The organism is Pantoea sp. ABR1s (assembly GCF_057812235.1).
On the sequence record NZ_JBSZSY010000004.1, the window covers coordinates 114,345 to 171,299 of the forward strand.

54 protein-coding genes, 2 pseudogenes and 1 riboswitch (2 of these 57 running past the window's edge) are annotated in these 56,955 nt (G+C 52.3%); of the genes and pseudogenes, 27 read left to right on the forward strand and 29 right to left on the reverse strand.

The annotated features are described in order from the left end of the window. From ACXKZD_RS21695 to ascF, 5 genes are all read right to left on the reverse strand, one after another. Positions 1-686 carry the 5' portion of an ABC transporter permease gene (locus ACXKZD_RS21695; protein WP_089414733.1) on the reverse strand. 76 nt of this gene lie to the left of the window's left edge, so 686 of the gene's 762 nt are visible here — the first part of the coding sequence; it begins with the start codon at positions 684-686; the stop codon falls past the left edge of the window. Continuing rightward, positions 683-1,423, reverse strand: a complete 741-nt coding sequence (locus ACXKZD_RS21700) for an ABC transporter ATP-binding protein (protein WP_191914131.1) — start codon at positions 1,421-1,423, stop codon at positions 683-685. The genes ACXKZD_RS21695 and ACXKZD_RS21700 overlap by 4 nt, the downstream gene beginning before the upstream one ends. Then, positions 1,420-2,121 (reverse strand): TenA family protein, encoded by a 702-nt coding sequence (locus ACXKZD_RS21705; RefSeq protein WP_060679292.1) that lies wholly within the window; start codon positions 2,119-2,121, stop codon positions 1,420-1,422. Before ACXKZD_RS21705 ends, ACXKZD_RS21700 begins: the two co-directional genes overlap by 4 nt. 68 nt (positions 2,122-2,189) lie before the next feature. Continuing rightward, a riboswitch (TPP riboswitch) is annotated at positions 2,190-2,292 on the reverse strand. A gap of 106 nt (positions 2,293-2,398) precedes the next feature. Beyond that, complete coding sequence (locus ACXKZD_RS21710) at positions 2,399-3,829, reverse strand: 6-phospho-beta-glucosidase (protein ID WP_488982316.1); 1,431 nt, start codon at positions 3,827-3,829, stop codon at positions 2,399-2,401. A 36-nt stretch (positions 3,830-3,865) separates the two neighbouring features. After that, positions 3,866-5,332 carry a PTS cellobiose/arbutin/salicin transporter subunit IIBC gene (gene ascF, locus ACXKZD_RS21715; RefSeq protein WP_488982317.1) on the reverse strand — a complete coding sequence of 489 codons (1,467 nt, stop codon included), beginning with the start codon at positions 5,330-5,332 and terminating at the stop codon, positions 3,866-3,868. Positions 5,333-5,588: 256 nt separating this feature from the next. Here ascF and ACXKZD_RS21720 point away from each other — a divergent pair, with 256 nt between their 5' ends. Then, on the forward strand, positions 5,589-6,608 hold the full coding sequence (locus tag ACXKZD_RS21720) for a LacI family DNA-binding transcriptional regulator (RefSeq protein ID WP_488982318.1): 1,020 nt from the start codon (positions 5,589-5,591) through the stop codon (positions 6,606-6,608). Here ACXKZD_RS21720 and ACXKZD_RS21725 read toward each other — a convergent pair. Then, entirely contained in the window at positions 6,605-7,354 is a 750-nt protein-coding gene (locus ACXKZD_RS21725) for a DeoR/GlpR family DNA-binding transcription regulator (protein ID WP_061902137.1), read from the reverse strand. The two genes, ACXKZD_RS21720 and ACXKZD_RS21725, sit on opposite strands and share 4 nt — an antisense overlap. Positions 7,355-7,429: 75 nt before the next feature. Beyond that, the gene (locus ACXKZD_RS21730; RefSeq protein ID WP_488982319.1) at positions 7,430-8,692 is read right to left on the reverse strand and encodes a DUF1479 domain-containing protein; all 1,263 of its coding nucleotides are present in this window, start codon (positions 8,690-8,692) and stop codon (positions 7,430-7,432) included. Positions 8,693-8,947: 255 nt separating this feature from the next. Between ACXKZD_RS21730 and ACXKZD_RS21735 the strand changes: the two genes are divergently transcribed. After that, entirely contained in the window at positions 8,948-9,769 is an 822-nt protein-coding gene (locus ACXKZD_RS21735) for a Cof-type HAD-IIB family hydrolase (RefSeq protein WP_139016403.1), read from the forward strand. A gap of 29 nt (positions 9,770-9,798) precedes the next feature. Here the strand turns inward: ACXKZD_RS21735 and ACXKZD_RS21740 are convergent, their stop codons facing one another. Next, complete coding sequence (locus ACXKZD_RS21740; RefSeq protein ID WP_033768861.1) at positions 9,799-10,191, reverse strand: winged helix-turn-helix transcriptional regulator; 393 nt, start codon at positions 10,189-10,191, stop codon at positions 9,799-9,801. 111 nt (positions 10,192-10,302) lie between these two features. On the opposite strand from ACXKZD_RS21740, the gene ACXKZD_RS21745 reads away from it, so the two are divergent. Continuing rightward, positions 10,303-11,352 (forward strand): NAD(P)-dependent alcohol dehydrogenase, encoded by a 1,050-nt coding sequence (locus ACXKZD_RS21745; RefSeq protein WP_163799827.1) that lies wholly within the window; start codon positions 10,303-10,305, stop codon positions 11,350-11,352. A 220-nt stretch (positions 11,353-11,572) separates the two neighbouring features. Here the strand turns inward: ACXKZD_RS21745 and ACXKZD_RS21750 are convergent, their stop codons facing one another. The 3 genes from ACXKZD_RS21750 to ACXKZD_RS21760 all read right to left on the reverse strand — a co-directional run bounded on the left by ACXKZD_RS21750 (position 11,573) and on the right by ACXKZD_RS21760 (position 12,822). Continuing rightward, complete coding sequence (locus ACXKZD_RS21750; RefSeq protein ID WP_033760640.1) at positions 11,573-12,259, reverse strand: RipA family octameric membrane protein; 687 nt, start codon at positions 12,257-12,259, stop codon at positions 11,573-11,575. Between the two features lie 93 nt (positions 12,260-12,352). Continuing rightward, positions 12,353-12,595, reverse strand: coding sequence for a hypothetical protein (locus ACXKZD_RS21755; RefSeq protein WP_022624412.1), 243 nt, complete (start codon positions 12,593-12,595; stop codon positions 12,353-12,355). A 2-nt stretch (positions 12,596-12,597) separates the two neighbouring features. Further along, the gene (locus ACXKZD_RS21760) at positions 12,598-12,822 is read right to left on the reverse strand and encodes a hypothetical protein (protein WP_010670434.1); all 225 of its coding nucleotides are present in this window, start codon (positions 12,820-12,822) and stop codon (positions 12,598-12,600) included. Between the two features lie 230 nt (positions 12,823-13,052). Here ACXKZD_RS21760 and ACXKZD_RS21765 point away from each other — a divergent pair, with 230 nt between their 5' ends. Both ACXKZD_RS21765 and ACXKZD_RS21770 read left to right on the forward strand, forming a co-directional pair. Then, positions 13,053-13,361 carry a hypothetical protein gene (locus ACXKZD_RS21765; RefSeq protein ID WP_010247001.1) on the forward strand — a complete coding sequence of 103 codons (309 nt, stop codon included), beginning with the start codon at positions 13,053-13,055 and terminating at the stop codon, positions 13,359-13,361. Positions 13,362-13,563: 202 nt separating this feature from the next. Continuing rightward, positions 13,564-14,658, forward strand: coding sequence for a sensor domain-containing diguanylate cyclase (locus ACXKZD_RS21770; RefSeq protein ID WP_022624410.1), 1,095 nt, complete (start codon positions 13,564-13,566; stop codon positions 14,656-14,658). A 36-nt stretch (positions 14,659-14,694) separates the two neighbouring features. Here the strand turns inward: ACXKZD_RS21770 and map are convergent, their stop codons facing one another. Further along, a complete protein-coding gene (gene map, locus ACXKZD_RS21775; RefSeq protein ID WP_010247003.1) occupies positions 14,695-15,480 on the reverse strand; it encodes a type I methionyl aminopeptidase in 786 nt (261 codons plus the stop codon). Then, positions 15,477-15,722 carry a ParD-like family protein gene (locus ACXKZD_RS21780; protein WP_010247005.1) on the reverse strand — a complete coding sequence of 82 codons (246 nt, stop codon included), beginning with the start codon at positions 15,720-15,722 and terminating at the stop codon, positions 15,477-15,479. The genes map and ACXKZD_RS21780 overlap by 4 nt, the downstream gene beginning before the upstream one ends. 337 nt (positions 15,723-16,059) lie before the next feature. Here ACXKZD_RS21780 and ACXKZD_RS21785 point away from each other — a divergent pair, with 337 nt between their 5' ends. Continuing rightward, on the forward strand, positions 16,060-16,476 hold the full coding sequence (locus ACXKZD_RS21785) for a cell envelope integrity TolA C-terminal domain-containing protein (protein ID WP_033743904.1): 417 nt from the start codon (positions 16,060-16,062) through the stop codon (positions 16,474-16,476). Between the two features lie 525 nt (positions 16,477-17,001). Here the strand turns inward: ACXKZD_RS21785 and ACXKZD_RS21790 are convergent. Then, entirely contained in the window at positions 17,002-17,538 is a 537-nt protein-coding gene (locus ACXKZD_RS21790) for a hypothetical protein (RefSeq protein WP_488982320.1), read from the reverse strand. A gap of 31 nt (positions 17,539-17,569) precedes the next feature. On the opposite strand from ACXKZD_RS21790, the gene ACXKZD_RS21795 reads away from it, so the two are divergent. Beyond that, a complete protein-coding gene (locus ACXKZD_RS21795; protein WP_488982321.1) occupies positions 17,570-18,244 on the forward strand; it encodes an SOS response-associated peptidase family protein in 675 nt (224 codons plus the stop codon). 109 nt (positions 18,245-18,353) lie between these two features. Continuing rightward, complete coding sequence (locus ACXKZD_RS21800; protein ID WP_033760635.1) at positions 18,354-18,875, forward strand: GNAT family N-acetyltransferase; 522 nt, start codon at positions 18,354-18,356, stop codon at positions 18,873-18,875. A 27-nt stretch (positions 18,876-18,902) separates the two neighbouring features. On the opposite strand, the pseudogene ACXKZD_RS21805 reads toward ACXKZD_RS21800, so the two are convergent. Then, positions 18,903-19,181: pseudogene (locus ACXKZD_RS21805) on the reverse strand (GrpB family protein); the annotation flags it as partial. Between the two features lie 298 nt (positions 19,182-19,479). On the opposite strand from ACXKZD_RS21805, the gene ACXKZD_RS21810 reads away from it, so the two are divergent. The 6 genes from ACXKZD_RS21810 (at position 19,480) to ACXKZD_RS21835 (ending at position 25,662) form a co-directional block, all read left to right on the forward strand. After that, positions 19,480-21,054 (forward strand): methyl-accepting chemotaxis protein, encoded by a 1,575-nt coding sequence (locus ACXKZD_RS21810; RefSeq protein ID WP_324701157.1) that lies wholly within the window; start codon positions 19,480-19,482, stop codon positions 21,052-21,054. A 328-nt stretch (positions 21,055-21,382) separates the two neighbouring features. Further along, on the forward strand, positions 21,383-21,943 hold the full coding sequence (locus tag ACXKZD_RS21815; RefSeq protein WP_488982322.1) for a fasciclin domain-containing protein: 561 nt from the start codon (positions 21,383-21,385) through the stop codon (positions 21,941-21,943). A 61-nt stretch (positions 21,944-22,004) separates the two neighbouring features. After that, positions 22,005-22,553, forward strand: a complete 549-nt coding sequence (locus ACXKZD_RS21820) for a sigma-70 family RNA polymerase sigma factor (RefSeq protein ID WP_033760614.1) — start codon at positions 22,005-22,007, stop codon at positions 22,551-22,553. Beyond that, positions 22,550-23,227 carry an anti-sigma factor gene (locus tag ACXKZD_RS21825; protein WP_488982323.1) on the forward strand — a complete coding sequence of 226 codons (678 nt, stop codon included), beginning with the start codon at positions 22,550-22,552 and terminating at the stop codon, positions 23,225-23,227. Before ACXKZD_RS21820 ends, ACXKZD_RS21825 begins: the two co-directional genes overlap by 4 nt. Before the next feature lie 115 nt (positions 23,228-23,342). Continuing rightward, positions 23,343-23,783, forward strand: coding sequence for a GNAT family N-acetyltransferase (locus ACXKZD_RS21830; protein WP_022624394.1), 441 nt, complete (start codon positions 23,343-23,345; stop codon positions 23,781-23,783). 454 nt (positions 23,784-24,237) lie between these two features. Beyond that, the gene (locus tag ACXKZD_RS21835; RefSeq protein ID WP_033787098.1) at positions 24,238-25,662 is read left to right on the forward strand and encodes an alpha,alpha-trehalose-phosphate synthase (UDP-forming); all 1,425 of its coding nucleotides are present in this window, start codon (positions 24,238-24,240) and stop codon (positions 25,660-25,662) included. Positions 25,663-25,860: 198 nt separating this feature from the next. Here the strand turns inward: ACXKZD_RS21835 and ACXKZD_RS21840 are convergent, their stop codons facing one another. Continuing rightward, on the reverse strand, positions 25,861-26,787 hold the full coding sequence (locus ACXKZD_RS21840) for a LysR family transcriptional regulator (RefSeq protein WP_033787274.1): 927 nt from the start codon (positions 26,785-26,787) through the stop codon (positions 25,861-25,863). Between the two features lie 81 nt (positions 26,788-26,868). Between ACXKZD_RS21840 and ACXKZD_RS21845 the strand changes: the two genes are divergently transcribed. After that, the gene (locus ACXKZD_RS21845) at positions 26,869-27,822 is read left to right on the forward strand and encodes an MBL fold metallo-hydrolase (RefSeq protein WP_307618234.1); all 954 of its coding nucleotides are present in this window, start codon (positions 26,869-26,871) and stop codon (positions 27,820-27,822) included. Between the two features lie 427 nt (positions 27,823-28,249). Here the strand turns inward: ACXKZD_RS21845 and ACXKZD_RS21850 are convergent, their stop codons facing one another. After that, complete coding sequence (locus ACXKZD_RS21850) at positions 28,250-29,176, reverse strand: LysR family transcriptional regulator (RefSeq protein WP_488982324.1); 927 nt, start codon at positions 29,174-29,176, stop codon at positions 28,250-28,252. Between the two features lie 192 nt (positions 29,177-29,368). On the opposite strand from ACXKZD_RS21850, the gene ACXKZD_RS21855 reads away from it, so the two are divergent. Continuing rightward, complete coding sequence (locus tag ACXKZD_RS21855) at positions 29,369-30,532, forward strand: mandelate racemase/muconate lactonizing enzyme family protein (RefSeq protein WP_488982325.1); 1,164 nt, start codon at positions 29,369-29,371, stop codon at positions 30,530-30,532. Positions 30,533-31,015: 483 nt separating this feature from the next. Beyond that, on the forward strand, positions 31,016-32,359 hold the full coding sequence (locus tag ACXKZD_RS21860) for an MFS transporter (protein WP_033760599.1): 1,344 nt from the start codon (positions 31,016-31,018) through the stop codon (positions 32,357-32,359). A gap of 163 nt (positions 32,360-32,522) precedes the next feature. Here the strand turns inward: ACXKZD_RS21860 and ACXKZD_RS21865 are convergent, their stop codons facing one another. Then, positions 32,523-32,870 (reverse strand): hypothetical protein, encoded by a 348-nt coding sequence (locus tag ACXKZD_RS21865; RefSeq protein WP_033760596.1) that lies wholly within the window; start codon positions 32,868-32,870, stop codon positions 32,523-32,525. 441 nt (positions 32,871-33,311) lie between these two features. Here ACXKZD_RS21865 and ACXKZD_RS21870 point away from each other — a divergent pair. After that, a pseudogene (locus tag ACXKZD_RS21870) lies at positions 33,312-33,500 on the forward strand (LysR substrate-binding domain-containing protein); the annotation flags it as partial. A 288-nt stretch (positions 33,501-33,788) separates the two neighbouring features. Here the strand turns inward: ACXKZD_RS21870 and ACXKZD_RS21875 are convergent. Further along, the gene (locus tag ACXKZD_RS21875) at positions 33,789-34,391 is read right to left on the reverse strand and encodes a glutathione S-transferase (protein WP_033760594.1); all 603 of its coding nucleotides are present in this window, start codon (positions 34,389-34,391) and stop codon (positions 33,789-33,791) included. 4 nt (positions 34,392-34,395) lie between these two features. Beyond that, positions 34,396-35,247 (reverse strand): alpha/beta fold hydrolase, encoded by an 852-nt coding sequence (locus tag ACXKZD_RS21880; RefSeq protein ID WP_033760592.1) that lies wholly within the window; start codon positions 35,245-35,247, stop codon positions 34,396-34,398. Positions 35,248-35,348: 101 nt separating this feature from the next. On the opposite strand from ACXKZD_RS21880, the gene ACXKZD_RS21885 reads away from it, so the two are divergent. Then, complete coding sequence (locus tag ACXKZD_RS21885; RefSeq protein WP_033760582.1) at positions 35,349-36,212, forward strand: LysR family transcriptional regulator; 864 nt, start codon at positions 35,349-35,351, stop codon at positions 36,210-36,212. Positions 36,213-36,379: 167 nt separating this feature from the next. Here the strand turns inward: ACXKZD_RS21885 and ACXKZD_RS21890 are convergent, their stop codons facing one another. Further along, entirely contained in the window at positions 36,380-37,552 is a 1,173-nt protein-coding gene (locus ACXKZD_RS21890) for an EAL domain-containing protein (RefSeq protein ID WP_033760580.1), read from the reverse strand. Between the two features lie 817 nt (positions 37,553-38,369). On the opposite strand from ACXKZD_RS21890, the gene ACXKZD_RS21895 reads away from it, so the two are divergent. Next, positions 38,370-39,548, forward strand: a complete 1,179-nt coding sequence (locus ACXKZD_RS21895; RefSeq protein WP_010247031.1) for a methyl-accepting chemotaxis protein — start codon at positions 38,370-38,372, stop codon at positions 39,546-39,548. A gap of 501 nt (positions 39,549-40,049) precedes the next feature. On the opposite strand, the gene ACXKZD_RS21900 is transcribed toward ACXKZD_RS21895, so the two are convergent. Further along, a complete protein-coding gene (locus ACXKZD_RS21900; protein ID WP_022624377.1) occupies positions 40,050-40,649 on the reverse strand; it encodes a hypothetical protein in 600 nt (199 codons plus the stop codon). Positions 40,650-40,954: 305 nt separating this feature from the next. On the opposite strand from ACXKZD_RS21900, the gene ACXKZD_RS21905 reads away from it, so the two are divergent. The 5 genes from ACXKZD_RS21905 (at position 40,955) to ACXKZD_RS21925 (ending at position 45,547) form a co-directional block, all read left to right on the forward strand. Further along, entirely contained in the window at positions 40,955-42,313 is a 1,359-nt protein-coding gene (locus ACXKZD_RS21905) for an esterase-like activity of phytase family protein (protein ID WP_488982326.1), read from the forward strand. Positions 42,314-42,743: 430 nt separating this feature from the next. After that, complete coding sequence (locus ACXKZD_RS21910; protein ID WP_010247034.1) at positions 42,744-43,232, forward strand: hypothetical protein; 489 nt, start codon at positions 42,744-42,746, stop codon at positions 43,230-43,232. Positions 43,233-43,535: 303 nt separating this feature from the next. Then, positions 43,536-44,204, forward strand: a complete 669-nt coding sequence (fetA, locus tag ACXKZD_RS21915) for an iron efflux ABC transporter ATP-binding subunit FetA (protein ID WP_010247035.1) — start codon at positions 43,536-43,538, stop codon at positions 44,202-44,204. Continuing rightward, positions 44,191-44,970: an iron efflux ABC transporter permease subunit FetB gene (fetB, locus tag ACXKZD_RS21920; protein ID WP_488982327.1), complete on the forward strand. Its 780-nt coding sequence runs from the start codon at positions 44,191-44,193 to the stop codon at positions 44,968-44,970. Before fetA ends, fetB begins: the two co-directional genes overlap by 14 nt. Positions 44,971-45,283: 313 nt before the next feature. After that, on the forward strand, positions 45,284-45,547 hold the full coding sequence (locus ACXKZD_RS21925; RefSeq protein ID WP_376716421.1) for a hypothetical protein: 264 nt from the start codon (positions 45,284-45,286) through the stop codon (positions 45,545-45,547). Between the two features lie 314 nt (positions 45,548-45,861). Here ACXKZD_RS21925 and ACXKZD_RS21930 read toward each other — a convergent pair whose 3' ends face one another. Both ACXKZD_RS21930 and ACXKZD_RS21935 read right to left on the reverse strand, forming a co-directional pair. Further along, complete coding sequence (locus ACXKZD_RS21930) at positions 45,862-46,083, reverse strand: hypothetical protein (protein WP_488982348.1); 222 nt, start codon at positions 46,081-46,083, stop codon at positions 45,862-45,864. Between the two features lie 291 nt (positions 46,084-46,374). Then, positions 46,375-48,549 (reverse strand): TonB-dependent siderophore receptor, encoded by a 2,175-nt coding sequence (locus ACXKZD_RS21935; protein WP_187496395.1) that lies wholly within the window; start codon positions 48,547-48,549, stop codon positions 46,375-46,377. 307 nt (positions 48,550-48,856) lie between these two features. On the opposite strand from ACXKZD_RS21935, the gene ACXKZD_RS21940 reads away from it, so the two are divergent. Continuing rightward, positions 48,857-49,963: a tyrosine-type recombinase/integrase gene (locus tag ACXKZD_RS21940; RefSeq protein WP_488982328.1), complete on the forward strand. Its 1,107-nt coding sequence runs from the start codon at positions 48,857-48,859 to the stop codon at positions 49,961-49,963. A gap of 18 nt (positions 49,964-49,981) precedes the next feature. Here the strand turns inward: ACXKZD_RS21940 and pagP are convergent, their stop codons facing one another. Beyond that, positions 49,982-50,551, reverse strand: coding sequence for a lipid IV(A) palmitoyltransferase PagP (gene pagP, locus ACXKZD_RS21945; RefSeq protein ID WP_033768928.1), 570 nt, complete (start codon positions 50,549-50,551; stop codon positions 49,982-49,984). A gap of 443 nt (positions 50,552-50,994) precedes the next feature. On the opposite strand from pagP, the gene fhuE reads away from it, so the two are divergent. Continuing rightward, entirely contained in the window at positions 50,995-53,217 is a 2,223-nt protein-coding gene (gene fhuE, locus ACXKZD_RS21950) for a ferric-rhodotorulic acid/ferric-coprogen receptor FhuE (protein ID WP_033787070.1), read from the forward strand. A gap of 70 nt (positions 53,218-53,287) precedes the next feature. Here fhuE and ACXKZD_RS21955 read toward each other — a convergent pair whose 3' ends face one another. The 4 genes in view from ACXKZD_RS21955 to ACXKZD_RS21970 are tightly spaced (at most 20 nt apart) and all read right to left on the reverse strand, a layout consistent with a single transcriptional unit that may run on beyond the window. Next, on the reverse strand, positions 53,288-54,133 hold the full coding sequence (locus ACXKZD_RS21955; RefSeq protein WP_488982329.1) for a VOC family protein: 846 nt from the start codon (positions 54,131-54,133) through the stop codon (positions 53,288-53,290). Between the two features lie 20 nt (positions 54,134-54,153). Beyond that, complete coding sequence (locus tag ACXKZD_RS21960; protein WP_480265552.1) at positions 54,154-55,293, reverse strand: amidohydrolase; 1,140 nt, start codon at positions 55,291-55,293, stop codon at positions 54,154-54,156. A 2-nt stretch (positions 55,294-55,295) separates the two neighbouring features. Then, complete coding sequence (locus ACXKZD_RS21965) at positions 55,296-56,396, reverse strand: alkylhydroperoxidase domain protein (RefSeq protein ID WP_172608642.1); 1,101 nt, start codon at positions 56,394-56,396, stop codon at positions 55,296-55,298. After that, positions 56,393-56,955, reverse strand: partial view of a putative FMN-dependent luciferase-like monooxygenase gene (locus tag ACXKZD_RS21970; protein ID WP_033787062.1) — the 3' portion only. It continues 445 nt past the right edge of the window; the window shows 563 of its 1,008 coding nt (coding positions 446-1,008); its start codon lies beyond the right edge, outside the window; its stop codon occupies positions 56,393-56,395. Before ACXKZD_RS21970 ends, ACXKZD_RS21965 begins: the two co-directional genes overlap by 4 nt.

Sequence of the window (56,955 nt, forward strand, 5' to 3'; positions counted from 1 at the left end):
AGCACCAGAATAAACAAGGCGGCGAAACAGAGGTCGCTCTGCATCCGGGCGTTGGCATTCAGCATCACGTAGCCCAGCCCTTCGGCCGAGCCGACCCATTCACCGATGATTGCGCCTATTGGCGCGACGGCTGCCGCCATCCGCAATCCTGAGCCCAGGGCTGGCAGCGCGGCTAACAGCCGGACATGGCGCAGTTGCGCTGCAGGTGATGCGCCCAGCGTGCGAGCCAGATCGAGATAGCCGGGGGTGACGCGACGCAGGCCATCAAAAAAGGCGGAGGTCACCGGGAAGAAGATTACCAGGACAGCCATCGCGACTTTGGCGCCCATGCCGAAACCAAACCAGAGCACCAGCAGCGGCGCCAGGGCAAAAACCGGAATCGCCTGGCTGGTGATCACCAGCGGCATCATCCAGCGCTGCAGCCATGGCGAAAAGGTCATGCCCAGCGCCAGCACACTCCCCAGCAGCACGCCGAGGGCCATGCCGCTGACGATCTCGGTCAGGGTAATCAAAGTGTGATGGCCGAGATAACCTGCGTTTAGCCACAGTGCGATGGCGACCGCAGCGGGTGAGGGCAGCAGAAAGGCCGGAACCGAAGTCAGTGTGGCGAGCCACCACAGCGCAATCAGTCCGGCAAACAGCATCACTCCACGGTGAAGACCGGCAAAACCTTTGTGTAATCTCATCCCGCTATCCTGCTCAGCTGCTTCAGCAATCCGGCCTGACTCTGCAATACCTGTATGTCGTCTGCAGCCCGCGGTGGCTGGCCCGCCAGGGGCGGGCAGGTTTCAATTCCCGCAGAACCGATCACCAGCATGTGGTGACTGAGCCGACAGGCTTCAGCGGCGTCATGGGTAATCAGCAGCACGGTGTGTCCGACCAGCACTTCTGCGGCCAGCGTCTGGATCTGAGCGCGGGTGAGTGCATCCAGTGCGGAGAAGGGCTCATCCATCAGCACAACGGGCTGACGGGTGTAGAGGGTGCGGGCCAGCGCGGCGCGCTGACGCATCCCGCCGGAAAGTGTCGCGGGTCGCGCGTTTGCAGAATGGCTAAGACCTACCCGCATCAGCAGATGCTGCGCCCAGTCGCGATCGGCCCTTTCACCTTTCAGGCGACTGGCGAGGCAGACATTTTGTTCAACCGTCAGCCATGGATAGAGCAAATCCTGTTGCCCCATCCAGGCGATGCGTCCGGTCAGTGGCAGGCCGTCGCTGCCGCTGACCTGCCCGGCGGTGGGTGGCGTCAGACCAGCAATAACCCGCATCAGGCTGCTTTTTCCGACGCCGCTGGCACCCAGTAAAGCGGTAAAAGCACCGCCCGCGATCTCCAGATCAAGCTGGCTGAAGAGTGGCTGCTGGCCATAATTCAGGCTGAGCTGGCGAATTGAAATGCCTGGCGGCACCGGACTGCACGGCAGGTTCATGAGCTGATCCGCTGGGCGGCAGCATGGTTGAGACCCATCTGCCAGAAAGCGGCTTCCAGCCGGGTTGCAGTGGTAAAAATCTCCGCCAGCGGGTGAAACCGGTGTTCACCGGCACGCTGCCGGGCCAGGGTTTCAAACAGTGAAAGTGAGGAGCGAACGCCAGCCAGATAGGCTTCGTCGCCGTAATTTTCTATCCATGCCGCGTAAGGATTCCCCTCAAAGCGGGTTGCGGGATCATGCAGTAGTGTCAGGCCAATTTCAGCGTAACCGGCAACGCACGGCATCAGCGCGGTCAGCAGCTCCAGCGCATCCCCGGTGTGACCCACGTCCAGCACGTAGCGGGTGTAGTTGAGCGTTTCCACGGCTTCGGGTTCACTCGCCATAGCCGCCTCGCTGATGCCCCATTGCTGGCAGTAAGCCTGGTGAAGTGGCAGTTCGCTGACGATGGCGTTAAGCGATGCCGTTGCGCTGCGTAAGGCTTCTGGCTCGGAAAGTTTGCTGATCAGCAGGCCCCAGGCACGGGCGAAGTGCAACAGAAACAGATAATCCTGGGTGAGATAGTGGCGGAAGGCGGCGGGTGGCAGGGTGCCCTGACCGAGTTGCCGCACAAAATCGTGCCCGATATAGGCGTGCCATTGACTGCCCGCCTGCTGGCGCAGACGACCATAAAAGCCGGTGTCGAAAAGCGGATGTGACATAGGATCTCCAGTAACAGGGAGATCCGGGCATACGGTCTGGAACAGGGAATGTTGCAGGAGATGACGCAGAAAATCTGCCGACCCGTCCCTTCGCTGGCATGACCCAGATCAGGTTCAAAGGGTTCGGCTTACGCCATCTCAGCCCATTACAGGACACCCCTCGGAGACATTGGTTATACGATAATTACTGCCGGAGTACAACGGCAGAAATAAGCGTTCTGTTCCGGCGTTGCTGTCGCGCCAGTAACAACATGACGATAGATTTTAAGTGACGTTGTCACTCAAGATCCGCGCCATTACTGGCGATGACTTTTTTGTACCACCAGAAGGATTTCTTCCGCGTGCGCGCCAGCGTGCCGTTACCCAGGTCGTCGCGATCCACATAGACAAATCCGTAGCGCTTGCTCATTTCACCCGTTGAGGCGGCAACCAGATCGATACAGCCCCAGCTGGTGTAACCCATCACTGGCACGCCATCCTCAATTGCGTCGCCCATGGCGCGGATATGTTCGCGCAGATAGCTGATGCGGTAATCATCGTTGATCTCGCCATTTGATTCGATCTCATCGCGCGCGCCCAGGCCATTCTCCACCAGAAACAGCGGCTTCTGATAGCGGTCATACATCATATTCATCGTGATGCGTAAGCCGAGCGGATCGATACCCCAGCCCCACTCACTGCGCGGAACATGGGGATTGGTCAGGGATTTCACCACATTGGCGGCGCTGCTGTTCTGCTCGTTCATTTCTGCCGAGGCGCAACGTGAGGCGTAGTAGCTGAACGAGACAAAATCGACGCTGTTTTTCAGAATGTCGTCATCGCCGTCAGCGATCTCAAGCGTCACCCCTTTTTCACGGAATACGCGGGCGGCGTAGGCCGGATAGGCCCCACGCGCCTGCACGTCAATAAAGAACAGGTTTTCGCGATCCTTTTCCAGCGCAGCCCAGACATCTTCCGGCTTGCTCGACCAGGGATAGAAGTTGCCGCCTGCCAGCATGCAGCCGACCTGGTTAATCGGATTCACTTCATGCGCGATGCGCGTCACCAGCGCGCTGGCGACCAGTTCATGATGGGCCGCCTGATACTTTACCTGATCCTTGTTCTCACCGGGTTCGAACACCAGACCGGCGCCGGAAAAGGGGCTGTGCAGCAGGATATTAATCTCATTGAAGGTCAGCCAGTATTTCACCAGGCCATCAAACGCCTCAAAGCAGCTGCGGGCATAGCGGGCAAAAAAGTCGACCATTTTGCGATTGCGCCACGAGCCATATTCAGTCACCAGATGCATCGGCACATCAAAGTGACAGAGCGTGACCAGCGGTTCGATATTATATTTCCGGCACTCCTCAAAGACCGCGCGGTAAAAGGCGATGCCTTGCGGATTGGGCGTCAGTTCATCGCCATTGGGATAGAGACGGCTCCAGGCAATCGACGTGCGGAACACGCTGAACCCCATCTCCGCCATCAGCGCAATGTCTTCCGGATAGCGGTGATAAAAATCGATGGCTTCATGGCTGGGATAAAATTCATCGTCACGCAGGGTAAAACGCTTTTCCAGACCGAGTTTGACCGGCAAACGGTGCGGGCCATGGGGAATCATGTCGACGGTGGTTAAGCCCTTTCCGCCTTCACGAAAGCCGCCTTCACTCTGGTTGGCGGCCAGTGCGCCGCCCCATAAAAATCCTTGCGGAAACCTTGAATCAGACATGCAATCCTCTTTTCCGGGTCAGCGTGACCCTTTCCTTTAGTGGCTATTAATCGCGTTAGCGCGTTCGGTAACGGGCGCAGGTTGCGTTGCGCTTTCGGGTGCGGTGTTGGTTTCGGGTTGGGTTTCAGGAATATCTTCAAAACCTAACAGCAGCGTCAGCACAAATGACAGCACCACAGACAACACCATGACCGCACCGACCCAGACAATACTCATGGGATTGGTGGGATCGAAGAACTGTACGCTGGTAAACAGGCCAGGAGAGGCCATGGAGTGGCTGGCCAGCCCGCCAATGCCTGCTACCGCGCCACAGATAAAACCACTGATCAGACAGGCGATCAGCGGTCGTTTTAAGCGGACCGCAACGCCATAGAGCGCCGGTTCTGAAATGCCGGCAATAATCGCTGATGCCGCCGCTGCCAGCGCGGTCTGGCGCAGTTCACGGTTTTTGGTCCGGAACGCCACCGCCAGCGACGATCCTCCCAGCGAAAGGTTGGCGCCAATCTCTGACGGCATCACCATGCCCTCTTTGCCGGTTTCGGCAATGGTCTGGATGATGGTGGGGGTGAACACCCGATGCATTCCGGTCATCACCAGTAGCGGCCAGATTGCGCCCATAATCGCGACGGAAAGCCAGCCAAGATAGCCATGCACGGTGTAGACCAGCGCAGAGATGCCGCTGCCGATCCAGATGCCAATCGGACCGATCAGCACAATCGCGATGGGTGCCGCAATCAGCACAATCAGCATCGGTTTCAGGAAGTTTTTAGTGACGGCAGGGGTAATACGATCTACGCCGCGCTCAATGTGCGACAGGATCCAGGTCATCACCAGCGCCGGGATCACCGTATAGGTATATTTCACCGCGGTCACCGGGATGTAAGCAAATTCCACCGCCTGACCCTGTGCCGCTTTCGCCATCAGTTCAACAAAGTTGGGATGAACCAGTACACCGGCAATGGCGATCGCCAGCGACATGTTCGTTTTGAATTTCAGCGCCGCAGAGGCGGCCACCATGATCGGCAGGAAGAAGAATGCGCCATCGCCAATCACGTTGAGGATGACCAGCGTTGATGAGCCTTTCTCAAACACGCCCGCCATATCCAGGATCATCGCCAGCAGCTTAACCATTGACCCGCCAATAATGGCCGGAATCAGCGGCGACATGGTGCCCACCAGCGCATCAAGAATACCTGCACCGATGCCTCGCAGCGTGATTTTACGTTTTACGGGTGCAGTCGATGTCGCTGCGGGCGATCCCAGCTCCAGCACCGCCTGATAAGCCTGTGAAACGTTGTTACCAATGATCACCTGGCACTGAGTGTCGTTGTGCACCACGCCCATAACGCCATTGATCGCCTTGAGCCGGGGATAGTCGACCTGAGCTTCATCTTTCAACACAAACCGCAGGCGGGTCATGCAGTGGGTTACGGCTTCGATATTGGTGAGGCCGCCTAGCGCATCAACGATGGCGCGTGACACCTCGGCATAATTTCTGGGCATGATCGCTCTTCTCTGTAGGGTAAATCGGTCAAAGTTTTTATGTTTTTGCGCCTGCGGGCAGGCAAATAGGAAACCGGTTTCACAAAATCATGAAGTGCTTTCACTGCGCCGACAAGCGCCAAAATCATCCAGATCTCTTTTTTGTGAACTCCATCACCTGATGCTGCCAGGTAACTTCGCGCAAGGGCGGGGTAAATATTTCCAACATTGAGAGGCTTAGGTAGACTGCAGGACGACGCAGCAAAGGAGCATCACCATGGCAACGATTCAGGAAGTGGCAAACAGGGCGGGCGTCTCAAAAGCGACAGTGTCACGTGTGCTCTCAGGCAATGGCTATGTCGGGCAGGAAAAGCGCGAAAAAGTACTGAAGGCGATTGCCGAAACCGGATACCGGCCCAATCTGCTGGCGCGCAACCTGGCGACAAAAACGTCTCAGACCATTGGACTGGTGATCACCAATACGCTCTACAGCGGCAGCTACTTCACTGAACTAATGGCACACTCCGCGCGCATACTGGAGCAGCAGGGCCGCCAGCTGATTCTGGCGGACGGCAAACACACCGCTGAGCAGGAAGAGGCGGCGATTCAGTTTCTGCTCGATCTGCGCTGTGACGGCATCATTATCTATCCGCGCTTCCTGAGCATTGACGCACTGGATGCGATTATCTCCCGGCACAAACAGCCGATACTGGTGATCAACCGGCGGCTGCGCGTCAACCATAGCTACTGCATTTACAGCGATCAGCACGCCAGCAGCGCCACGGCGGTGAGCTATCTGCTGAATCAGGGGCATCGTGAGATCGCGTTTATCACCGGTTCGCTCGATTCGCCGACCGGCGTCGAGCGACTTTCCGGCTATCACGCTGCGCTGGCCGCACAGGGCATTGAAGCCGATTCCCGGCGAATCGTGACCGGTAAATGGACGGCGCAGAGCGGTATGGCGGCCGTGGACCAGCTGCTGGAACGCAGGGTGACATTCAGCGCGCTGGTGGCGAGTAATGATGAGATGGCGATTGGTGCCATCAAACGTCTGACTGAATGCAACATCGCGGTACCCGGGCAGGTTTCGGTGATTGGCTTCGATGATATTCCGCTGGCGCCCTTCATCACGCCGTCGTTATCCAGCATGAAACTGCCGGTCACCGAGATGATCGATGAGACGATTAACCGCCTGCTGAACATGCTGGATGGCGGAGACTGGCATACTCAGGCACCCTTCACGGCCAGCCTGATGATGCGGGACTCCGTTACTAAAGGCCCCGGCCGTTCTGCTTAACCTGCGGCGATCTGTATCACCTCTATCGCCTGTTCCCTGAGCTGCGCTACCGTCGCCGCATCCAGCGTCTCATCGGTAATCACGTGCCCGACCTGATAACCGGATGAAAGCGGATAGGGGTGAATCTGACCAAACTTGGAGGCGTCGGTCAGGGCATAGCTCTCAGCGCCTTTCGCCAGCACGGCATCCACCACATCACAGCGCAGCATGTTGCGGCCGGTAAAACCGGTCTCCGGATGCCAGCCATCCACGCCAACAAATGCCCGGTGAAAATGAACCTGCTGGATGGAATACCGCGTCAGCGGGCCGACTACTGACTCACTGCTTTTCTGCAGCAGGCCACCGAGCACAATCACCTCACAGGTGGCTTCCCGAAGAAGCTGGGCAATATAGTGACTGACGGTAATCAGCGTAAGATCGGCGCGGTCAGCCAGCGCACGCGCCAGCAGCGCATTGGTGCTGCCGCCTTCGATGAAGACCGATTCACCCGCCTGAACCAGGCTGGCCGCATGTCGTGCCAACGCCTGCTTGATGGGATAGCGGGTATTCATGCGGGTGCCGACGTTATCGCTGTCCAGCGCCAGCGCGGAACCGTGAACCCGCCGCAGCAACCGGTCGCGTTCCAGCAGCGTGAGATCCTGCCGCACCGTCACTTCAGAAACCCCGGTAAGCTGCGCCAGTTCGCTGACCGTTACGCTGCCCCGGCTATTAACCAGTTGAATAATCTGATGATGTCGCGGGTTCATAATTGCGTTTCGCAGAAAAAAGAAGCTCCAGTGTAACAGGGATATCCCGCGCTGGTGTACAACGCGGGATTGGGATCAGGACAAATCCAGCGACCGGCGTCCGTTAAGATTGAGATCCTGCAGCGTAAAACGCTGGCCCCACTCTGTTTCATAATCTTCTGGCGGAAAATCTCCCGGTGAACGTCCCTGCTCCAGGGCCTGTGCAACCCGCCGGGCATAGGCGCAGTTTTTGTCACACATAGGTGCAGCGGGGATATACATCACATTGCCCCAGCCCTGCTGATCTTCAACCGGTGCAACGGCGTGGATCACATCACAGTGCCACCATACCGAATCGCCCGCCTCTAAGGCCGGTATCGAACAGAGTCCTGCAATCAGGTGCGGATGCCACTGTTCATTAACAGGCAACACCCGGCCCGGCGCGACGCCGCACAGTTCATCTTCAGGTACGTCTGAAAGCAGCGGGCGCAGCAGAACATAGGCCATCGCCTGCGGCACCGGCACCACGTGCAGCAGGCCCTGACCGGGGATCATATCGGAGAGTGCGGTCCAGCCCTGAAAGGTCCGGAACACGGAACATTTGGTGGTACCCGGCAGATCATACTCATCCACTTCGGTGCGGTGAGCTGCATCCCAGGGGTCGTAAGCGGCAAAATCACCGTGAAACAGCTTACTGAAAACCTGCTGATACGCGGGGAGTAACCAGCGTTCCAGCGCGCCGGAATCGGTATGGGCGCCTAATCCCTTCGAGGTGGTGCCCGGCAAGCGGCGACGGATGCGATCGGGATAGATAACGCTGACATCCGGGTCAAACCACTGCTTTCCCGGTGATTCAGACTTCCATAACCGGTTCAGAAAAGATTGCGCGTCAGCCATTGCCGCGCTCTGCCGCGCCTGCATTTGCGCCTGTGACCAGTAAATCGGATAGATTTCGGGGCGGGAGGCGGCCAGCGATCCAAAAAAGTCATCGCCGGGGCCGCGATAGTGTTCGTCAAACCGGTTGTGATCCAGATAGTCGAGCATCGACTTATCCCATGCCAGCGCCTGCTCACGCGCGAAGTGCTGCTTAATTACCACACAGCCGCGACGTTTAATCAGCGCCCGGGTTTCATCCGAAACCTTTCCCGCTGCAATGTCCTGCATGGGCACTACCGGCCAGGCACTGCCCGTGCGCTTTTCATCTGCTTTTGCTTCAGCAATCGCAGCAGTGATGTTGTCGCAAACCTGACGGAAAAGGGCATCGACATCACCAATCTGTTGACGTAACTGCTGTTTCATCTCGCGAATAGCGGTTTTGACGTCGTCAGGTAAAGGGGTTGATCGGGAATCTTCACGCATCTCGTGCTCCTGAATATCTGGGGGTTGAGTTACGAATGTAATTAAAATAACCTTCATTCGTAATATTCGACTGAGGTTAACATCCTTTTAACGAAAAAAAACGTGCGTGATAACACAACTCCGGAACCGGAACGCTCTGAAAGCCGTTAGCAAAGTCACTATTTGCATTCTCATTAATCCACACAGCGAGTAAGCTTTATGAATCAAATCAATCAGCCGAAAGGACAGAACGGCGAACGTATAGGGGCAGGCGAGATGGCGGTTAAGATGATTGCGGTGGATATGGACGGCACCTTTCTGGACGACAATAAGCAGTACAACGTTCAGCGGTTTTCACGTCAGTATGCGCTGCTGAAGCAGAAGGGCATCCGTTTTGTGGTGGCCAGTGGTAATCAGTATTACCAGCTGCAGCGCTATTTTCCCGACATCAAAGATGAGATCGCTTTCGTGGCGGAAAATGGCGCATGGGTTTCTGACTGTAATGAAGAGATCTTCTGCGGAGAGTTAGCTCAGGAGAAAGTGCATAAGATCCTCGATATCCTGGCGCATGAACCTGACATCGCGGTCGTGGTCTGTGGACGCAACGGCGCCTATATGCATTCATCCACCTCTGATGAGGTGATGGCAATGCTTGCAAACCACTATCACCGGCTGGAAAAACGCGATGACCTCTATGCCATCGACGACACCATTTTCAAATTCTCGCTGAAGCTGGAGCACGAAGGGGTGGATGCACTGCTGCAAAGACTGCATTCCCGTCTGGGCGAGCTGGAAAACATCATGCATCCGGTATCCAGCGGTTTTGGCTTTATTGATCTCATTATTCCCGGCTGTCATAAGGCTCATGGCATTGCGTTGCTGCAGGAAAAGTGGGGCATCAGCGATTGCGAAGTGCTGGCAATTGGTGACAGCGCCAATGATATTGAGATGCTGCGTCAGGCCTGCTTCAGTTTCTCAATGGCCAATGCCGCTGATTCGGTCGCTGCTGTGGCGCGCTATCAGACGCAGAGCAACAATGATGAAGGCGCGCTGAATGTCATTTCCCGCGTGCTGGCGCGCGAATTCCCGTTCGATTAAGCCTGCACTGCGTGAGAACTGGCGGCCTTCTATCCGCCACTCTCCTGATGGCTGCGCGCGTGATGTTCCATTTCATCCAGCGCAGCCTGATTCTCCAGTCCCCACTGATACATCTGCTCAATCGGCTGGGCAAAGGTATGCCCCAACGGCGTGAGGCTGTATTCCACTTTTGGTGGCACCACCTGCCACACCTGACGCGACACCAGTCCGCGCTGCTCCAGCTCACGCAGCGTCTGAATCAGCATCTTCTTCGAAATACCCTGCAGGCTACGCTCCAGTTCACCCGTGCGTGCCCGATTTTCCGGCCAGTGATAGAGCGCATGCAGCACCATCGTGCTCCACTTCACCGAAAAGAGTTCCATCAGGCGGCGTGGCGGTGAATCCGCATAAAAGCAAAGTTTTCCTTCAACCCAGACCGGCATAGTGACTTCCCAGACATGATGGTAACCAAAAGGTAACTACTACCAAATGGGGTTCCGTATGTCTATAGTGGACCGCTTTCTTTACGACCACCAGGTGATAAGAGGCAACAGATGAAAATTAACGCGCTGATAGCGTCCCAGGCAGACCAGCCGCTGCGGGCAGGCCAGGTAGAGTTACGCGAGCTGCAGGCTGACGATGTGAAAATCGAAATTCTTTACTGCGGTGTTTGTCACTCCGATCTGCATATGGCCCGTAATGAATGGGGAGTCAGCCGCTATCCGCTGGTTCCCGGTCACGAAATTGTCGGACGCGTAGTGGCAGTGGGCGGCAACGTCACTAAATTTGCCGCCGGGGATACGGTTGGCGTGGGCGTGATGGTCGACTCGTGCGGTAAATGCCATTTCTGTCAGCAGCAGGAAGAGCAATATTGTGAGGCGGGTTTCACGCCGACCTACAACGGTACGGATAAATACACCGGCAATACGACATTTGGTGGCTATGCGCAGCATGTCATCGCCGACCAGCATTTTGTGGTCACGGTGCCCGACAATCTGGCGCTGAATGCGGTGGCACCGCTGCTGTGCGCTGGCGTGACCGTCTGGTCACCGTTGCAGCATTTTAAAGTCAAAGCAGGCGATCGTGTGGGTGTGGTCGGGCTCGGGGGATTGGGCCATATGGCGGTTAAACTGGCCAGCGCGCTGGGCGCAGAAGTCACCCTGTTTACGACTTCTCCGGCGAAAGGGGAAGATGCACGCCGGCTCGGCGCTAAGAACGTGGTGATCTCGCGAGACGCCGCACAAATGGCTGACTGCCAGGCGTCACTGGACATCATTCTGGACTGTGTCGCTGCACCACACGACCTTGATCCTTATCTCGGTGCGCTGAAAACCAATGGCCAGCTGGTGCTGGTGGGCATTCCCGATCAACCCCATCCGTCACCGAATGTGACACCGATGGTGTTTCGTCGCCTGAGCATCAGTGGCACATCGATTGGCAGCATTCAGGAGACGCAGCAGATGCTCGACTTCTGTGGTCAGCACAACATCACGGCTGATGTTGAGATGATCACCGGTGAAGAGGTCGAAACTGCCTTTGAACGTATGCTGACCAGTGATGTGAAATATCGTTTTGTCATCGATATGCAGAAAACCCACTGGTGATGAATACGGTCCGCTTTAAAAGCGGGCCGTCTGACTTTTACAGGGGCTGAACCCGAAGGATTAAGTCCTGCCTATAGTTACAACATACTTAAATACTTTAATATCAACCCACCTCAGTGAACTCCGTGCAGCAGGGGTCTTGCAGCAAGATCGTTCTGATTAGAAAAAAAAATACCCGGCTCATTGACCGGGTATCTGTTTTGACGTTTACGGGGTGCAGTTAATCCTGCTCTTTATCCGTGTCGCTCTTTTCCGCTTCTTCTTTCTCAACAGCATGGGTAAAAGGCTTAAGCAGCTGAATATCCAGAATCACATAAACCATGGTGCTGATAAACAGGGAGATGACACTGCCAAACACCCCGCTGGTGGTAAACGTCAGATAGTTATAAATCACCAGCCAGGTCAGGCAGATAAACAGCGCGAGCGAAATAGAAAGGTTGGGCACGGAGTAGTTGCTGGTACCACCGCCTTGGGTATGCGTCGCTTTAAACAGATTTCCGATGGAGTATTTCTCCAGCACCAGGATAGTCCTTTCCCAGTTACGCTGTTTACGCGCGCTGGCGCGGGTCAGGAACAGATAGAGAATAGAGATGAAGAAGCCGGAGAAAGCGATCAGCACCGGAATCGCTTCCAGCGCATATTCAATACTCTTATGAGGCGTGCCCGTGGTGCTGAGGTCAAGCGTCAGCGAGGCACCCAGCGCAGCATATAAAAAGAGAAACAGAATCAGAAAAGTCAGGCTACGTTTCCAGTCGCCATCGGCCTCTGCACCTTTTTGCTGGATGGCCAGCTGAAGCGATTGCTGAATCTGTTGTGCCTGTGGTGAGTCTGTTTCAACGGTGTGGCATGGCGCAGCAAAGAAGTTGTGCATAAACAGCTCATCTTCTTTGTGAATGGTGATTTTCATCAGAAACCTGTATTAGGGAAATTTCCTTTATTCTAATCAGCACAGCATGAATTAACAGTAACTTTGGCTTTATACCTTCAGCCCCGCACTGACTCAGCGGGATATCAGGTTCATCAGGCTACCTGAAACTGAATCGGTTGCGAAACTCTGCTCAGCATTATCCTCTTCGTGACGCAATTGCTGATAGCGCAGCAGCGCGGCATCGGCGTTATCGGCATGCACCACGTCCCACACCATCTTATAGCCATCAGCCATTAACGCGTCCTGCTGATCCTGCCGCTCAGTGTTCACGGCTCTGACTGTTTGCTCTTTCTGAAACAGACGATAGTCTGGCATGGCTATTTCTCCCCAGGCTGGTCCAGCGCTTTAAACTGCTTAATGGCTTCATTGATATTGTTGGTATCGACGGTTGCAATACAGCGATCGCCGTTGAACACCTCATAGCGGGCGTTGTGCAGCTGAAACAGCAGATCCCTGCCACGGAAGTGTATACGTTTCTGTTTAACGCCAATCCCATGCCGCCGTAATAATGCCTGTGACAGGCGATCGGTCTCTTTTATCATTCCTTCAGCTCCTCGGCAGTACGTGGTCACTGCCAGTAAACCTGATGAACATTAGTTTTATATTAAGAGATAACCCTATTTTTTACAGGGCTAAACGCATGTTTCAGAGAAATTACCGGGCTGTGTGTGCTGACGGAATCAGCAGCTCACCGGATTAATGCCATTCCCTGCGTTAACGGACCGCAAATGCGGTACACTTGCCGGAATAACTCGCCACAGGACACGCCGCTATGAACGATAAAAAGATGATTTCCATTGATCAGTTCAACGCTGATGAACGACTGGCCGTCGAGCAAACCTATAAGGGCCTGGCCGAGAAGTACCGTCAACGAACCGGTAAAGAGCCTGATAGCAAAAAAGAGAAAGAATTCAATAGTGAAGCTCGTCAGATCATCATGACCAGCAAACTGGAGAAGGAGAGGGCGCAGGCTGAGAAGGAGAAGAAAAAACCGCTGCGTAAGAAAAAACCTTCTTCAATGACCGCCAGCGAAGTCAGCGATTTCAACTGGTCTGCCTCAGTGGTTAAAGGCCGCCGATAAAAAGCCTCCGCGCGTATTCATGGCGCGCGGTATCTTCTCACATTACTGCAATTGTTCCCTGACTGCCATCGTCCCAGGCACACAAGTCAAAGCCTGATTAGATTCCCTTCGCGACCCGCAATAAGAATATTCTGTAAATAGTTTACCTTAATTCATTAATTGCCGATAAACTGCCATAACCTGTTGCTGCTTCAGTCTGCATATGAATTACTACACTCCTGACGATATTCAGCTGAAGCGCCGATCGACGCGATTTGTGCGCCGCATGTTCATGATGCGCCAGCTCGGCACCTTTCTCTGTTTCCTGCCCATTCTGTCAGTATTGATGGAGATGGGAAAAAGCCTGGAACTCTGCGCACTGCTATTTACTAATGCGTTTGTCTGGCCCTATGCCGCCTTCAGACTAGCATTGCGATCGCGCGATCCCACGGGTTTTGAACGTAAGAATCTGACGCTGGATGCCGCTTTCGGCGGCTTCTGGGTGGCAACCATGGCGCTGAGTCCGCTTCCCTCAATTATTATTATGGCGGTACTGATCTCTGATCGTTACTCGGCGGGCGGTTGGGTTCAGCTGAAGTCTGCTCTGCAGGCCTTTCTGTTGACCTTTTTACTGGCCTGGTTAGCCGAAAAAGCGCCTTTGCAGCTGACTTTCTCTACCCGCACCGTCTGGCTGACTCTGCCGCTCGCCAGCGGCTATCTGCTGGCGCTCAGCGTGGTTTCACACAATCTGACCCTGAGTCTGCGAAAGAAGAATCAGGAGCTGGAACGCATTGCGCTGATGGATCCTGGTCTGAAAATACCTAACCGACGTCTCTTTGAGCGGCGGCTTGAAAGCGAGTTTTTACGTACACAGCGAGGTGAGGGTAAAGCCTGGCTGATGCTGCTGGATGTCGATCACTTCAAACAGGTTAACGACACCTTCGGGCATGAAGCCGGCGACTTCCTGCTGGCAGAAATCTCGGCACTACTGCGTGACAGCGTCGGCCTGAAAGATATACCTGCCCGCTTTGGCGGCGATGAGCTGTGTGTGATTGTGCGGGATGCGGATGAAACCAGTATCATGTTGCTGGCAGAGCAGATCAGACAGGGGATTGCCCTGCTGCGGCTGCCGGCGTCATCCACCTTTCAGTGCTCGGTGAGTATCGGGATTGCACCGGCATGCGATGCGGCGACAATTCATGAATGGCTGAGATGTGCCGATGAGGCGCTGTATCAGGTCAAGCGCGCCGGACGTAACGATGTGCAGGTGTGGCATTCCGGCACGCTGGAAACGCTGAGTGAAGTCAGGGGCAGTTAACAATGCAGCCTGAGACCCCTGTCTCAGGCTGAGAGATTAAATCGCCGGGTAGTCGCCGGTGCCTTCAGGCCAGGGCGTGAGCAGATCAAAACCCTCATCGGTGACGGCGACGGTATGTTCCCATTGCGCCGAGAGCGAGCGATCTTTGGTGACCACCGTCCAGCCATCTGACAGCACGCTGGTTCCGGCTTTACCGGCATTAATCATCGGTTCGATAGTGAAAATCATGCCTGCTTTCAGTGGCATCCCTTCGCCCGGCGTGCCGTAGTGCAGCACCTGTGGATCGGTGTGGTAAATTTCACCGACGCCGTGACCGCAATATTCACGCACCACCGAGAAGCCAGCCGATTCAGCGACACGCTGGATAGCCGCGCCCACATCGCCCAGCGTCGCGCCAGGACGGACGGTTTTGATACCGGCGACCATCGACTGATAGGTGATCTCCACCAGACGTTTGGCACGGACTGACGGTGTGCCGACAAAGTACATCCGGCTGGTATCGCCATACCAGCCATCTTTGATGATCGCTACATCGATATTAACGATATCGCCATCCTTGAGTTTTTTGCTGGCCGGGATGCCGTGGCAGACCACATGATTGACCGACGTGCAGGTGGTACGGGTATAACCGTGATAACCGATGTTTGCTGGCGTTACTTTAAGCTCATTCACGATGAAGTCGTGACAGATATCATCCAGTTCTTCCGTGGTGATGCCGGGACGGACGTGAGGTGTAATCATCGCCAGCACCTGAGCCGCAGCCTGTCCGGCTGCCCGTGCCATTTCGATTTCCGCTGCGGTATGAATTTTAACGCTGTTCATGACACGTCTCCTTGTGTGGTGAGGCTCTCTTTAGGGAGCATATTGCGTATATCAGCGCTGCCTTCCAGTTCAAGCCGGATTAGCATCTGCGCCAGTTGATGTTGGGTCTGCTGTGGATAGAGTTCTGCCAGCATACCGAGTTTTAGCCAGTGTTCTGCCTGTGCATTAATTGAGCGGCTCATCGCCTGACTGGCGATGCGCAGATTCTCATGCATCAGGTCGGAGATTTTTACGATACCCATGCAAGCCTTATATGAAACGTATATGTTTCGTATAGCTTAACGTTATCGGCGTGGTTTGAAAAGAGGGGTGAGATTGTTGCGCGTCTGAAGCAGGGTACAGAATGCTGACCAACGGCCACGCATTCCATCGGAACAGAAAAATTTATAGATAATAGAGAGGTGTGTATTGCCAGGTAACAGTAGGGCAGCCCCGCCGAAAAAGCGCCGAAACACTGTCTTTTTTTGAAAACGTAGCTGATGACTGAGCAGATGAAGTACTGGGTTGTTCTGGTGGCTGTGGATATTAAGTCAGTAGAATTAATGGTATAAAATATGGGCAAAGATCAGGGATGAAATCATGAAAAGAATAATTGCTTTGACTGCCGCATTGGCAGTTTCAGGATGCCATATGAGCACAAATCACATCCGACAAAAGGGAATTAAGACTCCCGACGCGTCAGAGATTAAAAGTCAGTGTGAATCTCAGACACCACAGCAAACTCAAGAGCGTGAAACTCAGCTTTGGCTCTGCCAGGCTGTTACAGCAATACAATATCGGTTTTTCGATGCAGATAATTATCGCGGTAAAACATGTGATGTAAGGATCAGGCAGCCGGAAGGCGAGCCTCCGGTAAGCATCAACGTTCAGGGCGGAGATCCAGCTCTGTGCGCTGCTGCAATTAAAGCAATCAAACAAGCTGCAGATGCCCACACTTTTCCAATGAGACCCGCCTTTATGAAGGATGAAATCCCGATACATTTTGCTCCGCAATAAGATTACATAGCTAAGGAAAGTGTTAAGCGTTGCACTTAAATGTCTAAACTCACAATCCCATAAGGCACCGTGCTGCTCTGAAGCTATGCCGTCAGATACCGGCTGCTAAAACTGTGCACCGCGATGCAGTTATCCGTTGTCAGCAACAGACAGCAAACTCTTACTCCGGTACAAGCTCCATTCAGCCCAGCAACTTTCAGGGTTGATATCGAAGTAACCGCGGCATTCAGCCATGGCGAGAGCAACATCACGCGGCACTTCGATAGTTGTGGCATTATCACGGATGCTACTGACTTCCTGCTCAGTAAGCGGGCTTCCTTTCTCATTCTCAATTCTCATCAGTAATGGGATGAGGGCAGGTATAAAAACTATGGTCATGAGTTATATCTCATATTATTAAAGGTTCGTGTCCCTACGAAGTCACTAAAATATGACCTCTCCGGGGTGCGGTAAGTGGCATTCTGTAAAATGTGTCTTCCTGAAAAATATCAATTCATCGTCGTTTCATCGCTACAAGGCTTGAAATCAATTAACACTGCCCAGGCATACAGGCAGGTTTGTATAGCCCGGCTGGCTTACCATAGATAAGGGTGAACATGTCGGTGCCATATTCTGGCTAACTGGCTGAGCCTGGGGCTGATTTGGATACTGGTTGTCATAGCTGTTCGTTGAGGGTTTTCTTGCGGCCTGACGGCCCTTCTCACGCACGTAGGATGACGTGTAGTTATGGGCCTGGTATGCGCCATAACCCGCCACGCCCGCAGTAGCATATCTGGCCGTTCGCTTGCTGCTGGAATATCTCTTCTTGATTCTGGGTGTCGTTGTTTGTGATGAGTAAGCTGAACTAAAACTATGGCTGTAGCTTCTATGCCCACCCCCACCACGATGGCCGCGCGCATCAGCTGTAAACGAGGCAGCAATCAGTGACGCCATAGCCAGACTTAAAATAATTCCCTTCATTACTGCTCCAGTTTTTTCATATTCATTAATCATGTTCTCGTCAAAAATCACGATATCTTCAGCCAGAAGAACAATTTTTTTAGATTTATTTAACTCGTTCAACGCTGCGCTATCCTTATGAGAGGAGGTCCCCATGTGTGGACGGTTTGCGCAGTACAGCAGCAGAGACGATTACTTTGCATCCCTGAGGCTGAAGCCCGATGAAATTATTTATGACCCAGAGCCCATAGACCGCTTTAACGTAGCGCCAGGCACCAAAGTGTTCTTGCTCAATGAGCGGGATAATGAACTGCACTTTGATCCGGTTTACTGGGGTTACGGTCCGGAGTGGTGGGACAAACAACCGCTTATCAATGCGCGTGGTGAAACCGCTGCGACGGGACGCATGTTCAAACCGCTGTGGGAGCATGGTCGCGCCATTGTTCCTGCCAATGGCTGGTATGAATGGAAGCGAGAGGGCGACAAAAAACAGCCTTACTTTATCTACCACAAAGAGAAAGAACCGCTGTTCTTCGCCGCTATCGGCAACGCTCCTTATGGTAAGGATCATGGGCATGAGGGTTTTGTTATCGTAACGGCAGCGAGCAATAAAGGCATGGTTGATATCCATGACCGACGCCCGCTGGTTTTAAGTGCGGATGCTGTACGCGAATGGCTCAGTGCCGAAACCACGTCGGACCGTGCTCAGGAAATTGCACATGAAGCCGCATTGCCGGAAAAGGACTTTACCTGGCATCCTGTTACAGCCAAAGTCGGCAACATCCACAATCAGGGTGAAGCGCTTATTAAAGAGATCAAGCCTGACTGAACAGACTGATGAGGTGAGAGATTTACATAGTTTCCCGCACCGTTTCCCGTTATAAAAACAGGATCACTCGTTTCTTAATCTGAGAGCGTTTATTTTGCAGCAAGACACTATGCGGTTGTTTCTTCGGCCAGTCACCCCATCAGATGCCGATGATCTTTACAGGATCTACGGCGACCCTGCGACGAATACGTTTAATCCCGCGGGCCCTCATCCGGATATCCATCATTCACGGGAAGTGCTATCGCGCTCTATCCGTCACTGGGAATTGAATGGCTTCGGCAGTTGGGCTATCTCGCTTCAGGATAATCCAGAAAGAATCATCGGTTTTGGGGGATTGAGCATCAGAAGCTTTGCCGATATCACGATCAATAATCTGGGATATCGTTTCTCTCCGGAATCCTGGGGGAAAGGACTGGCGACGGAATTTGCGAACTATGCAGTTAGTTATGGGTTCGAAGAGATAAAACTGGCTGAAATTTCTGCAGTCGTAAGAGCGAATCATCTGGCTTCACAAAAGGTTCTGATTAAGGCCGGACTTCGTCATACCCGGGATATTTATGATTTGGAAAATGCGCCCGCAAGCATGCTGTTTACCCTGAGTCAGGATGAATGGAATCAAAAACGGGGGTGAGGAGGATATATCCTGTCCTGTCAGTACCTATCGTTTCAGGTCAATCAGTGCGAGCTTTAGATGATGCGCTATAAAGTTCGCTCTCAGCGCGCTGTAGCGTTGAGCATCGTTGTTACAGAGTGATGCTGCTTCACGCTTTATCTCAGCATAGGTTGCTGCGATATCTCTGTTTTCTCTGAGGTAATCACGGAAAGCAAGGTGCCTTATTATCTGTTCGTCTCCAGCTGCAAACGCATGCACCTGATGGCTACGCCGTTCCCCACCCTTAATAAAATATCTGCGGCCTGAGATTCCGTTCTCACCACGAGGACACTTCTATTGTCAGTCATCTCAAATGACGCTGAAGAGTCTGTTAAATCCGTGGTGCCACAAGCGAAGCTGGAATAGTTTTATCCGCATTCAGGCGACAAGTTACGAGAATAACACTCACTGCCTTAATGGCATCCGTCAGGGATTTACCCTTTACTCAGCCCAGGAATCATCGCTTCTTACCCCTTTCATTACTGTAATTTCTTTCCCCGCTGCCGATAACAGATCCAGTACCAGCGAGCCATAGAAGCGGAACGTCGGTGATAACCTATTAATTCAAACATCGGGGTCTCCTATGTATCGGAACAAAAAAATAAAATTAAGCGTCATGCTCACTGCAGCATTCCTCACAGTCATTTTAACGGGCGTTTTTGTGACAGGATTTGCCGGGTTTAAACTCAATACGGCCAGCGATCAGCAGGAATTGACGCGCGCGCGGCTGGGCGATCTCCAGGCCTTGCAGACGCTAAAAGATAATTTAACTCAGCAAACTGTCCTTTTACTGTCCGTGGCTTCAGACACTCAGCCTCAGGCAGAGGCCACTATAAAAACCCAGTTCTCTGCGTTGCAGACCAACAGTGATAATACCACTGCGCATTTCCGGGAACTGATCAACGGTGCCAAAAGCATTCCGGGGATCAATCTTGCTGAAGTAGAAGAGGCTTCCACGCAATTAAATAAAATTGAAGTGGCAGCGGGTCCGCTTCATCAGGCAGAGCAAAACCTGTTTAAGCAGAACGCCACTCCGTTCCCGGAAAAACTCCGTGGTGAACTGATCCCTGCGCTTTCGCACTACCGCAGTGCGGTAGATGGGATGGTTGATTATCAGGCGCGGGTAACGAGTAAAACGGCGGAAACGTCCACGCAGGCGCTCTCCGGTGTTTATATGACGCTGGCAGGCCTGACCACCCTGTTTGTTGTGATGGGATTTGTGATGAGTGGGCTGATTACCCGCTGGATCAAGGCTCAGCTGGGTGGCGAACCTTCTCATGCGCAGGGCCTGGCCGCTGCGATTGCGGCGGGCGATCTGACGACAAAAGTGACCCTTCGTCAGGGGGATACCCTCAGCATGATGGCTTCTCTGGATAGCATGCAGAGCAATCTGCGTGACCTGGTCTCGCAGATTAAAGATTCTTCCGCTTCGGTCGCCATGGCGGCTGATGAAATTTCTCAGGGCAATACCGAACTCTCTTCCCGTACAGAGCAGCAGGCCGCCGCTTTGCAGGAAACCGCCGCCAGTATTGAACAGCTCACGGTTACAGTGAAAAGCAATGCAGCGGGCGCGCAGCAGACTGCGGATTCAGCCCGTGAAACCGCTGCGCTGGCGCGTTCGGGTGAACACGATATGCAGCGCATGTCAGAGACGATGAATGATATTTCAAAAAGCGCGGTGAAAGTCCGGGATATCACATCCGTTATCGAAGGAATTGCATTTCAGACCAACATTCTGGCGCTTAACGCGGCAGTCGAAGCAGCGCGAGCGGGCGAACAGGGTCGAGGTTTCGCCGTCGTCGCGGGTGAAGTCAGGACGCTGGCGCAACGCAGTGCAACGGCAGCCAGAGATATTAAACATCTGATAGAAGAGGCTGTGGCGCAGGTCGAAAGTGGTGTTGTCGTGGCAACCGGCACCGGCAAGAGCATTCTTGATATCAATGCGATGGTTGGAAAACTCGCCGTCGCGATGGATAACATCTCACTCGCCTCAGCTGAACAGATGCAGGGCATTTCACAGGTCAGCATCGCAGTGAACGAGATGGATGGCGTCACGCAGAATAACGCCGCGCTGGTTGAGGAGTCCTCTTCGGCATCACAGTCGCTTTCAGCCCAGGCACACGCTTTACGTGAAGCAGTGAATGCTTTTCGCATTTAAGTTCATGCGTGTAGCTCACGGCGAAAGACGTGGGTGGAGAGCATCTGAGCTGTCCGGGTCATAGGTTTTTACATTACTGAAATGTATGACCGGGAGCTATTTCTTGCCAGTAATGATGGCTGTCTGCTGTGCGTGAAAAGCAGACGTTGACGCAGTATGGACTCGTTATGATAAGCCCACCTCTGGTGGGCTTATTGCATATCGCATCAGCCTGAACCCCCCCCAGCTAAAAAAAATTAAAATTTTTTGCATCCGTTTTCGCTGCTCATTCGTATTAACAGATAAGGGCGCTCTCGCCCTGTCCGTTAACTCAATGAGGGAAGTGAAAATGAAACCATTCCTGCCAACTCTGATTTTTTCTGCATTAGTCTTCAGTGGCGCCACTTACGCGGCGAGCATGGACAGCGACACAGTGATGGTCGGCGGTGCCGCCATGTACCCATCGAAAAATATTGTTGAGAATGCTGTTAACTCGAAAGACCACGCCACGCTGGTGGCCGCCGTTAAAGCCGCCGGTCTGGTCCAGACACTTGAAGGTAAGGGGCCGTTTACCGTTTTTGCGCCCACCAATGCCGCCTTTGAAAAACTGCCTAAGGGCACCGTCGACTCCCTGCTTAAGCCAGAGAATAAACAAAAACTCACCAGTGTCCTGACCTATCACGTGGTTGCAGGAAAACTGGACATGAAAGCGCTGGAGAAAAAAATCAAAGCGGGAGGAGGCAAAGCCGAGCTGAAAACGGTGAATGGCGAATCACTGTGGGTGATGGCAAATGGCCCGCACAATATTCAGCTTAAAGATGCTCAGGGCAATATTGCCAGTATCACCACGTATGATGTGAACCAGAGTAACGGTGTGATTGACGTTATTGATACCGTGCTGATGCCGTAAGGCGTTACCTATACTGTGTGTAGCCACTTATCGCGTGGCTACATCTTTCACAGGGAAGCCGATGACAAAAAATGTGCCCCATATTCAGGCCGATTTAATGAATCAGATAGCCGTCGGCGATAAAGCTGCTCTTGAGCAGCTTTATCGCGTTCTGTCGCCCCGACTCTATGGGATCATTCTGCGAATGGTGAGACGCCGGGACTGGGCAGAAGAGATCCTTCACGATACGTTTATCCAAATCTGGCAGTCGGCTAACTATTACGACGATAAGCGCAGTGAGCCGCATATCTGGCTCAGTCACATCGCCAGAAATCGGGCGATTGATTTCCTTCGTAAACATGAAAACAGAAGCTGTTCCGTGGATGAGATCAGCGAAGCGGAAGCAGGTTTCCAGACGCCACTTCCTGCCGATGCGAGTCATGCGGAGGCGCGTCGCCTTCAGCACTGCATGGCGCACTTACCCTCTGAGCAGCGACAAAGCATTTCGCTCGCCTATTATCGTGGCCTGTCACAGAGTGAGATTGCGCTCTCTATGAGTCAGCCTGAAGGGACGGTGAAAAGCTGGATCCGTCGCGCGTTAACCCATCTTCGGGAGTGCATAGGCATATGACTGGTCAGGAACAACATGATCTCACTGCGGCCGAATATGTGCTTGGCCTTACCGACGATGAGACCCGTCATCGGCTGGATAAACGGCTCAATGACGATTCAGTATTTGCTGCAGAGGTGCTGCACTGGCAGAAAGCGTTCAGCGGCATTGACCTGCTCACTCACGCCGTTATCCCGCCTTCTGCGGTCTGGCAGCAGATTGAGCAGGATCTTGGCCCGAATACTGGCGTTTCTGGCACGACATCAATCCGCAGGCATCCTGGCTTCTGGCTCGGCTGGGGCCTGGCGGCGGCAATGGCTGGCATCCTCATTTTCACCCATTTAAGCAACCCTGATGTCCCACAATCCCTGCAGCTGATTGCGGTACTCAGCGGCGCACAGCCCGATGCACAGTTTGTGGTGAATCTGGATAAGTCAGCTTCACTCCTTCAGGTTTCGGCGCTGAACATCACGCTGCCAGAGAATAAAAACCTGCAGCTCTGGCTGATCAGGGGCAGTGCTGCGCCACAATCTCTGGGGCTGATCAATCACCGCGACAGTAACGTTTTCCGGTTACCGCCTGGCGAGTTAGATAATCAGACGGTACTGGCGGTAAGTCTGGAGCCGGTGGGAGGTTCCAGGCTCAGCGGGCCGTCCGGTCCGGTGATTTTCCAGGGCAAAGTCACGTTGCTTTAATCTTCAGGACGCGGGTTCTCGGGCCGGGATTCAGCGGAAAAGGGGAGTGGATGGCTTTTCGAATGGCAGGCCTCCATGCCCTTGCCTTAACCTAATCAGGGGGAATGACAAAAGAATGGAAATCAGAACGGCGTTGGAGTCTGATGCGGCAGGCATCAGTGAGCTGATACAGCTTGTGTCTGTGCAATGTAATTTTTCAGAGACAGAGCCCTGTCCGCAATGGTTCATCGACAGCACAAAGCCCGATGTGCTTCAGCCGTTGATTGTTTCAGATGACTATCTCTGGCTGATTGCCGTGGAAAGGGGTGAGGTGACAGGCGTACTCACCCTTTTCGAAGGCAATTTAGTTAAATACCTTTTTGTACATCCGAAATTTCAGCGAAAAGGGGTAGCGAGGGCACTCTGGCAGCGGGCGATTCCCGAACTGCGTTCAGAAATCAGCGTACGGTCTTCACTCCTTGCCGTCCCTTTTTATGAGAAAAGGGGATTTAAAAAAGTCGGGGAGGTCAAATTTTTTAACGGCGTATCATTCCAGACAATGATCGCTCAGCTCTGAATTAACAAAGAGATTTTTAAGTTCTCTGTTTCCGAAATAAAACGGCCCGGCCACGCATTTATCAAACCAGCTTTGAGGGTGAGCGGAACCGGGCCAACCCGCCTTATTTATACCCGCGTATATTCACTGTCTTCAACTCACTGACTTTTTGCGCCATCGCTGCCCGCTAATGCTATATCGGGCGCGTGATTTGCAGCGTTTTTACACTTCATCAGACTCTTTTTACGCCTTTTTTACAGGCCGTTCGGTTTAATTAACGGCACCGGGCATTTACGTGACAACGTTACACGATGGCGGTCACAACCCGATTTTGCAAAAAGCGTCTGCAGGCATTAAGTGGACAGGGTGCACATTCATGAGTGGTTTTCTCCAGTTTATTCTCCGACCTCCTATTAATAGCGGCTCGCTGCCAGGCACTGGTGCCTCTCCGCAGCGGGTTCTTAAGGAATACAGCATGTCAGGCCTTATTCTTGTTTCGCATAATCAATGTCAACGTTCGACGCTTACTGCAATTTATGACGGCATCCTTTCCCGTCAGGGAGGCGTCTGGATTAGCTGGGATGGTGAAAGCAGGGTGATGCCTCCGGATGCGTCAAGACCCTACGCCGTGCAGCAGATGGGTCAGTATGAAACCGTGACCTTCCCGTATACGCCTGGCGAGCTTAATGAGGGGTACCACAATTATATTCATAAAGGGCTCTGGCCTGTTTTTCATCAGCGTCCGGACATGGCTCGTTTTTCCGCCAGCGGCTATCAGGAATATAAAAACATCAATAAAGCCTATGCGCGCGCCATCTGCGAAAACGCCGCACCCGACGATGTTATCTGGATTCAGGATTACCATCTGCTAGGTTGTGCCACCTATATCCGTGAAGAAGGATTGACCAACTTAGTGGGTATTTTTCTGCATCAACCTTTCCCGGCTGGCAGAATGTTTGAAACCATACCCGAATGGCGCTGGTTCACTGACTCTCTGTTATGTTGTGATCTGATTGGCTTTCAGACCGTGCAGGATATGAATAACTTCCTGGTCTGGCTGGAGAGCGAATTCCGTATAGAACGGCTGGAAGCGCAAAGCTTTCGTGTTCATGGCCGGATTATCAGGGTGGGTGTGTTTCCTGTCGGAATAGATCTTGACGATGTCCAGTCTCTGCGTGATAGCAACAGCTGTGCTTACATGGAAATGCAGTGCCGCGAAAGCCTGCCCGAAAATACCGTGCTAAGCGGCGGCCATCTTGATGAGAGTTCAGGTCTGCCTTACCGGATCAGCACTATGGAAGTGTTGCTGCGAAAACATGATTGCTACCAGAAAAATATCACGCTGTTGCAGCTGGCGCCTCCTGCAGCCGGACACGCACATGATGCGTCAGAACTCGGTCACGCTCTGGAAGCACTGTGTGGGGAGCTTAATGGCGTGCATGGCACAATGAACTGGTATCCGGTGAACTATCTGACTCATGGCTACAGCCGCGAAGAGCAGGCTGGCATCTATCGTGCCTCACGCGTTGCGCTGGTGACGCCGTTGATGGCAGGCATGAGCCTGATGGCCAAAATGTATATCGCCTTACAGGACCCGAAAAATCCCGGGGTGCTTATCCTCTCGCAGTTTGCCGGTGCAGCCGGGCAGATGGAGGGTGCCATCATCGTCAATCCTTATGATCCTGATGCAATGGCCAGTGCGGTACATCGTGCATTGCAGATGCCGTTACACGAACGGCGGTCTCTGCATGCCCGTCTGATCAAGGGACTGCATATGCACAACAGCCATCACTGGGCTGAGTCATTTTTGCGCATGCTGAACGCTGAGCCAACTGCCCCGGAAGCCTTGCCGTCGCCTGCCTTTTTTCCGCACCTGAGCAGTAGCCGGGCGAGGTACTGAGGTTTATAGGTTAAAACGGCGATTTTAAAAGGGATGGTGTGGACGTCAAACAGCATCACGCTGATATAGAGCGGGGCAGGTAAAAATTTTACCTGCTTATTCATGTGCTCTTTGAATTTGCACTCGATAATATGAGGTTAAGGTTCTCATCGAACGAAGGCGTCACTACAGGTCTTAGCTTCCCGTGAGGGCAGCTATTCAGGTTCGTTCTGTCATCACGTTACGCAGTTCTTCCCTGAGCCAGCGCAGTGACAAATCGTTATCAAGCCGTTTATGCCAGAGCAGTGACAGGGCTATTTCCGGTGTTTCAATGGGTACCGGGCTACAGCATAAACCGTAATGCGTCACCCACTCATCCGATAGCCCGGCGGGAACGGTGGCTAACGCGGGTGCGCGCGCCAGCAGCGGAGGCAGAGAGGAAAAATGTGGCGTCACGTAGCGAATCGAACGGGCCTTTCCTGATGCCGCAAGCTGGTCATCGATGGCGCTCCAGTTCGCCCCTCGATAGGAAACCAGCAGATGATCATGCGCCACATAATCCTCCAGCGTCAGCGGTGCATGCAACGAAAGCTGTTCCGGGTGCCACAACGTACAAAAGTTGTGTGACACAATCTTCTCGCGCTGGAGTGTGGCGGGTGTGCTCTCGCCAACCGAAATGGCAAGATCGATCTCGCCACGCGCGACCAGTTCTGCATCCCGGAAGGGATCGCTGGCCGTGACCTGAAGCGTCACGCCGGGAGCGGTGCGCGTGATGCGCGCATACAGTCCCGGCATCAGCCAGCGTTCAACCCAGTCGCTCATCCCAAGCCGAAAAACATGTGTCGCCTCAGAAGGCGTGAAGGATGCTGGCTGAAACAATACGTTCTGCATCTGTGCCATTAACGGGCCCAGCTCAGCGATCAGCGCTTCAGCACGCGGGGTAGGCTCCATGCCTTTCGCCGTGCGCACAAACAGTGGATCGCTGAACATGACCCGCAACCGGGCCAGTGCATTACTGACCGCTGGCTGACCCAGATGCAGCTTTTCTGCCGCACGCGACACGCTGCCTTCCCGCTTCAGAACCAACAACACCGTCAGTAAATTCAGGTCGATTCGATGAAAATCATTTTCTCTGATAGTGAGCATCAGTTTAATCAATTTGAGTGATACAGGTTGAGTAAGGATACTGCCCACCACGTTGTGATGAAACTTTCTGGAGAGATATTTATGAAAATTTTACTGATGCTGGTGGCTTCTCTCATCGCGTTCAGTCCGGTCTATGCTGCCGAACAGACCTCTGCGGGGGATCAGCAAGCTCCGGGTTATTACCGGATGACATTGGGGAAATTACGCATTACCGCGGTTTCCGACGGCACGGTAACCGTTCCCCTGAATAAATTACTGACTAACATTTCGCCTGAAAAACTAAACCATGCAATGGCCAGAGATTCGATGACGCCGCAGGCCGAAACATCAATCAATGCCTTCGTTATCGATGATGGTAAAAAGCGCATTTTAATCGACACCGGGGCCGGTGAGCTTTTTGGACACAATGGCGGACATCTGCTGACTAATCTGGCCGCCGCTGGCTATCCGGCAGAGTCGATCGATGCCGTACTCTTAACCCATATTCATGCCGATCATTCAGGCGGTGTATCACGCGCGGGCAAGCCTGCTTTTCCAAAGGCCGAAGTGTTCGTGGATAAACGGGATGTCGATTTCTGGCTTAATCCGGCTAACGTCAGCAGGGTAGAGACTAGTCAGGCCCATACCTTTGCAGAATCTGAACGGACTCTTCGCCCGGTCATCAATGCTGGCCTGCTTAAAACGTTTATGGCACCAGCCACATTACCGGGGGGAATCCGTGCAGAGTCGACAGCCGGCCACACGCCGGGTAGCGTACTTTATCGCGTAGAGAGTGAAGGCCAGACCCTGGTGTTGTGGGGAGATATTATCCATGACAAAGCGGTGCAAATGCCCGATCCTGAAGTGGCCATCCATTTTGATGTCAATCAGAAGCAGGCTATCACTACACGTGAAAGGGTACTGAAACAGGCTGCAGATCAGGGCTACTGGGTGGCTGCGGCGCATATCGCCTTCCCTGGCCTGGGCCATGTTCAGCATGAAGGTAACGCTTATCGCTGGGTGCCCGCTAATTACACTACGCAGCTCCGGCAGTAGGTTTTTAACTAAAAAATGTAATAATATCAGGGAGAAAAGTTTTGATGTGAGTTAACAGGCGGCGCTGACTAATTTTGAGGATGCCAGAGGCCAGGTGTACGGTCCAAGTGACCAAAGCGCTGCTGGATAAGAAGAAAGTTGAGACGCTTAACTGGGTGCCTTATAAGCTGATTACGCCTGAGAATTACCAAAGCTTCTCTGCTCAGAATGCAGGATAATTTCTGGTTCAGAAATAACGTTAACCTCTCCTGTTGTTCACATGAAAGTAAATGACCGCATCTGACAAAAACGGACATGCGCGCGAGTTCAGGACCGCTTTAATTAAAAACGGAAACTGGCGTGCATATATTGTCAGCTTGTGGTTCTGATGTGTTCTCGCTTTATCCCTTTCAGATGCCGTCGCGATCGGCGCAAAATGGTTTGCCGCTCAGATTTGGCCATCTAAGAAAATTTCCCACAACGCTTCTACCGCGCGGGACATCCTCGCTGCGGGTCTGAACAGCCGGATCTCTATGGGTATCCAGAGTGCGCTCTCCTTATTAGCTGCTACGGTAATCGAGCCAGCATCAACATCCGGCGCTGCCGGTGTTTCCGGCAGCCAGGCAACGCCATCTCCGGCTTTAACCATGGCGAGTAATGTAGCAGCAAGATCGGCCGTGAAGGCAATATCCATTCCACGTCTGGCCCGGTTAACCTGTGAGGTATTAGACAGGATGCGGCCCAGACCGGACTCTGCAGAATAGGAGAGGAAAGGAAACTTCTTACCGCCTGACGCATGGAATAGAGGCTCACGCGTTGTCGGATCGCATCGTGAATACGGCTGTAAAACTTCCCGTCCAAGCCGGACGCTGAGATATTTCGACTGATCGAGATAGATGTGCATATGAGGATGGTAATAAGAAAGCAGAAATTGCGCGTCACCTTTCTCAATCATGCGCTCGCAGGCACTTAATGTGTCAGACAGCAGGCGAAATGATCCGAAGCGGGCAATTTTTTCGTTGTTCCGCATCAGTGCCGGAAAAAAAGAAAATGACAGCGCGTGCGTGGCGGAAAAAATAACATCCGGCCTGGCTTCTCCTGCGGCCTCGATAGATTCACTCCTCAGTGTATAAAGCGCACGAATAAGTTCCGGCACCTGCCTGACGAAAACCTCTCCGGCGCGGGTCAGGCTGACGCCCCGACGATTTCTTTCAAAAATTGGCGTGCCAAGCCACTCTTCTAGCGAGACGATTCTGCGGCTGAATGCAGGCTGTGTCACATATCGTGAAGCTGCCGCACGGGAAAAATTGAGTGATTGCGCCAGCGCAATACAGTCTTCAAGCCAGGTTAACTCCAGGTGATGCCGATTTTGCATTACAGGCTGCCTCTTTGGCATTAGAACGGAACCCACGTACTGCTTAGGATAATAGCAGACAGAACAATCAGGTCCTTTAACACTACGCTACTTCATTGTGCCGATGAATACCGATAAACAGATGGCATGACATAACTGATTGCGTAGGTATTTTAGTAAAACAGTCTTTGACTGAGAACTACCGGAGAGATCATGCGCATCCTTGATGTTGTAGAAATTACCAAACCCATTGCTTCCCCTATTCGTAACGCGTACATCGATTTCAGCAAGATGACGACAAGCCTGGTCGCCGTTGTGACAGATGTTGAAGTCGACGGGCGCCGTGTAGTGGGATACGGCTTTAACTCTAACGGCCGTTATGGCCAGGGTGGCCTCATCCGGGAACGCTTCCGTGACCGCATCCTGGAAGCCGATCCCGAAAGCCTGCTGAATGCCAAAGGTAACAACCTGGATCCGCATAAAGTCTGGGCTGTGATGATGAGCAACGAAAAGCCTGGCGGTCATGGCGAGCGTTCAGTTGCAGTGGGAACCCTGGACATGGCCATCTGGGATGCAACGGCAAAAATTGCAAACAAGCCGCTGTTCCGCCTGCTGGCCGAAATGAAGGGCGTTGAGGCTAATCCGCGCGTCTTCGTCTATGCGGCTGGGGGTTACTACTATCCGGGTAAAGACCCTGGCGCACTGCGACAGGAAATGCGCGGCTACCTGAACCGCGGCTATAACGTTGTGAAAATGAAAATCGGTGGTGCCTCTCTGGACGAAGACCGCCGCCGTATTGAGGCCGTACTGGAAGAAATCGGCAGCGAAGCGCGCCTCGCCGTTGATGCTAATGGTCGCTTTGATCTGGAAACCGGTATTGCCTACGCAAAAATGCTGCGTGAATTCCCGCTCTTTTGGTACGAAGAGGTTGGCGATCCGCTCGATTATTCTCTGCAGGCAGCCCTGTCGGAGTTCTATCCAGGCGCAATGGCAACGGGCGAAAACCTCTTTTCTCATCAGGACGCGCGAAACCTGCTGCGATATGGCGGCATGCGTCCGGATCGCGACTATCTGCAATTTGACTGCGCGCTCTCCTATGGGCTGGTTGAGTATCTGCGCACACTGGATGTGCTGGAGCAGTTTGGCTGGTCACCGTCACGCTGCATACCTCATGGCGGCCATCAGATGTCCCTGAATATCGCCGCAGGCCTCGGTCTGGGCGGTAACGAAAGCTATCCTGATCTGTTCCAGCCTTACGGCGGTTTCCCGGACTTGGTAAAAGTTGAAGATGGCCATATTATTATGCCGGAACTGCCGGGTATCGGTTTCGAAGGCAAATCAGACCTTATTAAAGAAATGCGGGCGCTGGCTGAATAAGTTTTCGCTTACATTACGGCATATTTAATGTCACTGCGCCCCTCGTTAAGCCGAGGGGTTGCGGAAAAATATCAATCTCTTAATTAACCTGACGCCTCAGGAAGAATAAATTTCTCTGAATCTGAGAGGAGAGGGCGTTATTGAACTGACAAACGGCAGCGTTGTTAATAATTCCTGGTTGAAGGGCTTGCTTTGATTCAGGCACAACATCTTCTTGTAGGTATATCAGCCATCCAATGAATTATCGGCATTCAGATATTATTTTTGGATTAGATATGCACTGGAAATTTTTAGAAATATCAGGCATTTCGAACCACTCATTAACCCTGGTGCCCGGCCTGTTTATCCGCGCCTTTTGCTTTCAGATCGCTCATTTCTCCGTTACATCCTACGGGTAATGAATAAAAAATTTTGACTGATATTTAAAAGAATCTGAAATCAGCATTTCCTCCCCCTGCCACAGTGTTAAATGAGGAAGTTATCATGAGTGAGAAAACTCTCAAGGGTCATGCGCTTATCGGAAATAAACGCTGGACAATTATATTACCTGCCGTATTCATCATGTATACCATTTCATTTTTTGATCGGGTAAATATAGGTATGGCGCTGCCCCATATAAAAGCTGAAATGGGCCTGAGTCCTGTTGAAGCCGGCTGGCTTGGCGGTGCCTTTGCCTGGGGTTACGTCGCCACGCAATTTACCGCAGGATGGCTGGCTCTCCGTTTTGGATCACGGAAAATAATAGGCATCAGCCTGTTTCTGTTTGGGGCCTGCGCAATGCTTACCGGCCTGACGCGTAACTTCGGTGAACTGGTAGCGATCCGTTTCTTACTGGGCATCGCTGAAGGTCCAATTCAGGCCGCCACGGCCATGTTCCTGGCCCAGTGGTTTATGAAGCCTGAAAGGGGGCGGGCATTCGGAATCTGGAATCTTAGCCTGGGTGCGGGCGCGTTTCTGGCCGGTCCGATATCTGGCTGGATCCTTGCACATCATAACTGGCGCATGATGATGGTGATTGAAGGTGCACCGGCCTGGCTGTTCTGCATCATCTGGTTTTATCTGGTACCCAAAAGTATTCAGGCCGCTAGCTGGCTGAGTGCCGAAGATCGGGATTATATCCAGAAAGACCTGGCCGCTGAGCAGTCAAACTACAGGAATGAGAAATCCGATCCCTGGTGGACCATTCTCAAAATACCGGCCCTCTGGCTGATGCTGATCGGCTACTCCCTGCATAGCATGCTCGCTTACGGTTTTACGCTCTGGCTGCCGACAGCTCTCAAAGGGTATGGCACGCTCAGTGAATTTATGGTTGGTCTCATCAGCGGGATGCCTTTCCTGATGACGATGCTGGGCATCTGGTATATCACCCGGCGTTCAGATAAGTACAACCAGGAGCGACGACTGCATGCCGCTATTCCCACCGTCCTCTGTGGTGTGGCATTACTGGCTGCCGCTTTTGTGCCGCTGTCATATTACTGGGCTCAGATAGGTTTGTTCATGTTTGTCGGCCTGACAATGAAGATGCTGGTGCCACTGGTTTACGTCAGGCTGACTGAAATTCTCCCGACAAAGAAAGCCGTCCCTGCGGTGGCTTTTGTCGGCGCATGCAGTAACTTCATTGGACAGTCTGGCGGCCCCCTTGTTGCCGGATACCTCAAGCATCTGGGTGGTGGTAGTGATATGACGCTGGCATGGGGTGTTCTGGGGCTGTTCTCTATTGTGGGTGGCGTGCTGTTTGCCCTTGCCGTGGGACGTGAGGAACGCATCCGGGACTTCAGCAAGGCATTCTCTGTGTCTTCACACAGAGCAGTATCAACACGTCAATAATAAAGCGGAATCTTCACACTGCCATCGAACGCCCGATCGGGCAGGATGCGCGGATCAGCATTAAGCACTCTTGTGCACCTGTGGAATTATCATGCTCATCCCCGGCGTGTATCTCTCTCAATACCTGACTGTTACAGCCCGTACTTCACGGGCTTCAGAATGCCTACAATCCCACCAGCGTGATATGTTTCTTTATTGTCAGCGCTTTATACAACGCTTTTGCCAGCGTGCCTGGTTCCACACCTGATTGAGCGCCCTCGGAATCGGTCCAGAACGATTTGATGCGCAGTATAGTGTTGATACTCGTTACGCGTTCCATTTCCAGCACGGCCAGCACAGGATGGCGCATTTCGCCATGTTCCTCTGTCGCATCCGCCTGGATCACTGCGGCGCGGGATGCCTGACTGTCAAAGATAACGTGGCAGCGTACGCCGTTCAGGTTGAGTATGCCGATGACTTCATAAAGGCACTCAACAGCCTCTGCACTGTAGGATGCGGGCACAACAAACATAACAGATCCTTCTGAAGTGAAATTTAATGAGCAGCCAGCATAGGCGAACTGTAATCAGAGGAGAAGTTACTGTTTTTGAATGAAAAATGTAGAGTTCTAAGGTTACGATAACGCGCGTTATTTTCACTCCAGTTTTCGCTGGTACTATCAATAACTGACGTGTAACCCGATCATGGCGGTGGGGTGCGGATTTGACTTAAGGAAAGGCCAGCAGGTGGCAGGTTAATCGTTCCAGTGGGGAATGTATTTATCTATATGCGCAACGCGTTAGCTGTGTGTTTCAGCCACTTAACAGGATGAACATCAGATTAAGTTTAAGATTTTTCGCGCTCTTCAATCGCTCATTTCTCAATCCGGCCGTCACGTTTAACCGTAAGCCATCAGTATGACATCAGGTGCTGACTCATATATTGTTGTTATCCGTGTAGCAGACCAGTCAGTATGGGTATCAGCTATGTGCCCGATTTTGTCGTACGTGAATCTTTGGATTCGGGGCAACTGAAAGAGGTATTGCCCGGTTACTGTACCAGGCAGGGGTATTTCTCGGCACTCTGGCCGGCCAGCCGATATCTCTCATCGAGAATACGCTGCTTTATCGTTTTTATTGCTGAGTCAGGCCTGTCTCTGTAATCCGTATCGGGAAGTTAATGCTTTCTGAAATCGTATGCACTTTTATGCTTAATTCAAAATCATAAACGTCCGTTTCTGGCATAGAGCAGAGCATTGCCCGTTATATGCAAAAAGCGGATGTTACGTTTATTTGCCTTTATTAGATTATTAAGAGTTATTTATATTGTATGAAGATATTCAATTGGTGCTCATTGAGTCACCTTTTGCTATCGACTAATTCTAAAGCTATAAGTTCTTTATACATTAGGTAAGGCATCATTGGGCTCTTATATACAAAACCCATCCTCATTAAATCAAAGGCGTTGCCAGAAATTCCGGTCGCTGTTCGGCTAGCAATGTAAACCCGGCCAATTCCGGGTACAGCGCACGGCTGACGGTATCCGGCAGCATCAATTCTGTAAAACTCCAGGCCACTGCGATGCTGATACCGGCCACGGACAGCATGTCAGGATGACTTTCCCGCAGCCCGTTCTCCAGCGTCTGCCAGGCACCATGCAGTTGTTGAGTTACGCGATCCACCCAGGGCTGGTGCTGTTTTTCTTCCGGCCTGAGACGCTGTTCGTACACAATCTGCACCGCTTTTTCGCAGGCTGCCAGGGCGAAGCCGGTAAGATGCAGATCCCGGAACTCTTCCACGCCGGACGCTGATGTAGGTGCAGGCGAATGACCGCAATATTTCTCAAGGTAATGAATGATTAGTGTGGAATCGATCAGCACCTGATTATCATCTGTGATAAGCGTTGGAACTTTAACGGCCGGGTTAATTTTCGTTAAGGCATCAAAATCGCCGAATACCGAAAGCGGGCGATGCTCGAATTGAATACCCAATACTTTCATGTAAATAGCAACCCGTCTGACATAGGGTGAATCCAGCATTCCGATAAGGATCATGGCTCTACCTCATATTATGTTGATTAACAAAATCAATTACCTGTGCGGCGACTGGCAAGGGGGCATCTTCCATTAAAAAGTGTCCGGCCTGTTCAAAGATATGCAGCGTGGAAGAGACGATGTCGCGCTGCAAACGCCTTGCATACTCAACGGGTTGCCATTCATCTTCGGCGCCCCATAAAATCTGTACTGACAGCCGGAGTTGCGGCAATTTTTCTGCAAAGTCACTGGTGTAACACTCATTATAGTGCGCAACCTGATGCTGATAAAATGAAGGTTGCGCTACCACACCACAAAGCGGTGCAAGATAACTATCCAGCCGCTGCTCTGTCATACGATCCTTATTAAAAACAGCCATCTTTAACTGGCGACACATCGCGCGGTAATGCTCAGTGGCGGGGATCAGCGCATAATCCGCATAGTGATCCCGCATATCTTTCCATGTGGGCGAAGGCCAGGAATCGTAGCTCGGAATATCCGCAATCGTAAGCGTCTTCACAAGGGATGGGTTGTCGAACGCCAGTCTGAGTGAAATGGCCCCACCGATATCGTGACCAAAAAGATCTGTTTTTTTGAGCTGCCAGTGTTCAAGCAGTTTCAGCAGAAAACCGACTTGAGCGGCAACCGAGGTATCAGCCGTCAAAGGGCGCTCTGACGCGCCAAACCCAGCCAGGTCATACAGATGAACATGAAAACCCGCATCGACAAATACCGGCACCAGTGACTGCCAGATTACTGAGTGTGCGGGCGTGCCATGAACCAGCACCAGAGGTCTTCCTGAACCATGGACTCCGGTCGCAATGCGACAACCATTTATCAGAACGTCGTCATTCAGTAATGGGTTATTAGCGGGCATCGGCTTTCTCCGTTATGTTTGTTTCAGTCAGGCTATCCGTTGACTGAATATGACACCAGTGACATTCTTTCCCGCTGTAATCCTACTTTTGTCATACAAAAATGAACAAACGACTCTCCGTTGACTCACTCAGAGTGTTCCGGACCGTGCTGCAAACGGGCAATATGAGTAAGGCCGCATTACTCCTCAACCTGAGCCAGTCCGCTGTAAGCTGGAAGCTCAGACGGCTTGAAGATCAACTTCAATGCCAGCTATTAACGCGCATCGCAGGAAAAGCCGTTCCGACAGAAAAGGGCAGCGTTCTGCTGCAACATGCGGAAAAAATACTCACTGAACACGATCAAGCCGTAGCCTATTTTTCGCCTTCGGCGCTGCGTGGCAAGCTGCGAATCGGGGTCACTGAACACATCTCAATGACTGAAATATGCGGGGTGATTTCAACCTTCACTCACCACCATCCAGAGGTGGATATACAACTGGTGGTGGAGCAAAGTCATCTCCTGCGTCAGCATTTTTCTGAAGGAAGTCTGGAGATCATTTTACATCAGGATTTCACGGGCACGGCATCGATGGAAGATAAGGTATTGTGGAGTGAAAATTTATACTGGTACGCAACGCCTGCCTGGCGACATGACTCGGATAAGAGCCTGAAGCTTATTACCTGGGGACCGGATTGCTATTACCGTAACCTGGCTGAGGAGAAACTTCGCCAGGCAAACATTCCATTTGCTGTGATGCTGGAGTGTCCTTCAGTAGCAGGTATGCTTGCGGCGATAACCACGGGGCTGGGGGTGGGAATACTCAATCAATACAGCGTTGATAAAGCGATTTGTAGCGTGTCTGAACTTGAGAAATTGATGCCTCTGCCGTCGGTCGATTGCCTGCTACGCCTGAATAAACACCGCGTTAATCCAGCAAGCGAGGCCTTCTGCGAGATGCTGACCCGGCTGATGCATAAAGATTGAAAGTGAAGTGGCTGCAATTAGTTGATGAAAAGAGGCGTTGTTAATAATGTCCGCTTCCGACCAGGCGGACATTTTCCCCATCTTCAGCTAACAACCTGAAACTGAAGCCTGCACCGTTAAGGTTATTTTAGCGACAGGGAAGTATCATCTGATGTCGTAAACTGGCACTAAGGCTGAACAAGGCTGTTCTGACGGTCAATGTTAAAGCCAAACACACAAAACCCCAGTAAATCTTTTGCCTCATCCTCCACCCGCGTAATCATAACCAAATCGGTGCTACCGCCGGGCAGCTTTACCTCAAACGGAGGGTAAGGAAGACCTTTTGTCCTGAAATCCTGCAACCAAAGCAGCTTCTCAGCTTGAGACGGTATCACTTCAAAAATATGGCGATGGGTAATGTCCTGCATTGGCCAGCCAACCCGCGCTGCAAAGGTATCACTTGCGTCAACAATCATCAGTTCAGGGCTTAGAAAACAGATAGAGGTGTCAGGCGCAGCATACATCGATGAAATCTGATGCGCGCGCTGCTCAAGAGACATTCGTGCCACACGACTATGAAATTTACGGCCAGAGCCAGCGGTGAGAAAATTATGTGTTTCTTCAGCCGGGATCGGCCTGCTGAATAAGTAGCCTTGTGCATAAGCGCAGCCGATACCCCGCAACATCTCAGCTTGTTCCTCTGTTTCAACACCCTCAGCAATGACGTCCATATCCAGGCTGCGGCCCAAACCGACTACGCTGGAGATAATTTTCCGGCTATCCTTTTTCTGAAGCATTGAACGAATAAAACTGCCATCAATCTTAATCGTGCTGGCGGGAAGCTGGATAAGCCAGGCAAGGCTTGAACAGCCGGTGCCAAAGTCATCCATAGCAATCATACAACCCATTTCAGACAATGCTTCGAGTTCTGCATGAGCCGTCTCTATATCATCGATCAATGCTGTCTCGGTGATTTCAATCCTGAGCCGTGAAAGGCTGAACTGATAACGTTCAGCCAGTTTTCTTAAAATTTCGGGAAGGTGCTTACCGTTCAGTTGTGAAGGAGAAACGTTTATAGACAGAAACTGGTGTTCTGGCCAGGTGCTCGCTGTCATGAATCCCTGAGCGGCCAGACTTGTCATCAGCTCATTGAGTAACCCATGATGTTCCATAGCCGGAATGAACTCAGCCGGAGATACGATAATCCCTTCGGGCAAAATACGCCGTGCCAGCAATTCAAAACCCACTACATGCTGATCCTCAAGTGAGACTATCGGCTGAAAAAAAGGTTTAAACTCGCCCGACTTAATTAGCTGCTGATAGGCTGCACGAGAATCAGTATCTTTCAATCTTTCATTCATTTAAATATCCTGAAACGTATTTCTGTAAGGCATTAATGACCTGAGCGGGAACGGAATAGAAAACCTTTTTTAAAACCCTGTTTTGTTTGCGGCGGAAAAATTAATCTTTTGCAAACGTCATTTTGCGGAGGCCTTAAATTGTCTATGGTTATTAAGTGCGATACACATAGCTATGATGTCAGTGAGCGGGGAAAGTTCATGAACATAAAATACCATACTTATTTAACTCACGGGTCTGCATGAGGCTGATGGTATCTGGTATGGTAAACCAGAAACAAATTGAAACCAATCCCATAAAAATATCGATTAAGTTAAATAATAAACCCTGTTAATACATCTAATATGATCAGCAGCCAGTTTCTCTTATGAATTGCTGAAGTATACCTATGGATATCAATAAGTAATGTGCGGGTTTTCGCCTGTCAGCAGAAGTGACATGCCACAGCTAAACCACTCATTTAATATCCGCGATAGCCAGCTAGTATAAATCCACAATCGCGTGTCAAAACTAAGAGTAACATTTCAACGTAAATTTCGTTGGGAATCGGAGCGTCGGGATTATAAGGCCTGAAATTTTCCAGATATCATAGACCAAAGATAATTTTGCGCCACAGGATTTCAAAAAAATAAATTTAGCCCGCTGGCGGTGAGGCCCATCCATCACCTCAGCTCCGGTAGTTGTCGCTGGCGAGCTATCTATAGCATCTTGTTACGGTATTAATTCAAACCAGCGACCTTTAACTGAATATCCAGAAAGTTCTGCCGATAACCCTTTCAGGCATATTTTTATGCCTGTATATGCTCACCAGGAGAAATAATGCTGAATTTATTCCGGAAACAGTCCGCCAAAGAGCCGACAACGATGGATATCGCTGAGAAATTTATCGATGAAACGATGGATGTGGATCATAGTGATGCCACGCTGCTGAAATGTATTATGAACCTCAGCCAGAAAGGCTATTGGTATGTTGAGACGACCGATCTTAAAAGTGACGCGCCTGCATTTGTTTCACCTGAAGCACGCCAGCTTATGGGATTGCCTCTGCAGAAGGAGGTCGGGCTCTCTTCGCTGATCCAGATGATCCATGCGGATTTCCGGGAAGCGTTCAAAGGTTTGATAAGTCATACACTCAAACATAGCGGTGATGAAAAGCTGTTACGCTGCCTGATCAAAACTGGCGCAAATACCTTTCAGTGGTTTTGCATCCGTGCATCATACAGTCGTGAATTTACGCCGCCGCGCCTGGTTGCCGTTATAGAGAATACAGAAGAAGAAACGTCACAGTCCCGCAAGTTTGATATTGTCTCCACCCGTTTTGACCTGTCGCGCGAAATGCTTAATGACGGCCTCTGGGATCTGGATATTATTGGCGGAAATCCCCTGAATCCCGACAACGTATTCTGGTGGTCACCGCAGTTCAGGAAGCTGTTGGGTTTTGAAACCATTGAAGAGTTTCCTGATGTGATGGACAGTTGGGCATCACGCCTTCACCCGGATGACAAACAGAATGCGCTCGATGCTTTCGTCAGCCACCTGATGGACTTCAGTGGTAAAACCGGTTTTGATATTGAATATCGTCTTAAACTGCGAAGTGGTGAATACCGGTGGTTTCAGGCCCGCGGGCAGACTAAACGTGCACCTGATGGTACCCCTTTGCGTGCCGTCGGTGCGCTTATTGATATTCAGGGCCGTAAAGACCGTGGCAGACATGAGGAAAGCGAAGTCAGGCGAAACATTCAGACCGCCGAAACCGCAAAAGAAATTGCCGAACTCGTCTCTGAAAACGGGATTATTGCTGCGCAGATCAAACTCATTTCACTGAACGCCAGTATCGAAGCCGCGAGAGCAGGTGTACATGGCCGTGGGTTTTCTGTCATCGCCAGTGCTATCCGGGGATTAGCAGAAAGAACTGCAGATATCACCGGGCACATTTCTCGTCTTCAGATGCGAATAAGTAATTCTGCTAGCGGCATAGAAAAATCGCCTGAACAATAAACATCACACATTGATGAACACTTACCACAGGTAAATACAGGGATGTACAGCCTGTCTTTGATTTACTGTAACCAGAACATCAGTTCAGTTCGCAGTTTCAACCTATGAAAATTCTTCCGGAGCGAGTACACATTTCCGTATGCAAACTGGCTCTGGGAGTTACTCACCACCTCATTGCAGAGAGTATGGCCTTGTCATCTTTTATCAGCCTGGACTTTAAGAAATCATGTGTCTGATAGAGGTTTGTTATGGGCGTTGAGTCAGATTAAAGTCATTAGGAAATGCCAGCCTGCTGGTGGCTGAGGCTCTGTGTATGTTTTATAAAAATTTTCAATAAGGACTGAAAGCTTATCTGAGCTGGCTTTGTGCAGATCTGTCCCGCATCACGTTTGATAATCATCTCGCCTGAATATTACCTGCTGCTCTTCAGCCTTTGTCATAAAACCATGATCAGCGTCTGGCACTTAGCCGCCAGAAGATCATCTGGCGGCATCAGTCACTTTAGAAACCAGGTGTGCGGGTTTGTTTACTGTCCATCAGTTTAATACGGGCATTTGTCCACGATGGGTCATTCATCTCCAGGGATGTGCCTGATAATTTCAGTACCGGCTGCTCAGGATCCGGGCCGCATGCCATGGTTGCCATTTTTCCGGGCGCTTTACACCAAACCATTGGTGTATAAGGTGCATTTGACTGGACACCATATTTTTCAACGGCGGCTTTGGCCATGGCATTTTTATTCTCAGTGGAGTATGGGAGCTCGTAAGAAATCTGAGACACAGCCAGCGCATGTTTCGGATCTGCAGGAACACGGCCTTCAAAATGTACAAGCAGTTTGACGCCGTTTTTTTCGTAAGCAATATACTGTGGCTGCTTATCTCCTGTTACCACATTTAGAGCCGGGTATTTATCAACGTCTAACGATGATGCTGGCACATGAAAGTGCTCAGTCATGGCTTTTACGGCTTCATCATAATCCATACCGGTTTTTACCCCGGCAACATCAAAGGTGATTACATCGGCAGCCCGCAAGTTAGCAGCCTGGGCCTGGGATATAGCCATCATTGACATTAAAAACAGAGAAGCACGGCGCATAAACATATCAAATCCTTTTTTTGAAAAGTGAGTAGCCCGCAAGCTTTCTCAACTGTGGTTCACATCCGGAAGTGCATAATGATAGCAATAGGGTGATGAATAAAAATCATTTTTCTGCCAATGTCAGATCCTGGCACTGAGCAGACAGCGTTGCGCACAAATCAACGTTCACTCAACGTTCACCACCTCACCAGTCGGCGCCTTAACGGTGGCAAAATCAACCTGTTAGCTGTCCGTTTTTACCGCAAATATCATTTTCCTGTCATTTATGTTCTTTACGCTGTCAGCTTTCCCTCATGGATTTTAATATTATGAAAATAAAAACGATTTCTTTGATTATCAGTTGTGCGCTCTCGTTTTCTGGTCTTGCGGCGCAACCTCAGGCTGAGCACTATATCGTCAGTTTTCCGGAAGGTACGCGCGTGAGCTACAGCGGCGCGTTCGCCAGTGCGTTTCCGGATGGTTTGCCGGTGGGAATCGGCTCCGGTTTGCTTTTTACCGGTAAGCAGGGGGATGCGCTCACCTTCGCGACCGTCACCGATCGTGGGCCGAATGCCGACTCACCCGATGTGGGCAAACATGAGTCAAAAATTTTCGTCACGCCAGACTTCGCTCCGCTGCTGATGAATATTCGGGTGCAGAACGGCAAAGCAGAAGCCACGGATGCCCGACCGCTGCATGACGACAAGGGCAATATTAACGGATTGCCGCTACAGGATGGTGTCATCGGCTCAACCAATGAAGTCGCGTTAAGCGACACACTGAAAGTGCTGAAGGGCGATAACCGTGGTCTGGATACGGAAGGAATTACGCCGGACGGGAAGGGCGGGTACTGGTTGTGCGACGAATATGGCCCGTTTCTGATTAACGTTGATCAACGCGGCAAGATTCTGGCGATTCACGGGCCGCAGGCTAATGAAGGGGAAAAATCCATTGCGGGCGGACTGCCTAATATTCTTAAGTGGCGTCAGCCTAATCGTGGTTTTGAAGGGCTTACCCGTATGCCGGACGGGCGCATCATCGCCGCGGTGCAGAGTACGCTGGATATCAACGGTAAAAGTAAAAAGCAGGCGCGCTTTACCCGGCTGGTGAGCTTCGATCCGGCGACCGGGAAAACCGCGATGTATGGATACCCTATCGACAGCCAGGCTTATAGTAAAAACAGCGACGCCAAAATTGGCGATATCGTGGCGCTCGATAATCAGCATATTCTCTTGATTGAACAAGGCAGCGATAAAAACGACGCGATGCGCAACCTTATCTATAAGGTGGATCTCAGTGCGGCTACCGACCTTGCCGCATTCGATCAGCCTGGTGAGTATCCGGAGGCTGACAACGAGAAAGCGCTGGCGCAGCGAGGCATTAAGCTCGCAGCTAAAACGCTGGTGGTCGATTTACGTCAACTCGGCTGGCAGCAGGAGAAGGCCGAAGGACTGGCGCTTATCGACAGTAAAACCCTGGCGGTCGCCAATGACAATGACTTCGGCGTGAAAACGGTCATGCAAAATCCGGTGGAAGGTAAGAAGCGCAAGGATTATCGGCTGAACGAAAAGGGGGAACTTACTGTAGAGGGTGAGCCGGTTGCAACGACGATCGGCGTGAAGCCGCTGAAGAAACCGGAGTCGGACAGCGAGTTGTGGATCGTAACGCTGCCGGAACCGCTGAAATAAACGTTCCCCTTGCCCTGGGCTGTCTGCGCTTAGTGCCTGATTTTCTGTAAAAGAGCAGGATTCAGCCCGGATTTGCCAGCGAAAGATCGGTCTGCGCCTTTTTGTTATAGCGGCCGGCAGCAGACCGATATTCGTTTAAGCAGTTAAACAGCTTTCCACCGCGTTGCGGCATTAAGCGTCACTGGCGAACTTTAAACGTCAGCCTGGCGTTTATTTTTTATTTTTAATGCGATAACCGCTTCCTTCTGCATCCGAGCGCTTTCGATATCGGGTAACCCGGTCAACTACGGCTCAAGTCGCCAGGTTGCAGGGCGTGATTATAACATTGTGTAATAATATGTTATCTGCCTCTTCAACAGATACTCACCACCGTGTAAGTTCTGGGGTCTCATACGCTTGTTGTCCCCGTAATCCGCTGAGGAGAAAGAGAGTGAAAGCAACCGCAATGGCCGCTACAAGTCTGTTAATGCTGATGAGCAGTGTTCACGCTGAAGGTCTGACGACGTCAGCAGATGGTAAAAACCTCGCCGTCAGCTTCGGCCAGCCCACCATCAAACAGGTGCTGCACTACCGAAAAATGTATGACAAAAAGCCGTTTCCGGATGCGGAGATTTATTATTACGACAACGGTACCTATAAAATCATTTCTCAGGGCGAAAACCACTACGGTGTTTACGTCATGCAGGGCAAGTTTGATGATGAAACTTTCACGGTGCGTTTTATCTCTCTGCCTTCTGCTGACTGGGGCAATAAAACGGCTTTTCATCAGTTAACTTTTATCAGGGGTGACGAGCAGAACGTCTTTATTCAGAATGCCATTGTGGATACCGGTGAAGCCATTGCGCAGCAGAACGGCACCTATACTCAGGAAAAAAACACCGTAACCAACCCGGTCTCTACCAGCTGGAAAAACAAATAAGTGTCGGGTGGCAGCGTGTCTGCCACTCTGATTTAAACCCGATGCCTGCCACGTTCCTCGTGCAGGATCATATTGAGTTTTGGCTGGCGGACACCTTCACACATTTATTTTTTTACTCAGAAAATGCATAGCCGCAATTAAATGCCTTATATTTCATAGCCTGATGTACATTTGCCTTGCAGCGCCCACGCCAGCAGTGTGAGTGCGCTGCAACATGCAGTACCGGTAATTTGCCTATGAAGGGTAACTCCTGCTTTTTTTGATACTGCCAACACTCAATTTGTCAGGTCCTGAGGCGCAAATATGGACAGAGTTTCACTCCTGCTGGATGTGCAGGATGTCGCTTTTTCAGTCGGGGATAGGCAGCTACTGAAACCGGTCTCCCTGCAGTTATATCAGGGTGATTGCGTCTTGCTGACCGGCCCATCCGGAAGCGGAAAAAGTACCTTCCTCAAAATCCTTGCTTCGCTGATTACCCCCACCTCCGGGCAACTTTTCTTCAGGAACAGTGATATCACCACGCTGAGAGCAGAGGCCTATCGCCAGCAGGTCTCGTACTGTTTTCAGACGCCGCAACTGTTTGGTCAGACGGTATATGACAACCTGGCGCTGCCATGGCAGATTCGACGTCAGAAACCTCAGCGGGACAAACTTGTTGCTGCGCTGGAAAGCGTAAATCTCTCTCCGGATATGCTGAATAAACCTGTTGAACAACTTTCAGGCGGAGAAAAACAGCGTGTCGGACTACTGCGCAATCTGCAGTTTATGCCTGAGGTGCTGTTGCTGGATGAAGTCACCAGCGCCCTTGATGAAGAGAACAGACTATCAGTACTTTCACTGATTAACCGGATCGCAGCTGAAGAAAAGGTAGCCGTGGTGCGGATTAGCCATGACGTTAACGATATCCAGCAGGCTGAGCAGGTGCTTCGGCTTGAGCCGCCAGAAAAGGAGAATAAGCGTGAATCAGCATAATATCAGTGACACCTCGCTGTTAATGTCACTGACGCTGGTGGCTATAGCGCTGCTTATCAGCCAGAAAGAAAAGCTCGGCATGAGCAAAGATATTCTCTGGAGTGTATCCCGGGCGATAATTCAGCTGGTCATTGTCGGCTTTGTATTAAAGTCGATCTTCGATGTTAATAACAGCTGGCTCACGGTATTGATGGTGCTGTTTATCTGCGTTAATGCCGCGATCAACGCCCGTAAACGCGGACGAAATATTGCTAACGCCTTTACGATATCGTTTGTCGCTATTTTTAGTGGCACCGTTATCACGCTGACGATTCTGGTGCTGAGCGGAGCGATAGCGTTTGTTCCGATGCAGGTCATCCCCATCACGGGCATGATCGCCGGTAATGCCATGGTCGCAGTAGGGCTCTGTTACAGCAACCTGAACCAGCGCTTCAGAGACAACCAGCAGAAAATTATGGAGATGCTGAGCCTTGGCGCATCGGTGAAGCTGGCATCGGGCCGCATCATTGCCGACAGCATTCGTACAGCCATGATGCCGACGGTGGACGCTGCCAAAACCGTCGGACTGGTCAGCCTGCCAGGGATGATGTCCGGACTGATTTTCGCCGGAATAGATCCGCTCAAGGCGATTAAGTATCAGATTATGGTTACGTTTATGCTGATAGGAACTGCCAGTCTGTCAACGATCATTGCTGTCTATTTATCCTATCGTCGTTTTTATAATGCCAGGGCGCAGCTAAAAATATCGGATAGATCGCTGGATTAGCGAAATTGATTGGCGGATCTGAAGGTTATAGCTGGTGAGGAATAAGGGCTGCTATCAGTAAATAGCAGCCTGTTAATTTGTATTCCTGCTATCCGTTCTGGCAGTTTTCAGGAAAGCTTCCGTTTGGGCTGTTATAAAAAGCCCTCTCTGGCTCGCTAAAGCAGGGGCAGGCTTGTAGTGCGAGAGCATCTGCCAGAATAGCCGATGCAATGCTTCTTATTCCAGGCATTGCATTATATTGCACTGCGTTAAACTATCCTCCTCACTTCTGGAGGGAATCATGAATAACAGCAAAATCGTCGTTTCTCTGGTTATGGCCATAAGCATTTTTTGGGTTGGCGCGTCTGAAGCTAAAACATCGAAGCAGTCCGATGACCAAATCCGACAGCTCATTATCGAAGATTCAATCGCCTCTTATCCAGGTGTCTGCGCATGCCCTTTTAACGCTGCACGCAATGGCAGTAGCTGTGGCAGGCGAAGCGCATGGAGCAAGCAGGGCGGATATGCACCTGTCTGTTATAAAAAAGAGATTTCAAAGGAAATGGTCGATGACTGGCGTAATAGTCATGATGCTTAAAAAGTTTAGCGTATGAATCTTATAGTCGGGAAGAGTGAAATGGTCAGCTAAGTAAATTGCCTGAATAGCCCGTCATGGCTTAAGTCTGTTGCTATTAATATCGTGGATTAATCATTATAAAACGCGGGCTACCTGCTATTAAATTTCCATATACTGGCATTAATTCTTGATAAATTATCATTCCCGTAACCGGCTGCCCTTAATGCGCCGTACTTTAATAATGCAACAGACTCAGGATGCTCATCACTCAGCGATCACCGGACATCATCATTGCCCGGTAATCGGCTGATTTACATCGATGCTACAACCTCAGCTTATTTTTGAGACTGCTGATTTTGCTCAGCCTCTTTCTGTTTTTTCTTCGCCATATGATGACCGACTGTGCAGCCCGCTGCGGCACCGGCCACACCATGATGAGCAACATGACCTGCGACGCCGCCTACTGCGGCTCCCTTAAGACAGCCCTGGGCATTAGCCTGTAAATTCACCGACAAAAACAGTCCGGTAGCAATAACGATAACTGATAATTTTTTCATCACTTAATATCCTGATAGTTAGTTATAGTTGCAGGTTGAACCCGACAGAGCATAGCCGCACTCTGGGGTGTTTCGCTGGCCGGGATACAGGAATCACGACATTAGTTACCTGTCGTTACGCTTTCCAGAGGGAATGTAAGTATTTAATGCCATACCCGTGAGCCAGATACTTTCCGGCTCGTTAAGCGGCAGCCAGAGATCAGCATTGAGAAGATAAAACGGGGAGAGTGTAAACCGGAGGTTAGTCGATGAAGATAAAACAGCGCCTCCACCGGGAAGCGCTGCTGCAGATCAGAAGGACATTGTCAGCCCGGCATAATAAGCGCGTCCCGGTTCGTTATAGGTTGATGCACCATCAGCTTCGCGATATAGCTGTTTATCCAGCAGGTTATTAATCCCGGCATTGGCACGCAGATTTTTGGTGATGTCATAATTAAAATTGACCCCAAATACTGAATAAGCACCAACTTCGCGATTCGACATTGAATTGTTTTCTGTGCGGGATTCCGCATACTGGCGTGGTTTCTGACGGCCATACATCGTCCAGTTCAGATTAGTGGAGAAATCCTGCGTCACCTGCCAGTCCAGCATTGTATTGATCGTGTATTCAGGAATAATCGACAGCGGATTGCCGGTCTTTTTATCCTTCGACTCGATCATATAAGTTGCGTTAGTCCGCCACTCCAGCTCGTCACTGACCAGCGGGATAGTGAAATTGCCTTCCAGACCTTCGACTACCGCTTTGCCGCCGTTACTCCATTGCAGGATATTGTTGCCATTTGAGGCGTAACCCAATACTTCCGTCCCTGAGACGATTTTGTTTTTATAGTCATTGCGGAACCAGGTGATACCCGCAATATAGCCATCCTGACTGAACTCGATACCCAGCTCTTTATTTACGCTGACTTCAGGATCGAGATTTTCATTGCCCAGCAGATAGCAACTGCCACGGGTAACGTTGATCGGACAGCCATTTCCCCGCGTCGCCAGTAAATAGCCTTCGCTGGACTGATAAAGGTTAGGGGCTTTAAACGCACGGGCGATACCCGCTTTCAGGGTAAAACTTTCTCCCAGAGCCTGAGAAATATTGAGCGACGGACTCCAGTTCGCACCAAAGGTGTCGTGATAATCAAAGCGCAGACCGGGGATCACTTCAGTGCTATCGGTCGCAGCAATATTATCTTCAAAATAGAGTGAGCTCAGCGTTGCGCTGTTTTTACTGTTGCGGCTGCCAGCATCACCACTGACACCGTCGATGGATACGCCAGGCGCACTGGTGCCGTTCATAGAATTTGGATCGTTCAGCTCATCACGGTTCCACTCGGCTCCCAGCGTAACGGTCTGTTCACGCAGCAGTTCCAGCGGGAAGCTGACTTCGCCTCCTGCCCGGTAACTTTCAAAGCGACTGGTTGAGAACGTGTTGCTGTTGATCCGGCCTTCACCCGCACCCGCCGTGCCTTCATTCAGGCGGGTGTTATTGGTTTTTTCATAGTTAAAGGTGAGCTTAGATTGTCCCCAGTCCCAGATGCCATTATGCGCAAGGCCCCAGGTCTGACGATACAGACGGTTGGTTTCTGAACCATCGAGAGATTCGATCAAGGCATTACCGGCACCGTTGCTGTACTGGGTATCCCCGGTGTAAATGTTGCCCTGACGGCTGTATCCGTAACTGAAATCCAGCACCTGTAATGGCGTAATCTTCCACGACAGCACACTGTTGATGTCTTTATTGCGAACGCCTTCGCGACCGGCGGCGCCGGAGCCATTGTGCGACTGGTTAATGTCGAAAGCATCGCTGTCGGTTTTGTTGATGTTGCCATAGAGCCGCATGGTCAGAGCATCGCCCGCCAGCGGACCACTCAGGTTAAAGTTAGCGCGGCGGGTTGCGCCTTCTTTATCATCTTCGGGCTGGTTGGTATAAAGCGACAGCGATCCGCTCCAGTCATTGGTCGGGCGTTTGGTAATGATATTAACCACGCCACCGGCCGCGCCGGAACCGTAACGCGCTGCCGCCGGTCCACGAATCACTTCAATCCGTTCAACCATTTCTGGTGGTACCCAGTTTGAGTCACCGCGGGAATCGCGCTCGCCGCGCCAGCTATAACGCACCGAATTGCGCGAGGTGGTCGGCACACCATCAATCAGAATCAGCGTATTTTCCGGCCCCATGCCGCGAATATCGATCTGACGATTGTTACCGCGTACGCCGTTGGCGCTGTTGCCGGTAAGGTTAACGCCTGGCATTTTACGGATAATGTCGGAAAGGTCGTTGACCGGCGGGTTTTTCTCAATGTCCTGCGAGGTGATCACCGAAACGCCAGGCTGCTGTTTCAGCTCCTGTTCAGCAGTGACCAGCATCGTCTCATCATCAGCCAGCTTTTCTGTCTCTTCCTGATTAGCGCCGTTAGCAGAGGTACTCAATAAACCGGCCAGCAGTAGCGCAACAGGGCGCTTATGGACACGCATGGTTACATTCACTTAGAAAATCTCCCTGAAGTATTAAGGCATGTAAGCAAATGCGTATGATAATGATAATAGTTATCATTGTATATCGCGGTAAGCCACCTTTACATTCCATAACAATGGGCTATTTATTCGCCATAACCGTGACCAGAAGGGAGAAGTGACGTTAGTCTTACTTGTTAACCATCACCCGAAAACTTCCTCAGATTTCATCAGAACGCGTCTTTGTGACTCCAGACTTATTAGGTCTGGAGTCATAGATAAACAATGGATAGAATGGCCCGCTCTGCAGTGACAAACAGGTATAAATGTGACCCCAGATCTGACACAGATCCCTGCGCGTTCAGCCCACGTAGGCCGCCATGTATTGCTCTGGCTGGAGCAGGTTAAAAAGGCTTCACTTAGCGAGCTGGATAATTTTGGCGATGAAGGCACGGTGGAGCAGGTGATGAAGGTCTGGGTAAAACTCTCGCTGCTGATCAGTCGGCGTCGTCCTGAGATCGCCATCTCCTCATTGCTGAAACATGTCCTGCCGAACATCGGTTCGCAGCCACTCAAAACGCTGAACCGCTTACGCCTTAACCGGCTCTATAACATTCTGATCGCCGACGGTAAAAAAGAGGAGGCGCGGCGGGTGTTCGCGCTGACCAAACAATTTCTTGCCTGGGCCGAGATGCAGGGCTATCTCGATCATTCACCCATAGCTTCAATGAAAAAGCGTGATGTCGCGGGTCGCGCTACGCCGCCGCGCAGTCGGCAACTTACCGATGCAGAAATCTGGGTGTTCTGGCACGGGCTGGATAACTGGGCACTCTCGGAACAGGCGCGCTGGGCGCTGCGTTTATGCCTGGTCAGCGCCCGGCGGCCGGATGAAATTGTGCAGGCGCAGAAAGCGGAGTTCGATCTGCAATTAGGATTGTGGATGCAGGGTACGCGCAATAAATCGCAGCGGGAGCATGTGCTGCCCATTTCACCGCTGATGCGTCAATGCATCGAAGCACTGCTGCGCGCCGCCGAGCCAGCCTCACCCTGGCTGGTGCCCGCGCCACGCGATCCGCAACAGCCGCTGTCAAAAGGCGCGATGAATCAGGCACTTCGCCGGATGATCCGCGCTCCCCGTGGGCTGGGACTGGAGGCGTTTACCCCGCGCGATCTGCGCAGGACTGCGCGTTCAAAACTCTCAGCGCTCGACACGCCTAATGACGTCGCCCGAAAAATCATGAACCATGCGCTGGAAGGTATCGATCGGGTCTATGACACTCATGACTATCTGAGCCAGATGCGCAGCGCCATGACTATCTTTTCGGACGCGGTTGAGCAGATTATTGAATGCGAAAGCTACCATCTCCTGCGTCATCGCTATGATGGCGAAACCCTCACGCTGGACGATCTCTCGCTCATGGCAATGTCACGCTAACGCTTATATCGGCAACTGTCAGAAGTGGTAGCGCAGCCAGGCAAAATAGACGTTGCCGTTGTTATGGGTGCCGGGAATATAGGTCATCTGGAAATCGAGATCGCCATAGCCGACAGAGGCCAGCGGCAATAGCGCTGGCACCGGAATATAATCCCAGTTGTGCCGTGCGGTAAAGCCCGCCGTGTAACCCGCGCCCCAGTGAAAATTCTGGTCGGCCAGCGGACGCCAGGTTGCCACCCAGCCATAGCCACCAAAGGGTTCCCATTTATTAAAGGAGTCCTTAAACGCCATTAAGTAGATGCCGTTCCAGTTCCCTTTTTCATCGTAGCGGGAGATACCTCCGCCCGCGCCCCAGGGTCTTTCATTATATTTATTGATATGTTCACGATCGTAAGTGGCACGGTTGTGCCAGGTAATCGCGGGCAGATAAAAGTCGTAACCTTCAGGCTGCTGCCAGGTTGTGGCGACTTTATCACTGAAATTATCCCAGCCCGCACTCACGGTCTCCACAAGTGTGGCGGAGTGGGCTGAAAAAACACTGAAAACAGTGGTCGTTATCAGCGCTTTAAGCATTGAAATTTTGCGCACGTACGAATTCCTGCAATATCTGGTGTTAAATAAAGTGATAAAAGATTTAAGGCAGATATTGTGGCATCAGGAGTGACAACTACAGTTCAATGAACGGCCATTACAGGATTTTATCTTTATCAAAAGTGATGCAGCAGCCCTGTTTCTCTGACAAGTCAGCAGGTGCGCTGACCCCATAAACGCCTCCCTGCCATTATCACCTTGCAGCCGCCTTTCACGTGCAGACAATTCCCTGAAAAAATTCGTATTGTTTGCTAACAAAATCTTGCAATGATAATCGCAATGCGTATATTTCTCATTTGTTTTAGAAGTTCATCACACCCGCGCGCAGGCGCTCAGGGAAAGGTTTCTGGTTCCTCAAACCATAAGCAGGGCAGCGATGTCCGCAGGAAGCATGGTCGTGACAGTGGCAGCATAAAAACATAAAGATAATTGAGGAATTAATGAACGCTTTCGATCTTCAACACCCCGGGGCGACGGGCACCTCTGCTCTGCAACGTCCATTCCGCTTCTCCTTGCTGGCTGCCATCGTCGCCTCGTCGCTGGCGCATAACGCTGCTCATGCAGCAGAGACCGGCGCACCCGCTGCCAGCGATAATCAGACTATGACGGTCAGCGCGTCAGCCGATGATGCCGTAGCCGCTTCGCCCGCCACCGATTACAGCGTACCGGTTACCCGTGCGGGCACTAAAATGCTGGGCACCGTGCGTGATGTCCCGCAGTCAGTCAGCATTGTCAGTAAACAGCGTATGGCCGATCAGCAACTCCAGTCGCTGAATGATGTGCTCGCAAATACCACCGGTATTCGCGGTATCAGTGGTGATATGGATCGCACCAACTACTATGCTCGCGGCTTTATGATCGACAACTACATGGTCGATGGTATCCCTACTGCCTTTGCCGCTCGCTGGAACCTGGGTGATGCGCAGACCGATATGGCAATGTATGAGCGCGTTGAAGTGGTGCGCGGAGCGACCGGTCTGTTAACCGGACCGGGTAATCCATCAGCCGCCATCAATATGGTGCGCAAACACGCCGACAGCAAAGAGTTCGGCGGCACTGTCTCCGCCAGTTACGGCAGCTGGAATAAGCAGCGTTATGTGGCCGATATCTCGGCTCCGCTCAGTGACTCCGGCAATGTTCGTGGCCGGCTGATCGCGGGATGGCAGGATAACAATAGCTTCATAGAGCGCTATGGCGCCAAAAAACAGTTCATCTATGGCGTGGTTGACGCTGACCTGACCGACTCTGCCACGCTTTCGGTCGGCTATGAATTCAGCCAGGTCAATACGGACTCCACCATGTGGGGTGGCGCACCGCGCTGGTACACAGACGGCACGCAGATACATACCCGACGCGGCTACAACACCGCACCTGACTGGGCCTACAACGATAAAGAGAACCGTAAAGTCTTTGTGAACCTGAAACAGGACTTCGACAACGGCTGGAACATCACACTGAACGGCGCGCACAACGAGATGCGCCTCGACAGTAAGCAGATCTATCTTGATGGCTATTTCGATCGTAACACCGGGGCGGGCGTCTCTTCCTATGCCAACTATCCGGTGGTAGGCGGGACCGGTTACAACACCGGTAAACGCAAAGTGGATGCCGTTGATGCCTTCGCCAGCGGTCCTTATGAACTGCTGGGTCGTCAGCATGAGCTGATGGTTGGCGTCAATTACACCCGCCAGGATAACAAGTACTTCAGTACCTTTGAGAATATCTCATCGGAGTCGCTGGGCAACTACAACGAGTTTAACGGTCAGTATCCGGAATCAGCCTGGACGCCGCGTCTGCCAGCCAGCGATACCCAACTGGTTCGCCAGAAATCGACTTATATGGCGACCCGTCTGTCGCTCGCCGATCCGCTGCACCTGATTATCGGTGCCCGTTACACCAACTGGAACCGTGAAACGCCTGGTGGTGAAATGGAAGAAAATAACACCACCCCTTACGGCGGATTGATTTATGACTTCGCTGAAAACTGGTCGGCTTACGCCAGCTATACCTCGGTGTTCCAGCCACAGGACTATCGCGATGCCAGCGGCGCTTTCCTGTCGCCCGTTATCGGCAAAAACTACGAGGCAGGCCTGAAATCTGACTGGATGGATAGTCGCTTCACCACCTCGATTTCGGTGTTCCGCACCGAGCTGAATAATGTCGGTGAAGCAACCACTCAGACGGTTCAGGGGTCAGGTGATGTCGCGTACATTGGCCGTAAAGGCGTGGTGAGTCGTGGCGTGGAGTTTGAAGTCAACGGCGCATTAACCGACAACTGGCAGATGACCCTGGGCGGCACGCGCTACATTGCGGAAAACCGCGATGGCAGCACCTTTAACCCGCAACTGCCGCAGACCAGCTTTAACCTGTTCAGCAGCTATCGCCTGCCGACGTTGCAGCAGCTGACGCTGGGTGGCGGTGTGAACTGGCAGACACATATCTGGAATGATGTCGGTGGCCCGGAAGGCAATGGCACCTGGCGTGCCCGCCAGGGCAGCTATGCGCTGGTTGATCTCTTCGCCCGTTATCAGGTGAACAAAAATCTGTCGCTGCAGGGCAACCTCAATAACCTGTTCGACAAAGAGTATGACACTAACGTGGCCAGCTCCGTAGTCTACGGCGAACCGCGTAATTTCTCAGTGACCGCCAGCTACACTTTCTGATTTGTGTCGTTGTAAAGCCTGTGAAAAACGCCTCAGTTGAGGCGTTTTTCATCACCTCCTGAATCTGCACTCAGGTAAAACGCAGTGCCAGGTTAAAACCTTCTGCCGACTCCACCACAATCGCCTCGGGCTGCACCTGAAAGGCAATTTCACCCTTCACCAGCGCGCGTTTCACCAGGTCGAGATCTTCCGTCTCAAAACCCAGCGCGACCATCCGGGCGCTGCCATCATAGTCTTCCGGCAGCGGGCCAAATCGCTGCTGCGCATAGTCTGCCGAAGCAAAACGAACCGTGGCAACACCCGCGCGCAGGACAAAGGCGCCTTCGGGACAGGCGAGCACTTTAGCGGCCCCAAACAGGCGGCTATAGACCAGCGCTGAAAGCGCCGGATCCTGCGCGACAATCACAAACTCACTGATATTACGCACGCCATTGGGGTGACGCTGCCATGCCGGCTGCCATACCGCTTCGGGCGTCAGATGCTGGCAAAAAAAGCTGCGGCCATTGGGTACCAGCGAAGGGCGAATCCGTACGGTCCTAAAGTGCGCTTCACTCACCGAACCGTCGGGCAGGGTAACCGGACGATGAAAAGCCGCTGGCGGATCGCCATCCAGATCCTGCCGTTGCAGATGCTGAAACTCACTCTCTGCATCGCTGCTTTTCCACACCAGACCGCTCAATCCCAGCGGCGACTGCCAGAGATCGGCGCGCTGGCTCCCTTTGCCCGTCTCATAGCCCAGCAGTTCCAGGTAGTTCTCACCAAAAATAGCCAGGTGATTACTCGATCCCAGCGAGTGATGACCCCGTTCAGTGAGCTGAAAGCCGAGCCTTCGGAAGCGCGCGCTGGCGCTGTCGAGCTGGTCGGCCACGTTAATCACAGCATGATCAAGAATCGGTTGTGGAACCTGAACTGACATAGCAGCACTCCTTTTTTTCGTCATTGCGCCGCCACAATCTGCAACGCGCGTGGCACCAGCTGCGTGAAGTAGTCCACCGCCGGGCCAATCAACGCTTCATCAGGATCGAAGGCGGCGTGATGCAGACCAAATTCGCTGGCACTGCCGATGCTGACAAACGCCCCCGGAACCTGCTGCAGATAGAAGGCAAAATCTTCTCCGCCCATCTGCGGCGACTCAGCGTGCTCCGCGAGATAGCCACTCTGTTGGGCAACGTCCAGCGCAACATCCACCCAGCCTGGCGTGTTAATCAGGGCCGGCGGTCCTTCAGTCCACTCCAGTTCGGCGGTCGCACCAAACCCGGCGGCAATACCCTGAATCAGGGATCGCATGCGGTGCGGGATCTGCGCCCGAATTTCGCCGTTGTGGGTGCGCACGGTGCCCTCCAGCTCAACGCTTTGTGGCAGCACGTTCCAGGTATTACCGGCGGTAAAGCGCGTCACGCTCAGCACCACCGTTTCCAGCGAGCTGAACACCCGGCTCGGCAGGGTCTGCAGAGCTGTTACGATATGGCTGGCAATCACAATCGAATCGATGCCCTCCTGCGGTCGTGCGGCATGGGCGCCTTTGCCCTCAATGCGGATAACAAAGCGGTCTACGTTGGCATAAAACGCACCCGCCCGACTACGCAGCGTGCCCAGCGGCAGGTCGGGCGCGTTGTGCAGGCCGAATATCGCCTGAACGCCTTCCAGCGCACCGGCATCAATCAGCTGACGTGCGCCATTAAAGGTCTCTTCAGCGGGCTGAAACAGAATCCGTACCCGGCCTTGCAGTGTGTCTTCCTGCTGTTTCAGCTGCAACGCCACGCCGAGCATCACGGCGCTGTGAACGTCGTGACCACAGGCGTGCATCACGCCCGGCTGCTGTGATCGCCACGGGCGTTCGGTGATTTCTTCAATCGGTAACGCATCGATATCCGCGCGCAGGGCGATCAGGGGTTCGCCATGACCGATTTCTGCCACGACGCCGGTTTTCAGCCCCAGCGGCAACAGCCGGATCCCGGCCTGCTCCAGCCAGCGGGTAATACGTTCCGTGGTGGCAAATTCATGATTCGAAAGTTCCGGATGCTGATGCAGTTCGCGACGCCACTGCACCAGTTGGTCGGTTAAAGGCAAAGTCATGATTATCCCTGTTGTTCCGGCAGAAAAGGTTCGCCCAGCGTCAGCATCAGGCGATTAGCCCAGGCAAAAAAGGCGGTTGATTGAATCAGATCGAGCAGGGCGAGCGTATCCAGACCCTGTTCACGCAGTGCAGAGAGCTGCGACTGTGTCGGCTGGGCAGGTGTCAGCGACAGTGCTGCTGAGAATGCGATGATCGCCTGCCAGCGCGCGGTGTGTCCGTGAGATAACACCGCGCCGGGTGCGACATTCAGCAGCTTCTGTACCGCTTCATCCTGCTTTGAGAGCTGGCTGGCTTTACGCGCATGGACTGAGGCGCAGTAAATGCAGCCGTTGACCTTACTCACCACGGTGGCAGCCAGTTCGCGCTCGGCGCGTGGCAGCCCTCCTGCGGTATAAAAAATGCCTTTATCGGTCAGGGTGCGCTGCTCCAGCAACGGCAGATTGCGCGCCAGCAGGCGAAAATAGTCGGAGTCGGTGTGACCGAATTTTGCCAGTGTCGCCTGCTCTTCCTCGCTGAATTCCGTCAGCGGTTTTGCCGGCAGCCAGGGCTCCCAGCCGAGTTCCTGTTGCGTAAACGCGGTCAGGGCAGTTTTGCCGCTGGCGGTATGTAAGGCCTCGTGCCAGTGACCGGCGACTACCGGGGCAACCTCACCCGACGCCTCATCGCCCTGTAAGCTGCGCAGACCCGCCAGCAACCGGCTCTGAAAACTGACAAACGCCACCAGCTGTGCCAGTGTGACAATGCCGCGCAGGCTCCAGCCCGCCTGTTTCAAAGCCTCCAGATGCGCGGGAGCAGCAGTAACCGGCTCAAAGGTCAGGCGATGGGCAAAAGCCTGTGCCGCGTTGATCCGAACACTCCCGGCCAGACTCTCCTGTGGCTGGTAGTGCGCCTGCAGGCCGGGTTGTGCATGCCAGCCGGCAACCTGAGCGGCCAGCAGACGGCGCTCCGCCAGCGGAAAATCTTCATCACCCTGGCTAAACAACAGGGTGTAGCTACCCTGAGCATGTTGTGTGGCGGCGTGACGTGTCTGGCGCGCATGGGCCAGTTCGGAATCGGGATCGATATCTGCCAGTGTGGCGATCAAATCGTCAGGTTGATTCATGAAATTCTCCTGTGAGGTTCGCCAGCGGCACGAAGCGCGGGCGCAAGATGTTGGGCAATCAGTTCAATCGAGCGCAGCGTGTCGGCATGCGAAGGCTCAACCGAATGCACCTGAAATGAGATGTCGGTGACGCGCGCCAGTGCGCTGTCCTGCGCCAGCGAGTGCTGCACCTGGTCGATGCCGCCAACATGGGCATCAAACTGCGCCAGCAGGTCATCAAAGCATTCACCGCGTAATTCACCACGATACTGCGCAGCCTGCTGACGAATTCCCGGTTCAGCTACCTGACGGGCATAGCGGTCAGAATCGGCCACGAATGCGGTACGGGATGCGAGGATGCGCGGAGGGGTTCCCGCAGGAAGTGCCGCAAGATAGGCATCGATCAGCGGATTCTGCAATGCATCCAGCGGCAGATCAGGCTGGCCCGCCGGGCGCGGCTGGGTGCGGGACAGCATCAGGCCATGGCCGCCCTGAGCGGCACGGATTGCGCCCTCAACTGAGAAGGTGGCGATCCACACCCGTCCGGCAAGCTGCGGCGCGGCGGGATAGAGATGATTAT

Coding starts and splice junctions, on each gene's coding strand:
- ACXKZD_RS21700 (WP_191914131.1), bottom strand. CDS start 1,423: ATGAACCTGCCGTGCAGTCCGGTGCCGCCAGGCATTTCAATTCGCCAG.
- ACXKZD_RS21705 (WP_060679292.1), bottom strand. CDS start 2,121: ATGTCACATCCGCTTTTCGACACCGGCTTTTATGGTCGTCTGCGCCAG.
- ACXKZD_RS21710 (WP_488982316.1), bottom strand. CDS start 3,829: ATGTCTGATTCAAGGTTTCCGCAAGGATTTTTATGGGGCGGCGCACTG.
- ascF (WP_488982317.1), bottom strand. CDS start 5,332: ATGCCCAGAAATTATGCCGAGGTGTCACGCGCCATCGTTGATGCGCTA.
- ACXKZD_RS21720 (WP_488982318.1), top strand. CDS start 5,589: ATGGCAACGATTCAGGAAGTGGCAAACAGGGCGGGCGTCTCAAAAGCG.
- ACXKZD_RS21725 (WP_061902137.1), bottom strand. CDS start 7,354: ATGAACCCGCGACATCATCAGATTATTCAACTGGTTAATAGCCGGGGC.
- ACXKZD_RS21730 (WP_488982319.1), bottom strand. CDS start 8,692: ATGCGTGAAGATTCCCGATCAACCCCTTTACCTGACGACGTCAAAACC.
- ACXKZD_RS21735 (WP_139016403.1), top strand. CDS start 8,948: ATGGCGGTTAAGATGATTGCGGTGGATATGGACGGCACCTTTCTGGAC.
- ACXKZD_RS21740 (WP_033768861.1), bottom strand. CDS start 10,191: ATGCCGGTCTGGGTTGAAGGAAAACTTTGCTTTTATGCGGATTCACCG.
- ACXKZD_RS21745 (WP_163799827.1), top strand. CDS start 10,303: ATGAAAATTAACGCGCTGATAGCGTCCCAGGCAGACCAGCCGCTGCGG.
- ACXKZD_RS21750 (WP_033760640.1), bottom strand. CDS start 12,259: ATGAAAATCACCATTCACAAAGAAGATGAGCTGTTTATGCACAACTTC.
- ACXKZD_RS21755 (WP_022624412.1), bottom strand. CDS start 12,595: ATGCCAGACTATCGTCTGTTTCAGAAAGAGCAAACAGTCAGAGCCGTG.
- ACXKZD_RS21760 (WP_010670434.1), bottom strand. CDS start 12,822: ATGATAAAAGAGACCGATCGCCTGTCACAGGCATTATTACGGCGGCAT.
- ACXKZD_RS21765 (WP_010247001.1), top strand. CDS start 13,053: ATGAACGATAAAAAGATGATTTCCATTGATCAGTTCAACGCTGATGAA.
- ACXKZD_RS21770 (WP_022624410.1), top strand. CDS start 13,564: ATGAATTACTACACTCCTGACGATATTCAGCTGAAGCGCCGATCGACG.
- map (WP_010247003.1), bottom strand. CDS start 15,480: ATGAACAGCGTTAAAATTCATACCGCAGCGGAAATCGAAATGGCACGG.
- ACXKZD_RS21780 (WP_010247005.1), bottom strand. CDS start 15,722: ATGGGTATCGTAAAAATCTCCGACCTGATGCATGAGAATCTGCGCATC.
- ACXKZD_RS21785 (WP_033743904.1), top strand. CDS start 16,060: ATGAAAAGAATAATTGCTTTGACTGCCGCATTGGCAGTTTCAGGATGC.
- ACXKZD_RS21795 (WP_488982321.1), top strand. CDS start 17,570: ATGTGTGGACGGTTTGCGCAGTACAGCAGCAGAGACGATTACTTTGCA.
- ACXKZD_RS21800 (WP_033760635.1), top strand. CDS start 18,354: ATGCGGTTGTTTCTTCGGCCAGTCACCCCATCAGATGCCGATGATCTT.
- ACXKZD_RS21810 (WP_324701157.1), top strand. CDS start 19,480: ATGTATCGGAACAAAAAAATAAAATTAAGCGTCATGCTCACTGCAGCA.
- ACXKZD_RS21815 (WP_488982322.1), top strand. CDS start 21,383: ATGAAACCATTCCTGCCAACTCTGATTTTTTCTGCATTAGTCTTCAGT.
- ACXKZD_RS21820 (WP_033760614.1), top strand. CDS start 22,005: ATGACAAAAAATGTGCCCCATATTCAGGCCGATTTAATGAATCAGATA.
- ACXKZD_RS21825 (WP_488982323.1), top strand. CDS start 22,550: ATGACTGGTCAGGAACAACATGATCTCACTGCGGCCGAATATGTGCTT.
- ACXKZD_RS21830 (WP_022624394.1), top strand. CDS start 23,343: ATGGAAATCAGAACGGCGTTGGAGTCTGATGCGGCAGGCATCAGTGAG.
- ACXKZD_RS21835 (WP_033787098.1), top strand. CDS start 24,238: ATGTCAGGCCTTATTCTTGTTTCGCATAATCAATGTCAACGTTCGACG.
- ACXKZD_RS21840 (WP_033787274.1), bottom strand. CDS start 26,787: ATGCTCACTATCAGAGAAAATGATTTTCATCGAATCGACCTGAATTTA.
- ACXKZD_RS21845 (WP_307618234.1), top strand. CDS start 26,869: ATGAAAATTTTACTGATGCTGGTGGCTTCTCTCATCGCGTTCAGTCCG.
- ACXKZD_RS21850 (WP_488982324.1), bottom strand. CDS start 29,176: ATGCAAAATCGGCATCACCTGGAGTTAACCTGGCTTGAAGACTGTATT.
- ACXKZD_RS21855 (WP_488982325.1), top strand. CDS start 29,369: ATGCGCATCCTTGATGTTGTAGAAATTACCAAACCCATTGCTTCCCCT.
- ACXKZD_RS21860 (WP_033760599.1), top strand. CDS start 31,016: ATGAGTGAGAAAACTCTCAAGGGTCATGCGCTTATCGGAAATAAACGC.
- ACXKZD_RS21865 (WP_033760596.1), bottom strand. CDS start 32,870: ATGTTTGTTGTGCCCGCATCCTACAGTGCAGAGGCTGTTGAGTGCCTT.
- ACXKZD_RS21875 (WP_033760594.1), bottom strand. CDS start 34,391: ATGATCCTTATCGGAATGCTGGATTCACCCTATGTCAGACGGGTTGCT.
- ACXKZD_RS21880 (WP_033760592.1), bottom strand. CDS start 35,247: ATGCCCGCTAATAACCCATTACTGAATGACGACGTTCTGATAAATGGT.
- ACXKZD_RS21885 (WP_033760582.1), top strand. CDS start 35,349: ATGAACAAACGACTCTCCGTTGACTCACTCAGAGTGTTCCGGACCGTG.
- ACXKZD_RS21890 (WP_033760580.1), bottom strand. CDS start 37,552: ATGAATGAAAGATTGAAAGATACTGATTCTCGTGCAGCCTATCAGCAG.
- ACXKZD_RS21895 (WP_010247031.1), top strand. CDS start 38,370: ATGCTGAATTTATTCCGGAAACAGTCCGCCAAAGAGCCGACAACGATG.
- ACXKZD_RS21900 (WP_022624377.1), bottom strand. CDS start 40,649: ATGTTTATGCGCCGTGCTTCTCTGTTTTTAATGTCAATGATGGCTATA.
- ACXKZD_RS21905 (WP_488982326.1), top strand. CDS start 40,955: ATGAAAATAAAAACGATTTCTTTGATTATCAGTTGTGCGCTCTCGTTT.
- fetA (WP_010247035.1), top strand. CDS start 43,536: ATGGACAGAGTTTCACTCCTGCTGGATGTGCAGGATGTCGCTTTTTCA.
- ACXKZD_RS21925 (WP_376716421.1), top strand. CDS start 45,284: ATGGCCATAAGCATTTTTTGGGTTGGCGCGTCTGAAGCTAAAACATCG.
- ACXKZD_RS21930 (WP_488982348.1), bottom strand. CDS start 46,083: ATGAAAAAATTATCAGTTATCGTTATTGCTACCGGACTGTTTTTGTCG.
- ACXKZD_RS21935 (WP_187496395.1), bottom strand. CDS start 48,549: ATGCGTGTCCATAAGCGCCCTGTTGCGCTACTGCTGGCCGGTTTATTG.
- fhuE (WP_033787070.1), top strand. CDS start 50,995: ATGAACGCTTTCGATCTTCAACACCCCGGGGCGACGGGCACCTCTGCT.
- ACXKZD_RS21955 (WP_488982329.1), bottom strand. CDS start 54,133: ATGTCAGTTCAGGTTCCACAACCGATTCTTGATCATGCTGTGATTAAC.
- ACXKZD_RS21960 (WP_480265552.1), bottom strand. CDS start 55,293: ATGACTTTGCCTTTAACCGACCAACTGGTGCAGTGGCGTCGCGAACTG.
- ACXKZD_RS21965 (WP_172608642.1), bottom strand. CDS start 56,396: ATGAATCAACCTGACGATTTGATCGCCACACTGGCAGATATCGATCCC.